General features: G+C 63.7%; 52 protein-coding genes (2 of these 52 cut by a window edge). 39 read left to right on the top strand and 13 right to left on the bottom strand.

The annotated features are described in order from the left end of the window. Positions 1-257, bottom strand: the 5' end (the start) of a protein-coding gene (gene rnr, locus ACFOOL_RS13500) for a ribonuclease R (RefSeq protein WP_380097695.1). The gene continues 2,023 nt to the left of window position 1, outside the view; 257 of the gene's 2,280 nt are visible here — the first part of the coding sequence; it begins with the start codon at positions 255-257; its stop codon lies beyond the left edge, outside the window. 167 nt (positions 258-424) lie between these two features. Here rnr and plsY point away from each other — a divergent pair, with 167 nt between their 5' ends. Together plsY and dprA are read left to right on the top strand one after the other, a co-directional pair. Further along, entirely contained in the window at positions 425-1,033 is a 609-nt protein-coding gene (gene plsY / locus ACFOOL_RS13505; protein WP_380097696.1) for a glycerol-3-phosphate 1-O-acyltransferase PlsY, read from the top strand. A 4-nt stretch (positions 1,034-1,037) separates the two neighbouring features. Further along, positions 1,038-2,162, top strand: coding sequence for a DNA-processing protein DprA (gene dprA, locus ACFOOL_RS13510; RefSeq protein WP_380097697.1), 1,125 nt, complete (start codon positions 1,038-1,040; stop codon positions 2,160-2,162). A gap of 3 nt (positions 2,163-2,165) precedes the next feature. On the opposite strand, the gene murB is transcribed toward dprA, so the two are convergent. Further along, complete coding sequence (gene murB / locus ACFOOL_RS13515) at positions 2,166-3,314, bottom strand: UDP-N-acetylmuramate dehydrogenase (RefSeq protein ID WP_380097698.1); 1,149 nt, start codon at positions 3,312-3,314, stop codon at positions 2,166-2,168. Here murB and topA point away from each other — a divergent pair. Further along, positions 3,313-5,886, top strand: a complete 2,574-nt coding sequence (topA, locus tag ACFOOL_RS13520) for a type I DNA topoisomerase (RefSeq protein WP_380097699.1) — start codon at positions 3,313-3,315, stop codon at positions 5,884-5,886. The genes murB and topA overlap by 2 nt on opposite strands. A gap of 64 nt (positions 5,887-5,950) precedes the next feature. Here topA and ACFOOL_RS13525 read toward each other — a convergent pair whose 3' ends face one another. The 4 genes from ACFOOL_RS13525 to ruvX all read right to left on the bottom strand — a co-directional run bounded on the left by ACFOOL_RS13525 (position 5,951) and on the right by ruvX (position 9,797). After that, the gene (locus ACFOOL_RS13525; protein ID WP_380097701.1) at positions 5,951-6,997 is read right to left on the bottom strand and encodes a dipeptidase; all 1,047 of its coding nucleotides are present in this window, start codon (positions 6,995-6,997) and stop codon (positions 5,951-5,953) included. Beyond that, a complete protein-coding gene (gene pyrC, locus ACFOOL_RS13530; protein WP_380097702.1) occupies positions 6,994-8,292 on the bottom strand; it encodes a dihydroorotase in 1,299 nt (432 codons plus the stop codon). Before pyrC ends, ACFOOL_RS13525 begins: the two co-directional genes overlap by 4 nt. Continuing rightward, positions 8,289-9,260 carry an aspartate carbamoyltransferase catalytic subunit gene (locus ACFOOL_RS13535; RefSeq protein WP_380097703.1) on the bottom strand — a complete coding sequence of 324 codons (972 nt, stop codon included), beginning with the start codon at positions 9,258-9,260 and terminating at the stop codon, positions 8,289-8,291. The genes pyrC and ACFOOL_RS13535 overlap by 4 nt, the downstream gene beginning before the upstream one ends. Positions 9,261-9,338: 78 nt before the next feature. Further along, positions 9,339-9,797 (bottom strand): Holliday junction resolvase RuvX, encoded by a 459-nt coding sequence (gene ruvX / locus ACFOOL_RS13540; RefSeq protein WP_380097705.1) that lies wholly within the window; start codon positions 9,795-9,797, stop codon positions 9,339-9,341. Between the two features lie 70 nt (positions 9,798-9,867). Here ruvX and ACFOOL_RS13545 point away from each other — a divergent pair, with 70 nt between their 5' ends. From ACFOOL_RS13545 to ACFOOL_RS13560, 4 genes are all read left to right on the top strand, one after another. Next, a complete protein-coding gene (locus ACFOOL_RS13545) occupies positions 9,868-10,392 on the top strand; it encodes a hypothetical protein (RefSeq protein WP_380097707.1) in 525 nt (174 codons plus the stop codon). 83 nt (positions 10,393-10,475) lie between these two features. Next, positions 10,476-10,763, top strand: a complete 288-nt coding sequence (gatC, locus tag ACFOOL_RS13550; protein WP_380097708.1) for an Asp-tRNA(Asn)/Glu-tRNA(Gln) amidotransferase subunit GatC — start codon at positions 10,476-10,478, stop codon at positions 10,761-10,763. A gap of 53 nt (positions 10,764-10,816) precedes the next feature. Continuing rightward, a complete protein-coding gene (gatA, locus tag ACFOOL_RS13555; RefSeq protein WP_380097710.1) occupies positions 10,817-12,301 on the top strand; it encodes an Asp-tRNA(Asn)/Glu-tRNA(Gln) amidotransferase subunit GatA in 1,485 nt (494 codons plus the stop codon). 177 nt (positions 12,302-12,478) lie between these two features. Then, positions 12,479-12,796, top strand: a complete 318-nt coding sequence (locus tag ACFOOL_RS13560; protein ID WP_380097711.1) for a hypothetical protein — start codon at positions 12,479-12,481, stop codon at positions 12,794-12,796. A 71-nt stretch (positions 12,797-12,867) separates the two neighbouring features. Here the strand turns inward: ACFOOL_RS13560 and ACFOOL_RS13565 are convergent, their stop codons facing one another. Further along, entirely contained in the window at positions 12,868-13,110 is a 243-nt protein-coding gene (locus ACFOOL_RS13565) for a YjhX family toxin (protein WP_380097712.1), read from the bottom strand. A gap of 237 nt (positions 13,111-13,347) precedes the next feature. On the opposite strand from ACFOOL_RS13565, the gene ACFOOL_RS13570 reads away from it, so the two are divergent. Genes ACFOOL_RS13570 through gatB form a run of 4 tightly spaced genes read left to right on the top strand, consistent with a single transcriptional unit; the run spans position 13,348 to position 16,232 of the window. Further along, positions 13,348-13,689 (top strand): chorismate mutase, encoded by a 342-nt coding sequence (locus tag ACFOOL_RS13570; RefSeq protein WP_380097713.1) that lies wholly within the window; start codon positions 13,348-13,350, stop codon positions 13,687-13,689. A gap of 59 nt (positions 13,690-13,748) precedes the next feature. Continuing rightward, positions 13,749-14,216 (top strand): GNAT family N-acetyltransferase, encoded by a 468-nt coding sequence (locus ACFOOL_RS13575; protein WP_380097715.1) that lies wholly within the window; start codon positions 13,749-13,751, stop codon positions 14,214-14,216. Then, on the top strand, positions 14,213-14,719 hold the full coding sequence (locus ACFOOL_RS13580; RefSeq protein WP_380097717.1) for a GNAT family N-acetyltransferase: 507 nt from the start codon (positions 14,213-14,215) through the stop codon (positions 14,717-14,719). The genes ACFOOL_RS13575 and ACFOOL_RS13580 overlap by 4 nt, the downstream gene beginning before the upstream one ends. 13 nt (positions 14,720-14,732) lie before the next feature. Then, positions 14,733-16,232 carry an Asp-tRNA(Asn)/Glu-tRNA(Gln) amidotransferase subunit GatB gene (gene gatB, locus ACFOOL_RS13585; protein WP_380097718.1) on the top strand — a complete coding sequence of 500 codons (1,500 nt, stop codon included), beginning with the start codon at positions 14,733-14,735 and terminating at the stop codon, positions 16,230-16,232. A 419-nt stretch (positions 16,233-16,651) separates the two neighbouring features. Here gatB and ACFOOL_RS13590 read toward each other — a convergent pair whose 3' ends face one another. The 3 genes from ACFOOL_RS13590 to purM all read right to left on the bottom strand — a co-directional run bounded on the left by ACFOOL_RS13590 (position 16,652) and on the right by purM (position 19,311). Further along, on the bottom strand, positions 16,652-17,542 hold the full coding sequence (locus tag ACFOOL_RS13590) for a DMT family transporter (RefSeq protein WP_380097719.1): 891 nt from the start codon (positions 17,540-17,542) through the stop codon (positions 16,652-16,654). Positions 17,543-17,617: 75 nt separating this feature from the next. Beyond that, complete coding sequence (gene purN, locus ACFOOL_RS13595) at positions 17,618-18,238, bottom strand: phosphoribosylglycinamide formyltransferase (protein WP_380097720.1); 621 nt, start codon at positions 18,236-18,238, stop codon at positions 17,618-17,620. After that, positions 18,235-19,311, bottom strand: coding sequence for a phosphoribosylformylglycinamidine cyclo-ligase (gene purM, locus ACFOOL_RS13600; RefSeq protein ID WP_380097722.1), 1,077 nt, complete (start codon positions 19,309-19,311; stop codon positions 18,235-18,237). Before purM ends, purN begins: the two co-directional genes overlap by 4 nt. A 135-nt stretch (positions 19,312-19,446) precedes the next feature. Here purM and ACFOOL_RS13605 point away from each other — a divergent pair, with 135 nt between their 5' ends. Genes ACFOOL_RS13605 through ACFOOL_RS13620 form a run of 4 tightly spaced genes read left to right on the top strand, consistent with a single transcriptional unit; the run spans position 19,447 to position 24,952 of the window. Beyond that, positions 19,447-20,541 (top strand): AI-2E family transporter, encoded by a 1,095-nt coding sequence (locus ACFOOL_RS13605; protein ID WP_380097723.1) that lies wholly within the window; start codon positions 19,447-19,449, stop codon positions 20,539-20,541. Beyond that, positions 20,525-21,256, top strand: a complete 732-nt coding sequence (locus ACFOOL_RS13610) for a hypothetical protein (RefSeq protein WP_380097724.1) — start codon at positions 20,525-20,527, stop codon at positions 21,254-21,256. Before ACFOOL_RS13605 ends, ACFOOL_RS13610 begins: the two co-directional genes overlap by 17 nt. After that, positions 21,249-23,414, top strand: a complete 2,166-nt coding sequence (locus tag ACFOOL_RS13615) for an RNA degradosome polyphosphate kinase (protein WP_380097725.1) — start codon at positions 21,249-21,251, stop codon at positions 23,412-23,414. The genes ACFOOL_RS13610 and ACFOOL_RS13615 overlap by 8 nt, the downstream gene beginning before the upstream one ends. Next, positions 23,411-24,952, top strand: coding sequence for a Ppx/GppA phosphatase family protein (locus tag ACFOOL_RS13620; RefSeq protein ID WP_380097727.1), 1,542 nt, complete (start codon positions 23,411-23,413; stop codon positions 24,950-24,952). Before ACFOOL_RS13615 ends, ACFOOL_RS13620 begins: the two co-directional genes overlap by 4 nt. A 3-nt stretch (positions 24,953-24,955) precedes the next feature. Here ACFOOL_RS13620 and rnd read toward each other — a convergent pair whose 3' ends face one another. Next, complete coding sequence (rnd, locus tag ACFOOL_RS13625; protein WP_380097729.1) at positions 24,956-26,125, bottom strand: ribonuclease D; 1,170 nt, start codon at positions 26,123-26,125, stop codon at positions 24,956-24,958. A 183-nt stretch (positions 26,126-26,308) separates the two neighbouring features. Between rnd and aspS the strand changes: the two genes are divergently transcribed. The 13 genes from aspS to ACFOOL_RS13690 all read left to right on the top strand — a co-directional run bounded on the left by aspS (position 26,309) and on the right by ACFOOL_RS13690 (position 41,834). After that, on the top strand, positions 26,309-28,084 hold the full coding sequence (gene aspS / locus ACFOOL_RS13630) for an aspartate--tRNA ligase (protein WP_380097731.1): 1,776 nt from the start codon (positions 26,309-26,311) through the stop codon (positions 28,082-28,084). A 138-nt stretch (positions 28,085-28,222) separates the two neighbouring features. Beyond that, a complete protein-coding gene (locus ACFOOL_RS13635) occupies positions 28,223-29,821 on the top strand; it encodes an EAL domain-containing protein (RefSeq protein WP_380097732.1) in 1,599 nt (532 codons plus the stop codon). Positions 29,822-29,931: 110 nt separating this feature from the next. Further along, positions 29,932-32,217: an NADP-dependent malic enzyme gene (locus ACFOOL_RS13640; RefSeq protein ID WP_380097734.1), complete on the top strand. Its 2,286-nt coding sequence runs from the start codon at positions 29,932-29,934 to the stop codon at positions 32,215-32,217. Between the two features lie 106 nt (positions 32,218-32,323). Beyond that, positions 32,324-32,722, top strand: coding sequence for an FtsB family cell division protein (locus tag ACFOOL_RS13645; RefSeq protein ID WP_380097736.1), 399 nt, complete (start codon positions 32,324-32,326; stop codon positions 32,720-32,722). 114 nt (positions 32,723-32,836) lie between these two features. After that, positions 32,837-33,856 carry a pyruvate dehydrogenase (acetyl-transferring) E1 component subunit alpha gene (gene pdhA, locus ACFOOL_RS13650; protein WP_380097737.1) on the top strand — a complete coding sequence of 340 codons (1,020 nt, stop codon included), beginning with the start codon at positions 32,837-32,839 and terminating at the stop codon, positions 33,854-33,856. Positions 33,857-34,049: 193 nt separating this feature from the next. Then, positions 34,050-35,441 carry a pyruvate dehydrogenase complex E1 component subunit beta gene (locus ACFOOL_RS13655; protein ID WP_380097738.1) on the top strand — a complete coding sequence of 464 codons (1,392 nt, stop codon included), beginning with the start codon at positions 34,050-34,052 and terminating at the stop codon, positions 35,439-35,441. Positions 35,442-35,452: 11 nt separating this feature from the next. Next, a complete protein-coding gene (locus ACFOOL_RS13660; RefSeq protein ID WP_380097740.1) occupies positions 35,453-36,802 on the top strand; it encodes a pyruvate dehydrogenase complex dihydrolipoamide acetyltransferase in 1,350 nt (449 codons plus the stop codon). A gap of 11 nt (positions 36,803-36,813) precedes the next feature. Then, positions 36,814-37,461 carry an SGNH/GDSL hydrolase family protein gene (locus ACFOOL_RS13665; RefSeq protein WP_380097742.1) on the top strand — a complete coding sequence of 216 codons (648 nt, stop codon included), beginning with the start codon at positions 36,814-36,816 and terminating at the stop codon, positions 37,459-37,461. A 23-nt stretch (positions 37,462-37,484) separates the two neighbouring features. Continuing rightward, the gene (gene lpdA, locus ACFOOL_RS13670) at positions 37,485-38,924 is read left to right on the top strand and encodes a dihydrolipoyl dehydrogenase (protein ID WP_380097744.1); all 1,440 of its coding nucleotides are present in this window, start codon (positions 37,485-37,487) and stop codon (positions 38,922-38,924) included. A 94-nt stretch (positions 38,925-39,018) separates the two neighbouring features. Continuing rightward, the gene (locus ACFOOL_RS13675; protein WP_380097746.1) at positions 39,019-40,059 is read left to right on the top strand and encodes a Gfo/Idh/MocA family protein; all 1,041 of its coding nucleotides are present in this window, start codon (positions 39,019-39,021) and stop codon (positions 40,057-40,059) included. Positions 40,060-40,142: 83 nt separating this feature from the next. Continuing rightward, a complete protein-coding gene (gene lipA / locus ACFOOL_RS13680) occupies positions 40,143-41,096 on the top strand; it encodes a lipoyl synthase (RefSeq protein ID WP_380097748.1) in 954 nt (317 codons plus the stop codon). Next, a complete protein-coding gene (locus ACFOOL_RS13685; RefSeq protein ID WP_380097749.1) occupies positions 41,097-41,540 on the top strand; it encodes a type II toxin-antitoxin system RatA family toxin in 444 nt (147 codons plus the stop codon). It abuts the gene before it with no gap. Positions 41,541-41,543: 3 nt separating this feature from the next. Next, on the top strand, positions 41,544-41,834 hold the full coding sequence (locus ACFOOL_RS13690) for a putative quinol monooxygenase (RefSeq protein ID WP_380097751.1): 291 nt from the start codon (positions 41,544-41,546) through the stop codon (positions 41,832-41,834). On the opposite strand, the gene ACFOOL_RS13695 is transcribed toward ACFOOL_RS13690, so the two are convergent. Both ACFOOL_RS13695 and ACFOOL_RS13700 read right to left on the bottom strand, forming a co-directional pair. Beyond that, positions 41,812-42,315 (bottom strand): CinA family protein, encoded by a 504-nt coding sequence (locus ACFOOL_RS13695; RefSeq protein ID WP_380097752.1) that lies wholly within the window; start codon positions 42,313-42,315, stop codon positions 41,812-41,814. The two genes, ACFOOL_RS13690 and ACFOOL_RS13695, sit on opposite strands and share 23 nt — an antisense overlap. Before the next feature lies 1 nt (position 42,316). Further along, positions 42,317-43,507, bottom strand: a complete 1,191-nt coding sequence (locus ACFOOL_RS13700; protein ID WP_380097753.1) for a bifunctional 2-C-methyl-D-erythritol 4-phosphate cytidylyltransferase/2-C-methyl-D-erythritol 2,4-cyclodiphosphate synthase — start codon at positions 43,505-43,507, stop codon at positions 42,317-42,319. 188 nt (positions 43,508-43,695) lie between these two features. Here ACFOOL_RS13700 and dusB point away from each other — a divergent pair, with 188 nt between their 5' ends. From dusB to rseP, 11 genes are all read left to right on the top strand, one after another. Beyond that, complete coding sequence (dusB, locus tag ACFOOL_RS13705) at positions 43,696-44,676, top strand: tRNA dihydrouridine synthase DusB (protein ID WP_380097755.1); 981 nt, start codon at positions 43,696-43,698, stop codon at positions 44,674-44,676. Further along, entirely contained in the window at positions 44,673-45,794 is a 1,122-nt protein-coding gene (locus tag ACFOOL_RS13710) for a two-component system sensor histidine kinase NtrB (protein WP_380097756.1), read from the top strand. The genes dusB and ACFOOL_RS13710 overlap by 4 nt, the downstream gene beginning before the upstream one ends. Continuing rightward, positions 45,791-47,236, top strand: a complete 1,446-nt coding sequence (ntrC, locus tag ACFOOL_RS13715) for a nitrogen regulation protein NR(I) (protein WP_380097758.1) — start codon at positions 45,791-45,793, stop codon at positions 47,234-47,236. Before ACFOOL_RS13710 ends, ntrC begins: the two co-directional genes overlap by 4 nt. Positions 47,237-47,583: 347 nt before the next feature. Continuing rightward, positions 47,584-51,039, top strand: coding sequence for a DNA polymerase III subunit alpha (gene dnaE / locus ACFOOL_RS13720; protein ID WP_380097760.1), 3,456 nt, complete (start codon positions 47,584-47,586; stop codon positions 51,037-51,039). A 188-nt stretch (positions 51,040-51,227) separates the two neighbouring features. Further along, positions 51,228-52,001, top strand: a complete 774-nt coding sequence (gene rpsB, locus ACFOOL_RS13725) for a 30S ribosomal protein S2 (RefSeq protein ID WP_380097762.1) — start codon at positions 51,228-51,230, stop codon at positions 51,999-52,001. A 130-nt stretch (positions 52,002-52,131) separates the two neighbouring features. Next, the gene (tsf, locus tag ACFOOL_RS13730) at positions 52,132-53,058 is read left to right on the top strand and encodes a translation elongation factor Ts (RefSeq protein WP_380097763.1); all 927 of its coding nucleotides are present in this window, start codon (positions 52,132-52,134) and stop codon (positions 53,056-53,058) included. Positions 53,059-53,255: 197 nt separating this feature from the next. Continuing rightward, positions 53,256-53,975 carry a UMP kinase gene (pyrH, locus tag ACFOOL_RS13735; protein WP_380097764.1) on the top strand — a complete coding sequence of 240 codons (720 nt, stop codon included), beginning with the start codon at positions 53,256-53,258 and terminating at the stop codon, positions 53,973-53,975. A 107-nt stretch (positions 53,976-54,082) separates the two neighbouring features. After that, on the top strand, positions 54,083-54,640 hold the full coding sequence (gene frr, locus ACFOOL_RS13740) for a ribosome recycling factor (RefSeq protein ID WP_380097766.1): 558 nt from the start codon (positions 54,083-54,085) through the stop codon (positions 54,638-54,640). A gap of 33 nt (positions 54,641-54,673) precedes the next feature. Further along, a complete protein-coding gene (locus tag ACFOOL_RS13745; protein WP_380097768.1) occupies positions 54,674-55,435 on the top strand; it encodes an isoprenyl transferase in 762 nt (253 codons plus the stop codon). Then, positions 55,432-56,292, top strand: coding sequence for a phosphatidate cytidylyltransferase (locus ACFOOL_RS13750; protein WP_380097770.1), 861 nt, complete (start codon positions 55,432-55,434; stop codon positions 56,290-56,292). Before ACFOOL_RS13745 ends, ACFOOL_RS13750 begins: the two co-directional genes overlap by 4 nt. 39 nt (positions 56,293-56,331) lie before the next feature. Further along, positions 56,332-56,791, top strand: partial view of an RIP metalloprotease RseP gene (gene rseP / locus ACFOOL_RS13755; RefSeq protein ID WP_380097772.1) — the beginning only. It continues 677 nt past the right edge of the window; only the first 460 of its 1,137 coding nucleotides appear in the window; it begins with the start codon at positions 56,332-56,334; its stop codon lies beyond the right edge, outside the window.

A 56,791-nucleotide genomic window follows, 5' to 3' on the forward strand; every position in this document is an offset into this window, starting at 1 on the left:
AGGGCGGCGGTGCGGCGCAGGGTCTTGCGGGTGCGGGTGATGACCCCTTCGCCCTCCAGTTCGGCAAGCATTGCCTTGAAGGGCCGGCGCAGGTCGCCGCGAATGCCGAACAGCTTGGCGAGATCGCGCTTGCCCTTGACATTTTCCTCGCTGGCCAGCGCCTCGAGCAGTTGCTCACGCGTGGGCAGGCGCTCGGCTGCGGGCAGGACCGGGCGCCTGGGGCCGGACGTATTCTTGGTTTTCGGTGGTTTGGCCATAAGATCGGGTTCGGGGAGTTGAGCGATATGTAGTGGATCGAAGCGGCTTTGCCAAACCCCGGATTTTTCGAGGAGGACGGCAATAGTGGGCAAACCGGCCTTCCCTCTTGTGAGCAGGGTCGGCATACGGCTAGTTTTCAATAACGGGCAGAGGAGGGATCGCGTTCATGCCTATCGACAGTCTGCCGCTGCTTTTCGCGGCGGTGCTCGGCTATTTGTGCGGCTCCGTGCCCTTCGGGCTCATCCTCACCAGGGCGGCCGGGCTGGGCGATATCCGTATGATCGGCTCGGGCAATATCGGGGCAACCAATGTGTTGCGCACCGGCAACCGGACGGTGGCGGCTGCGACGCTGGTGCTCGATGCGCTCAAGGCCGTGGTGCCGGTGCTGCTGGCGCGGTATTTCTGGGGCGAGGATGCGGCGCGGATTGCGGCTTTCGGGGTGTTTCTGGGCCATTGCTTCCCGGTCTGGCTGGGCTTCAAGGGTGGCAAGGGCGTGGCGGTGATGATCGGTTCTCTCCTGGCGCTGAGTTGGCCCGTGGGGGTCATTTTCTGCGCGGTCTGGCTGCTGATTGCCCTCACGCGCAAGATTTCTTCGCTGGCGGCGCTGACTGCGGCGGCGACGGCGCCGATCTTCGCTTATGTGATCAGCGGCGAGCGTCTGGCGCTGGTGGTCGCGGGGCTGGCGCTGCTGCTGTTCTATCAGCACCGCGAAAATATCGGGCGGCTGCTGAAAGGCGCCGAGCCCCGGATCGGCGACGGCGGAAAGGCGGGTTGAGCGTATGGGCCGGGCGACCACCACGCTCACATCCGCCCAACGCATCGCCTGGTTGCGCCTGGTCCGCACCGAAAATGTCGGTCCCGTCACATTTCGCCAATTGCTCAACCGGTTCGGCTCGGCCGAAGCGGCCATTGCCTCGCTGCCGGAATTGAGCCGCAAGGCGGGCCGCCCCCTCCGGGTGATCAGCCAGGCGCAGGCGGAAGATGAGATTGCCGGGATTGCCCGCTATGGCGCCCGATTGGTGGCCCAGGGCGAGGCCGACTATCCAGGCCATCTCCTGCATATCGCCGGGGCGCCCCCGCTCGTCACCATGGCCGGTGGCGAGCGGCTCGACTGGCACCGCACCGTGGGCATAGTGGGCGCTCGCAATGCGTCGTCGGCCGGGGTGAAGATGACAAGGATACTGGCCGGCGATCTGGGCGCGCGCGGCTATAGCGTAGTTTCGGGGCTGGCGCGCGGGATCGATACGGCAGCGCACCGGGCAAGTCTTTCGACGGGAACGATCGCCGTGCTGGCCGGTGGATTCGATCATATGTACCCGCGGGAAAACATTCCGCTCGCACATGACATTCTCGATAATGGCGGGGCTTTGCTGACCGAGATGCCGCTGGGCTGGGAACCGAGGGCCCGGGATTTTCCGAGGCGTAACCGGTTGGTTTCGGGTCTCTCGCTCGGCATAGTCGTGGTGGAGGCGGCAAAACGCTCCGGCTCGCTGATCACGGCGCGGCTGGCGCTGGAGCAGAATCGCGACGTCTTCGCCGTACCCGGTTCGCCGCTCGATCCGCGCGCCGAAGGCGGCAACGCGCTGATCCGGCAAGGGGCGCATCTGGTGACCGACGCACAGGATGTCATCGACATATTGGGCAGCGCCGATCCGGCGCGCGAGAAATTGTTTGAGCCCGAATGGCGGCCGGATGAGAGTGTCGAGGTAAATTACCTTCCGCCGGCGGAAGACGATCGTGCCCGGCTGCTGGAAGCCTTGTCGCCCACGCCGGTCGAGGTGGACGAATTGATCGCCCAGACCGGCATCGCGCCGCACACCATGCAGATTCTCCTGCTGGAACTGGATCTGGCTGGGCAGGTGGAATGGGCGAGCGGGCAGCTAGTGGGCCTGCGGCAGGGTTGAGCCTTACAAGAAGATCGGTTCCTCGTGCAATTGCACGCCAAAACGGGTTTTGACCGTTTTCTTCACATGAGCGGAAAGGGCCGCGATATCGGCTTGCTCGGCGCCGCCATGATTGACCACCACCAGCGCATGGCGTTCCGATATGCCGGCCGGGCCAAGACGAAAGCCTTTTAGGCCGCTTTTTTCGATCAGCCAGCCGGCCGACAGCTTTGTCTTCCCATCAGGGAGGGAGAAATTCGGCGCATTTGGGAACTCCGCCAATACCGGTGTGGCGTCGCCAGCCGGCAGGATGGGGTTTTGAAAGAAAGACCCGGCATTGGGCTCGATCCGCCAGTCGGGCAGCTTGCTGCCGCGCAGGGCGAGCACCCTTTCCATGACGTTTTTCGGTGTCAGTCCGGCCTTGCCGGCCAGTTCGGACAGGCCGGCAAAACCCAGATTCGGCACCCAGACCTTAGGTAGTCGCAGACGGACGGAGAGGATCGTGAAGCGGTTCGGCTCCTGCTTGAAGGCGCTGTGGCGATAGGAGAAAACGCAAGCAGGGCCATCGAAGATGCGCTGTTCGCCGCTTTGACGATCATAGGCGGTGAGGGAATGGAAGACATCGGCCAGTTCCACTCCATAAGCGCCGATATTCTGCACGGGCGCCGCGCCCATCGTTCCCGGGATGCCCGCGAGGTTTTCAAGTCCCCCAAAGCCCTGCTCCACGGTCCAGACGACGAAGTCGTGCCAGCTCCTGCCGGCCGCCGCCTCCACGATGACCGTGTCGGCAAGATCTTCCAGCACCCTATGGTCGTTGATCGCCATGATGGCGGTGATGCCATCGAAATCGGGGGCCAGCACCACATTGCTGCCGCCACCCAGAAGCCTTACCGCTAGGCCTTCTTTACCGGCCAGCTCGAACAATGCCGGCACCATGGCGATTTCGTTGAGGACGAGGCCAAAGCGCGAGCGGGCCCGCAGCGCCAGAGTGTTGCGGGCGGAAAGGTCGAAATCGGGAATCAGTTTGGTGCTGAGGTCGGTCATGACGGGCTTAAACACCATTGTTCTGCAGGGTTGGGCAAGCCCGACGATGGCAGGCCCGTTGACACCGGCTATCGGCTTCACCATGTTGCGCGCTCTTTCGACAAGCAGTTGCGGAACGGATACGGGCATGAAGGTCGTTGTCGTTGAAAGTCCGGCCAAAGCCAAGACGATCAACAAATATCTGGGCAAGGACTACGAGGTCCTGGCCAGCTTCGGCCATGTGCGTGACCTGCCGGCCAAGGACGGCTCGGTGCGGCCCGACGAAGATTTCGCCATGTCCTGGGAAGTGGATAACGCGGCAAAAAAACGCATCTCCGACATCGCCTCGGCGCTGAAGGGGGCCGATGGCCTGATCCTGGCGACCGACCCCGACCGCGAGGGCGAGGCCATTTCCTGGCATATATTGGACGTGCTGCGCGCCAGGAAGGCATTGAAGAAGGACGTGCCGGTGCAGCGCGTCGTGTTCAATGCCATTACCAAGGACGCGGTGACCGCGGCCATGGCCAGGCCGCGCGATATCGACATGCCGCTGGTGGACGCCTACCTGGCGCGCCGGGCGCTCGATTACCTGGTAGGCTTCACCCTCTCGCCCATTCTCTGGCGCAAGCTGCCGGGCTCGCGTTCGGCCGGCCGGGTGCAGTCGGTGGCGCTGCGGCTGGTGTCGGACCGCGAAGCGGAAATCGAGAAATTCAAGCCCGAGGAATATTGGTCGGTCGAGGCGCAGCTCAATCAGGCCGGAAAGAGCTTCCTCGCGCGGCTCTTTGCCGTGGACGGCAAGAAGACCGACAAGCTCGCCATCAACAAGGGTGAGGATGCTACCGCGTTGAAAGTGCTGATCGAGGCCGGCCAGTTCAATGTGGCCAGCGTCGAAAAGAAGCCCACCAAGCGCAATCCCTATGCGCCCTTCACCACCTCGAGCCTGCAGCAGGACGCGTCCTCGCGGCTGGGGCTGTCACCCAGTCGCACCATGCAGATCGCCCAGCGGCTCTATGAGGATGGGTTGATCACCTATATGCGAACCGACGCGGTGCAGATGGCGCCCGAAGGCATCGCCATGGCGCGCTCGGTGATCGGTAAATATTTCGGCGAGAAATACCTGCCGGAAAAGGCGCGCATATATCAGACCAAGGCCAAGAACGCCCAGGAAGCGCACGAGGCCATCCGTCCCACCGACATGTTCAAGCGGCCCGAAAGCCTCAATCTGGATGCCGATCAGGCCAAGCTCTACGGGTTGATCTGGAAGCGGACGCTGGCGAGCCAGATGGCGTCGGCAGAAATCGACCGCACCAGCGTCGACATTGCCGTCAACGTGCCGGGCCGGGCAGTGACGCTGCGCGCCACCGGGTCGGTCGTGACCTTCCCCGGTTTCCTCACGCTCTATGGCGTCGAGGCCAATGCCGATCGCGACGAAGACGACGAGGATGGGCGCGAACTGCCACCGCTGCAGGTGGGCGACAAGCCCGATCTCGAAAAAGTCGAGATCGAGCAGCATTTTACCCAGCCGCCGCCGCGCTATACCGAAGCGAGCCTGATCAAGAAGATGGAGGAGCTGGGTATCGGCCGGCCTTCCACCTATGCCGCCACGCTGGCGACGCTCAAGGACCGCGACTATGTGCGGCTCGAGGGCAGGGCGCTGCACCCCGAGGATCGCGGCCGCATCGTCACTTCCTTCCTCGAGAGCTTCTTTTCGCGCTATGTCGAATATGGCTTCACCGCGCATCTGGAAGAGCAACTCGATGAGATTTCCGCCGGTAATCTCGACTACAAGCAGGTCCTGCGCGATTTCTGGCGCGATTTCACCGCGGCGGTGGAGGAGATCAAGGATTTGCGCGTATCGGAAGTGCTCGATGCGCTCAACGACCTGTTGGCCGACCACATTTTCCCGCCGCGGGAAGACGGCTCCGATCCGCGTCGCTGCCCCACCTGCGGTACGGGTACGTTGTCGCTGAAACTGGGCAAGTTCGGCGCCTTCATCGGCTGTTCGAACTATCCCGAGTGCCGCCACACCATGCAGCTCTCCGACGCGGCCTCAGGTCAGTCCCCGGAAGCGGCTGTAGGCGATGGCGTTCTGGGCACCGATCCGGAAAGCGGGGAGGAGATTTTCCTCAAATCCGGACGCTTCGGTCCCTATGTGCAACTCGGCGAGGGCAAGGAACCCAAGCGCGCATCCTTGCCCAAGGGTTGGGAGCCCGGCGCGCTGACGCTGGACAAGGCGCTGCAATTGCTGTCGCTGCCCCGTGAAGTGGGCCTGCATCCGGAAACCGGCCTGCCGATTGCCGCCGGGATCGGGCGCTATGGGCCGTTCGTGCTGCATGACGGAAAATATGCCAACCTGCCGGATGTCGAAGAGGTGTTCACCGTCGGGCTCAACCGCGCCGTCGACCTGATCGCCCAGAAGGCGGCCGGTGGCGGACGCGGCGGTCGCGGAGCGGCGCAGGCCGCCATCCAGACCTTCGAGCACGATGGTGGCCCCATCACGGTGCGCGCCGGGCGCTATGGTCCTTACGTCAACCAGGGCAAGATCAACGCTACCCTGCCCAAGGACCTGAAGCCCGAGGATGTCACTCTCGAGCAGGCGATAGCGCTGATTGCGGCCAAGGCGGAGGCCGGCGGCAGCCGGAAAAAAGCTCCGACCAGAAAAACGGCTGCGAAAAAACCGGCGGCAAAGAAGGTGCCCGCGAAGAAAGCCAAGGCGGAATAGCCGGCGGGCACCGCTTTCTCTCTTTAAGAGAGGTCGGGCCGACCGCAAGCGGGGTAAGTGAGGGTTACCCGATCACCCGTTCCAGCAGATTCAGCCAGTTGTCGAGGGCGATCTTGCGGACCAGCGTTTCGCCATAGCCCTTGTCGAGCAGCGCTTGCAGCAATCTCGGGACGCGGGTGACGTCGCCGATCCCCGCAGGAATATTCGCGCCATCGAAGTCGGACCCCAGGGCAACGCCGCCTTCGCCAACCGCATCGAGCAATGCATCGACATGGCGGACCATCAGTTCGATGGGCGTATCGGCATTGAACTGGCCGTCCGGTCGCAGGAAACCGGTGGCGTAGTTGAGGCCGACCACGCCACCGCTGTCGCGGATCGCGGCGAGTTGCCAATCCAGCAGATTGCGGGTGCCGGGGCTGATGGCATGGACATTGGAATGGGTCGCCACCAGCGGCTTCGTGGAAATAGCGGCGACATCGCGGAAGCCGGCGGCGTTGAGATGGGAAAGGTCGATCAGAACGCCGCGCGCATCGCACAGGCGAACCAGTTCCTTGCCCGCGTCGGTGAGGCCCGGGCCGATATCGGGATCGGCATTGTGACGAAAGGGGACACCCGTGCCGAAGGCATTGGCCCGGCTCCAGGTAATGCCGATGGAACGCAGGCCCGCGGCATAAAGCACTTCGAAGGCGTTGAAATCCTGGTCGATGGCCTCGGCCCCCTCGACGTGGAAGATCGCCGCCAGTCGGTCGGCAGCCATGGCGGCGCGGATCTCGGCGACGGAGCGACAAATGGAGAGCGCGCCAGCCGCCTCGAGGCGCAGCAACAGCGCCGCCATGCCGTTGGTCGATCGCTGCGCCTCGGCGGTATCGAGTTGCGGCGGTAATTCCCCGGTGCCGCCGCCGGGATTGCCGGCAACCTTGTCGAGGCTGATTTTCACCGGCGGCGGGAACATGGCGAAAAATCCGCCCGCCATGCCGGCGGTTTTTGCGCGCGGCAGGTCGAGATGGCCATCCGCCGTGCCGTCGATGAACATGGACAGCTTATCGGCGCGCGGGCTTTCGAGCAGGCGCAGCAAAGTGTCGTTGTGGCCGTCGAAAAAGGGAATGGTCACGCCGTCTCCTCATGCACGAACACCGTCTTGCCGTCCACGATAGTGCGCATGACCTTGCCCTGCATGCGGGCCCCCTCGAAGCTGGTATTGCGCGATTTGGAACGGAAGCTGTTCTCGGTGACCTGCCAGGGATAGTCGGGATCGACCAGGATCAGATCGGCTGGAACTCCTCTGGCGATGCGCCCGGCCTCGATGCCGAGGATTTCGGCGGGGCGGCTGGTCATGGCCCGCAGGATGGTCGGCAGGTCGATATCGCCGGAATGGACGAGGCGCAGGGCAGCGCTGAGGAGAGTCTCAAGCCCGATAGCGCCGTCCGACGCTTCGGCGAAGGGGCGGCGTTTGACCTCGGTATCCTGCGGGTCATGGTCCGAGTGAATGACATCGATGACGCCCGTACGCAGGCCCTCGATGACCGCCTGGCGGTCATCCTCGCTGCGCAGGGGAGGCGAAAGCTTGAAGAAGGTGCGATAGCGGCCGATATCGTTCTCGTTGAGACAGAGATTATTGATCGAAAGGCCTGCGGTAACCCGCTTGTTGCGGGATTTGGCGGCGCGGACCATGGCCACCGAAGCTTCGGTGGAAATCTGCGCGGCGTGATAACGAACGCCGGTCAGCGCGGCCAGTTGCAGGTCCCGGGCCAGCGGCACGGTCTCGGCTTCGCGGGGAATGCCCTTGAGGCCCAGAATGGTGGCGAACAGTCCCTCGTTCATCACGCCGTCGCCGGCAAGGCCGAGATCGGCGAGATGATGCACGAAAGGCATGTCGAAATTGGCGGCATAGGCCATGGCGCTGCGCATCAGCGCGTTCGACTGGATCGATTGGGCGCCATCGGTCAGGCAGACCGCGCCGGCCTCCTTGAGCAGGCCGAACTCGGTGATTTCCTTGCCCTCGAGGCCCTTGGTGATGGCGGCGGCCGGCAGGATATGTGCTGGCGATTGCGCTTCGGCACGGCGGATGAGGAAGTCGACCAGCGCCCCGTCGTCCACCACCGGGCTGGTATCGGGCATCATGACGAAACTGGTGACGCCGCCGGCAATGGCAGCCAGTCCGGCCGAAGCAAGGGTTTCGCGATATTCCTTGCCGGGTTCGCCGACCGAAACGCGCATGTCGACTAGGCCCGGTGCCAATATGTGACCGCCGGCATCGATCACCTCCGCTCCGTCCGGAACGCCGGCCGGTCCCGCTATGGCCAGATCGCTGACCCGGCCGTCTTCGACAAGCACGGCGCCCATATGGTCCGTGCCGGAAGCGGGATCGATGATGCGGGCATTTTCGATGATGAGAGGTCGGGTCATTTTTCGTCCCTCGGCGGCAGCAGGGCATCGAGTACCGCCATGCGTACGGCAACCCCCATTTCCACCTGGTCGGTGATCACGGAACGCTCGCCATCGGCAATGGCGGGATCGATCTCGACGCCGCGGTTCATCGGACCGGGATGCATGACGATAGCGTCGGGCCTGGCATGGGAAAGCTTCTGCTCGTCGAGACCGTAGAAGCGATAATATTCGCGCACCGAAGGGATCATGCGGCCATTGGCGCGCTCGTGTTGGAGCCGCAGCATCATCACCACGTCGGCGTCCTTGAGGCCCGTTTCCATATCGGTGAAAACCTCGGTGGCGAGGTTCTCGATGCCGGCCGGCAGTAACGTACGGGGGGCGATGACGCGTGTGCGGACGTTGAGCGCGCCGAGCAGCAACAGATTGGACCGGGCGACACGCGAATTGGCGATATCGCCGCAAATGGCGACGGTGAGGCCGCCAAGCGTGCCCTTGTGGTTACGAATGGTGAGCGCGTCCAGCAGGGCCTGCGTGGGATGCTCATGGGCGCCGTCGCCTGCGTTGACGACCGAGCAGCCGACCTTCTGGCTCAGCAGTTCCACCGCTCCGGCCGCCGAATGGCGCACCACCAGAACATCGGGCCGCATGGCGTTGAGTGTGGCGGCGGTGTCGATCAGGGTCTCGCCCTTGGAGACCGAAGAGGTCTTTACCGACATGTTGACCACCAGCGCCCCGAGCCGCTTGCCGGCGATCTCGAAGGACGACTGGGTGCGGGTGGAGGGCTCGAAGAAGAGATTGATCTGGGTCTTGCCCGAAAGCGTGGGCAGGGATTTCCGCTCCTGCCGGGATATTTCGATCATCCGTTCGGCGCGATCGAGCAGATCGACGATTTCGTGCTGCTTGAGGTCGGCGATGGAAATGAGATGGCGCTGTCGGAACGGGGGGAAGTCGCCGGCGGACCCGGCGCTTGAGCTGTGCTGCGGCATGTCGCATCCCTTGCGATTTGCTGCGGTCTAGCGGAGGGGGCCGGATGGGGCAAGAGGGCCCCCTGCCCAAAACTGCTTCTATCCCCGGCGCAACCGGTCTAGTGCGCCCTGGAGGATGTAGCTGGCGGCGAGCTTGTCGACGATTTCGGCACGGCGATCGCGCCGGAGATCGGCTTCGATCATCATGCGGGTGACGGCGGAGGTGGACAGGCGCTCGTCCCAGAATGCGATGGGCAGCTCGATCTTGTTGGCGAGATTGCGGGCAAAGGCGCGGGTGGATTGCACGCGGGGGCCCTCGGTTCCGTCCATGTTGAGAGGCAGGCCGAGAATGATCGCCACCACCTGGTTTTCGGCGATCAACTGGATCAGGCGCTCGGCATCCTGGGTGAATTTGGTGCGTTTGATGGTTTCCAGCGGCGTCGCCGAATAACGCATGGCATCGGAAATGGCGACGCCGATCGTTTTGGTGCCCAGATCGAGCCCAAGGATTTTCCCCGAAGGTGGGATGGCGACGAGGGGATTTTCGGCGTCGGTCACATACGGCTCGCTGGACAGGTCTTGTTAGTCCTATAGGGTGCGCGACGACTTTTGGCGACGGAAAAGGCCGATGAAACTCACCTGGTTCGGAAACCGCACCTTCCGCATTCACGCCGGCGGTCAGATTTTAGTCGTGGAGGCGGAGGGCGCGCCGGAAGGGATAGATCGGAACGAACTGGTGAGCGGAGCCGATCGCCTTGTCGGATTCGACAACGATCTGCCGGTGGCGGCAGGGGCTGAATGGAAACCACGGCCGAGCGTGCGGCTGCTGGATGCCGGGGAGACCCTGCGGCCGGTGCAGCTCTGGTCGCTGGGCTCCGGAACCTTGCTGCTCGACGCCGATGAGGATATGCCGCTCCTCCTGCTGGCGGGGCCGGTGCCGACGCTGGGGCGCTGGGTGGAGCGGGCGGTGGTAATGCTTGCGGGTCCTCATTTGGCGGCACGGGCGGAGGTGCTTTCCGGGACGGTATCGCCGCGATTGCTGGCCCTGGCAGGCACGGATACGGAACTCGATGCCGCCTTCGCCGTCTGGCGCGACCACGCAGAGGGGGGCGGGGTGATGGCGCTGGAGCCGGGCATGGCCGTGGAGGCCTGATCGGCCTATAGCCATTTTCATTGTCATTTGTGTCGGCGCATTGCTAATAACGCGCCGACACGCATCATTCGCTGGAGTTTGCCATGTCTGTCGACGCCGCCACCGTCAAGCGCATCGGACGCCTTGCCCGGATTCGCATCGAGGAGGACGAGGTTGCCGGTTATCAGGACGAGCTCAACGCTATATTGGGTTTTGTGGAGCAACTGGCTGAAGCGAATGTCGAGGGCGTCGAGCCCATGACTTCGGTGACGCCGATGCAATTGCGGCGGCGCGACGACGTCGTGACCGATGGCGGCTATCCTGAGCAGATCGTCGCCAATGCGCCACTGACCGAGGACAATTTTTTCATGGTGCCCAAGGTCGTCGAGTGATCCGACCACACGCCGTTCCAATTCACGCTGCGACAATCTGAGCGAGATATTCGTTGACCGACCTGACCAAACTGAGCCTCGCCGATGCCCGCAAGGGCCTCAAGGACAAGAGCTTTTCCGCGCTCGAGCTGACGGATGCCTACATCGGCGCCATCGAACAGGCCAATCCCAGGCTGAACGCCTATGTGGCAACGACGCCGGATCGGGCGCGCGTCATGGCCAAGGCCAGCGACGGGAAGCTGGCCCAGGGCCAGGGCGGGCCGTTGGAAGGCATCCCGCTCGGCATCAAGGACCTGTTCGCCACCAAGGGTGTGCATACGCAAGCGGCAAGCCACATCCTCGAAGGCTTCCGGCCGGAATATGAATCCACCGTAACCGCCAATCTGTGGCGCGACGGCGCGGTGATGCTCGGCAAGCTCAATATGGACGAATTCGCCATGGGGTCGTCCAATGAAAGCTCCTATTACGGACCGGTGGTCAACCCGTTCCGCGCCGAAGGCAGCGATGCGGACCTGGTTCCGGGCGGTTCCTCGGGCGGCTCGGCAGCGGCGGTGTCGGCATGGCTTTGTGCCGCCGCGACCGCGACCGATACCGGCGGTTCGATCCGCCAGCCGGCGGCCTTCACCGGCACGGTGGGCATGAAGCCGACCTATGGGCGCTGCTCGCGCTGGGGCGTGGTGGCCTATGCCTCCTCGCTCGACCAGGCCGGTCCCATCGCGCGCACCGTGGAAGACGCCGCGATCATGTTGACCTCGATGGCCGGTTTCGACTCGAGGGATTCCACCAGCGTCGACCTGGCGGTTCCCGATTTTGCTGCGGCGGTCGAGCGCGGCGTCAAGGGCCTCACCATTGGCGTACCGCGGGAATACCGCATGGAAGGGATGCCGGCCGAGATCGAGAAGCTCTGGGCCGATGGGCTGGAATGGCTCAAGGCCGAGGGCGCCGTCGTCAGGGATATCTCGCTGCCGCACACCAAATATGCGCTGCCTGCCTACTACGTGGTGTCGCCGGCTGAAGCCTCGTCGAACCTCGCCCGTTTCGACGGCGTCAAGTATGGTCTGCGCGTCACCGGCAAGGACATCACCGACATGTATGAGTTGACGCGCGCCGCCGGTTTCGGCCGCGAGGTGAAGCGCCGAATCATGATCGGCACTTATGTCCTGTCGGCAGGGTATTACGATGCCTATTACGTCAAGGCGCAGAAGGTGCGTACCCTGATCAAGAAGGATTTCGAGGACGTCTTTAACGAAGGTGTGGATGCCATATTGACCCCGGCGACTCCCTCGGCGGCCTTCGAGATCGGCGACGAGGCACTGGCGAGCGATCCGGTGGCCATGTATCTCAACGACATCTTCACCGTGACCGTGAACATGGCCGGGCTGCCGGGAATTGCCGTGCCGGCGGGCAAGGACGGCAGGGGCCTGCCGCTGGCGCTGCAGCTCATCGGCAAGCCGTTCGACGAGGAAACGCTGTTTGCCGCCGCTCGCATCATTGAAAAGAGCGCAGACGGTGATTTCTCGCCCAAGCCGTGGTGGTAGCCCGGTTTCGAGGGCGGGGCGCCCGGTCGGAAAACGCGGTTTTCATGTTCCTCGGGGCTCTTCGGCCCCGCGATGCTTGATTGCGTCGCCGATCCGGCCTATCTGCGCGAAATGCACAAGTTGAAACTGGTAGTGACACGCCCCATGGCGGCGTCCGGGCCGACAGGGGTTTCGCCAATGGCCGTTGACATCTTCACCACGCTCGACTGGTCCGAGCCGCCCAAGGACATGAGCAAGCCGCTGCAGGCGCTGTGGTGGCTGAAGAAGGGAGAGCTGCGCGTCGGCCCCGAATGGGAACGCGCGCATGGGATCGTGCAATCCATGGAGGGCGTGCAGGCTTTCGACTGGGTGCATGCGCTGATGCACTGGATCGAGGCCGATATGGGCAATGCCGATTACTGGTACCGCCGGGCCGGCAAGCGTCGCGCTACCGCCAGCGTCTCGCAGGAATGGGAACATATCGCGGCGGCGCTGAGCGAAGTCACGAGACACTGAGCGGGGCTGCTCGCTGGAACAGGCCGCAGGATTCGAAATCCTGCGGCTTTTTCGTTTGTGATCGCCGCACCTCACCCGCGCAGCATTTGAAGGCCCTGCTTCGTGATGCGGTATGGGCCGCTGCCGGTGGAAGCGATGACTTTCTTGGCGCGCAGGCGCTTGAACATGTCAAAATTGCAGTCGCTCATCAGCCAGCCCTCGCGGCTGTAGCATTCGCTGTCGATGGGGCGGCCTTCATCATCGCGGATGACGATGATGCGCCCGCCCAGGGCCAGCACGTTGAGCACGCGCCGCTCGTGTCGGGAAACGTTCATGATGTTCGGATCGTCCTGAGGCAGCCTCGGCAGGAGCCGGGCCGCAAACAAACAGGTCCGGCCGCTGGTTTTACGCGCAGCAGCCGGGCGGTTCATTTTTCCCCGTCGCGACTGGACGGGGTCTCAGACAATCTCAAACTGACCGAACATGCCTCTTTTTACCCGGTAGCGGGATTTTTTGCGAGCCCGAGTTGGGCTCGCATTGAAATCCGCAACCGTATTGTGCAAACCAGCAACATGACGAACACGACCGGGGACCGAATTGTGAAAGCTGCCAAGCTGCCTGCCGAATGCGAAACCAAGGACGATGTGCGCGCCGAAATCGACCGGATCGACCAGGCGCTCCTTGCCCTGTTCGCGGAGCGGCATGGCTATGTGACCCGCATGGCCGAAATCAAGACCGACCCGCACGAGGCCTACGACCCCCAGCGCATCGATTCGATGATCGTCAAAGTGCGTCGACGCAGTTTGGACCTTGATCTGGACGAGGATCAGGCCGAACTTATCTGGCGGACCCTGATCGACTGGAACGTCAATTACGAGAAGGGCATCATCGCGGCGCGCCGACGGGCGAAATAGGAGAGGCTCTCATGCCGGGCATTCGGATACGCAAGGCGGAAATCGCGGATGCCCCCCGAATGGCCGATATCGCCTATCGCGCCTGGGAAAGCGGCATATTGCCCATCCTGATCGAAAAGTCGGGCCTGCGCGAGGCGGAGCGGAGGCGCCTGTCGCACGCCGTGGGCGAGGGTTGGCCGAATGCCATCGTCGCCGAGATCGACGGCATCGTCGTGGGCTGGTGCTCGCGAATGAAACGGCGGAGCTACATCCCTTATCTTTTCGTCATGCCCGACATGCAGGGTCACGGCATTGGCGGCATGCTGCTCGACCGCATGGAAATGATGCTGGAATTGCAGGGCGCCGAGCGGGTGCATCTGGAAACGCCGGCGGATCATGTGCGGGCCGTGCGCTTTTACGAGCGCCGGGGCTACCGCATCCTGGCGCTGCGCCCGGATGGGCGGACCGGACATGATCCCTTCGCCAGCGTGCATTTGGAAAAGCGGCTGCAGCCCTATGAGGGGGAGATCGAAGAGGGCGAGGAGTGAGCGGAGCCGAGTTTCGCGTCTCATCCCTCATTCCCTCAGCCGACCTTTCCCAGGTGCTGGGTGCCGGCGCGTTTTCGGCTTGGGAGCAAAGCGTCTTTGGCAGGAACGATCGCGGCCGTGCCGACCGGTCCCGCCTGCTTCGTGAGTTCGAGACCTTCTGCCGCGATTATCCGGAAACCATCTTGATGGCGACGGAGGCAGGTCGCCCGCTGGGCTGGGGCGCCCGCGAGCATCGTGACCACGTCATCTCGGATCTATGGGTCTTCCCGGAGGCGCAGCGGCGCGGGGTCGGTGCGACCTTGCTTGCGGCGATGGAAGACGCTATCGCCAACGAAGGCTTCGGCTATGTCGAGCTCGAAACTTTTACCGGCAACCCCGGGGCGGTGCGCTTCTATGAACGCCATGGCTATTCGGCCGTATGGCGTGGCGTGAAATTCACCGCCAGCCTCAATTATGAATTGGACAAGATTCGATTCCGCAAGCCGCTGACACAAGCGCCATAGGACTGCCCGAAACATGACCATCGTCGATACTCGCACCCCCGACAAGAAACGCCTGATTTCCGGCTCGACCGGCGATTGGGAAGTCATCATCGGCATGGAGGTGCATGCGCAGGTGACCAGCGAGAGCAAGCTGTTCTCGGGCTCGTCGACGGAATTCGGCAATCCGCCCAATGCCAATGTCAGCTTCATCGACGCGGCGATGCCGGGCATGCTGCCGACCATCAATGAAGAATGCGTGCGCCAGGCCGTACGCACCGGTCTCGGCCTGAAGGCGCGGATCAACAAGCGCTCGGTGTTCGACCGCAAGAATTACTTCTATCCGGATCTGCCGCAGGGCTATCAGATTTCCCAGTTCAAGGACCCGATCGTGGGCGAGGGCAAGGTACTGCTCGACGTCGACGGGGAACAGATCGAAATCGGCATCGAGCGGCTGCACCTGGAACAGGACGCGGGCAAGTCGATCCACGATCAGCATCCCAATATGAGCTTCGTGGATCTCAACCGCTCGGGCGTGGCTCTGATGGAGATCGTCTCCAAGCCCGACCTGCGGTCCGCCGAAGAGGCCAAGGCCTACCTCTCCAAGTTGCGAACCATTTTGCGCTATCTGGGCACTTGCGACGGCAATATGGAGCAGGGCTCCATGCGAGCCGACGTCAATGTCTCCGTGCGCCGTCCGGGTGGCGAATTCGGCACCCGCTGCGAGATCAAGAACGTCAATTCCATCCGCTTTGCCGGCCAGGCTATTGAATATGAGGCGCGCCGCCAGATCGATGTCCTCGAGGATGGCGGCACGATCGAACAGGAAACGCGGTTGTTCGATCCGAAGAATGGCGAAACCCGCTCCATGCGCTCCAAGGAGGAGGCGCATGACTATCGTTATTTCCCCGATCCGGACCTCCTGCCGCTGGAGTTCGACGATGCCTTTATCAATGATTTGGCGCGGCACCTGCCCGAATTGCCGGACGAGAAACAGGCGCGCTTTGTCCGCGACTATGGCGTCACCGCCTATGACGCCATGGTGCTGACGCTGGACCGGGAGACTGCGGATTATTACGAAGCCTGCGTCGCCCACGGCGGGGCCCGGCGGGATGGCAAGGCGGTAGCCAATATCCTCAATGGCGACGTGGCGGCCTTTGCCAACAGCCAGGGACTGGCGGTATGGGAAACCCACCTCAAGCCGGCGCAGATCGCCGGGTTGGTGGATCTGATCGCCGGCGGCACCATCTCATCGAAGGGCGGCAAGGATGTGCTGCAGATTCTCATCGCCGAGGAGCCCGAGGGCGATCCGGCCGAGATCGTCGAGCGGCGCGGCCTCAAGCAGGTGACCGATCTCGGAGCCATCGAAAAGATCGTGGACGAGATCATCGCCGCCAGTCCCGACCAGATGGAAAAGGTCAAGGCCAAGCCGACCATGATCGGCTGGTTCGTCGGCCAGGCGATGAAGGCTTCGGGCGGCAAGGCCAATCCCCAGGCGCTCAACGAGCTGATGAAGAAAAAGCTCGGCCTCGAATGAGGGAGTGAAACCGCTCAAGGATTCGGGTCGCTCCCTGGCTCCGGCGGCAGGCGCGGATCAATCGGCCTGTCTTCCGGATCGTGTCGCAGCGACGTGCTGTGCGGGTTTTCCGCGTCCCCTATGGGAAAGAAATTCGGCATGGGCGGCACCGGCACGGGCCGGTGCCCCACCGTCGGGCGATGGCCGGGGCGGGGCGGAATTTCCTCGGGCGTGGGCGGAGTGGGGTCCTCGACCGGCGGAGCACCCGGCGGAGTTTCCTCCGGCCGCGGCGGCACCGGATCGACGGGCTGGGGTTGCGGCGGCTCCGGCTGCGGTACGATTTCCGGCACTGGCCTTGGATCGATGTCGGGTCTTGGATCGGGCATGACACACCTCCCCGATGCAACGGCGGGGCGGGGCAGGCAGTTCCGCTTTTCCTTTCACGCTGCAGCGCGGCGCCAGAGCCGGCGGATGCGGCCGTCGATGAACAGCAGACCGAGGAATATCACCAGCATGCCCAGGATTTGGATGGGCAGGATGGTTTCGCCCAGAAGCGTGACGCCGAGCACCAGCGCCGAGATCGGGGCGATAAAGGTGGTGGTGGCGAAATTGGTGGCGCCGACGCGCGGCAGAATGCGGTACATGATCTGAAAGGTGAAGGCGGTGGACAGCAGGCCGATGGCCAGGGCGGCGCCCCAGCTTTCGGGCCTCGTCATCACCGGAGGGCCTTCGACCAGAATTGCGATCGGCACGGACGCCAGTGCGGCGCCGGTGAGAGCGATCGCTGCGAAGACGGTCGGCTCCACATGCTTGAAGCTGCGCGTGATGTTGAGGGAGAGCGCATAGCACAATGTGGCGCCGAGACACGCGGCCACCGCCCAAAGCTGGGAGGCGCCGCCCGAGCCGAGGGCTGGCGAAACTAGGATGAAGGCGCCGGCGAAGCCGACGGCTACGCCGATGAACTTGGTGCGGGTTGCCTTTTCGCCGCCGATCCAGAAATGGGAAACGATGGCTGTTACCATCGGGGTGAGGGCATTGATGATGGCGGCGATGCCGCTGGCCAGATGGGCTTGTGCGAGAGGAAAAAGCGCAAACGGAATGGCATAGGCGAGAATGCCCAGCGCGCCCAGTTGCAGCCACAGTCCGGGCGCGCGAGGGATGGGTTTGCGCAATGCTGCCATGACGGCCCAGCAACCCAATGCGCCGATGCCGACGCGCAGGGAACTGACCCAGAGCGGGCCGATTTCGCGGATCAGCACCGCATTGAAAATGAATGAGCAGCCCCAGATAGCTCCAAGCAGGACGATCCAGGCCCAGTCGCGCAGGTTCATGACGTCACTCCCGACAAGAGCGTCAAACTACGCCTCGCCTGAATAGAGGTCGAACCGATTTTGACGGCGGACCGATCAATTCGGGTGACTGTCGGAGCGATGTCGATGGTCGTGAAACCGCACCTTGCCGATTGCGAGCAGGCGGAGCGCTTCGGGATAAAGGCGATGTTCCTCGGCCAGCACGCGGTCGGCGAGGGAAGCCGGGGTATCGCCGGGCAGAACCGGGACGCGGGCCGAGAGGATGGCGGGGCCGTCATCGAGACCGGGCGTCACGAAATGCACGGTGCAGCCATGTTCCGTCGCCCCATCGGCAAGCGCCCGCTTATGGGTGTCGAGGCCCTTATAGGCAGGCAGCAGGGAGGGATGGATATTGATCATCCTGCCCAGCCAGCGATTGACGAAATCCTCACCCAGGATACGCATGAAGCCGGCCAGGCACACATAATCGGCCTTCCAGCTTTCGAGCACCCGGGTCATGGCGGCTTCGAACAGGTCGCGATCGGCGAAGCTGCTCTGGGCCAGCGAGGCCGTGGGAATGGCATTCCTTGCGGCGATATCCAATCCCGGCGCGGCGGCGCGATTGGACAGCACGCCGACGATCTCGGCAGGATAGTCCGGCCTTTTGGCGGCATCGATGAGCGCGGCCATGTTGGAGCCGCGGCCGGAAATGAGAATGGCGACCCGTGCGCGCTTCACAGCGCCAGCCTGCCCCGGAAGCTGACCGGCTCGTCACCGCGTTCGGTGAGGACACCGACGATGGCGGCTTTCTCGCCGGCGTCGGCGAGACGGTCGACGAGCTTTTCCGCGTCCTCCGGCGCGACGGCGACGAGCATGCCGACGCCGCAATTGAAGGTGCGCAGCATTTCGCGCTCGCTCAGGCCGCCGGTCCGTGCCAGCCACCCGAAGACGGTGGGAACGGCAATAGCGCCCAGATCGATGTCGGCGGCGAGATTGTCGGGCAGCACGCGTGGAATATTGTCGATGAAACCGCCGCCGGTGATATGGGCAAGGGCCTTGATGCCGAGGCCGGCGCGCAGAGCCTCCAGCAGCGGCTGGACATAGATGCGGGTGGGTTCGAGCAGGGCCTCGCCCAGCGATTGATCGGCGGCGAAGGGCGCAGGAGCCTCCCAGCCCAATCCGGAAAGCTCCACGATCCTGCGGACCAGCGAATAGCCGTTGGAATGGATGCCCGAAGAGGCGATGGCCACCAGCGCGTCGCCCGCGGCGATGTCCGGACGCGGCAGCAGCGTGCCGCGCTCGGCCGCGCCGACCGCAAAGCCGGCAAGATCGTAGTCGCCGCCATGATACATGCCCGGCATCTCGGCGGTTTCTCCGCCGATCAGGGCGCAGCCTGCGAGGCGGCAGCCATGGGCGATGCCTTCCACGATGGCCTTGCCCTGAGCGACATCGAGCTTGCCGGTCGCGAAATAATCCAGGAAAAACAGTGGCTCGGCGCCCTGAACGATCAGGTCGTTGACGCACATGGCCACGAGGTCTTGGCCGATCGTCTCGTGCCTGCCGGTTTCGATGGCGATGCGGAGCTTGGTGCCCACGCCGTCATTGGCGGCGACCAGCACGGGGTCCCTGAAGCCGGCGGCCCGGAGGTCGAATAGCCCGCCGAAGCCTCCGATCTCGCCATCGGCGCCTGGCCGGCGGGTGGAGCGGACCGCCGGCTTGATGGCATCCACCAGTGCATTGCCCGCGTCGATGTCGACGCCTGCCTGCTTGTACGAAAGCCCGTTTGATGGCAGGTTTTGTGCGTCGGACATGAGCCTTGGTGCCAATGCTGGGGATTGCGGGCGGAAGATCGCGCGCGCGATCCGGGTTGGTTGAAATTTTCGGTGCCGGCCGGTAGACGGCCTGATAGCTTTTCGATTACCCGGACGCAAGGGCTGCCCGACGCCATGACCTTCAGAAACCAAGTGGCCATCTGGATCGGTCTTCTGCTTGCGCTGATCCTCGCCCTGTGGATCTTCCGCGGCATCTTGCTGCCCTTCGTGGTCGGTGCCGCCCTGGCTTACCTGCTCAATCCGCTGGTCAACCAGCTGCAGAAATTGCGTTTCAACCGCGTGTGGGCAACGGTGGTGGTGCTGCTGTGCATGATCGCCATCGTGATGAGCCTGTTCTTCATGTTCGTGCCGCTGATCGGCCAGCAGATTGTCGGCCTCATCCAGCGGGCGCCCAGCTATGTGCGGGACCTGCAGGAACTGATCACGGTCTGGTCGCCCGAGATCAACGAATGGCTGGGGCCGGATCGGGCCGCGCAGGTGCAGACCAGCATCAACGATCTTACGCGGCAGGCTCTGGGCTTCATCGCCACATTGCCGGCCGAACTGGTCAATATCGGGCTGACCGGCGCGGCGATGGTCGGTTTCGTGGTCCTCGCCCCCGTGGTGGCGTTCTATCTGCTGCTCGATTGGGAGGGCATGGTGCGCGGCATAGACGGCCTGCTGCCCCAGGCGCACAAGGCCGAGATCAAGGGCATTCTGCGGGAAATCGATAAATCCATGGCCGGGGTGATCCGCGGGCAGGGCGGTGTGCTGCTGCTCGATGCGGCGTTCTATGCGACGGCGCTGAGCCTTGCCGGCCTCAATTACGGGCTGGCAGTGGGCCTGATCGGCGGGCTGCTCAGCTTCGTCCCCTTTGTCGGCTTTGCGGTGGGCTTCGGCCTTTCGGTAGGCATCGCGATCGTGCAGTTCGCCCCGAACTGGTGGATGGTGGCGCTGATCTGCGGCATCTTCCTGTTCTGGCAGTTCATCGAGGGCAATGTGCTCTATCCCAAGCTGGTGGGATCGTCGATCAACATCAATCCGGTGTGGATGATGTTCGCCCTCCTGGCTCTGGGCGCGGTGTTCGGTTTCGTCGGGCTGCTGCTGGCGGTGCCTATGGCGGCCATCGCTTCGGTTCTGGTGCGGTACGGGGTGCGCAAATACAAGGAAAGCACGCTCTATCTCGGACCGCCGGCCATCAATGCTCCGGAAGATGATGCCGCTCCCTGAAGACGGCCCGCGGCAATTGCCGCTGGACCTGGGCCACGAGCCTTCCCACGCCGAGGACGATTTTCTGGTGGGCGCGGGCAACGCGCTCGCCCATGCGCGCATTCTCGCCTGGCCGCACTGGCCCGACGGCATGACCCTGCTGGTGGGGCCGGCGGCATCTGGAAAGTCGCATCTGGCGCGGATTTTCGTCGATCGCAGCCATGCTTTGGTGGTGGCGCCCCAAACCATCGGCGCCGTCGCGGCGGCACAGGGCAGTGAGCCCCTGCTGATTGAGGACGTGGACCGGCTTGACTATGACGAGCATGACCTGTTCCATCTGCTCAATCAGGCGATGCGGGGCGAGAGGGCACTGTTGCTGACGGCACGGGACGAGGTAGCGCACTGGCCCCTTCGAACCGAGGATGCGCGCTCGCGGGTGCGCCGGGCGACGGTGTTCCGGCTCGAACCCAGCGACGACATCGAGTTGTCACAGATGTTCGTGAAACTGTTCGGGGACCGACAGGTCAGGATCGATCCCCGGGTCATCGGCTATCTCGTGCCGCGCATGGAGCGTAGCGCGGAAGAGGCCGCTGCCCTTGTCGACCTCATGGACAGGCTGGCCCTTGCCAGGGGGTCGGCCGTTACCCGTACGATAGCGGCGGAGGCCCTGGCGCTGCGCGGCAGCGCGAAACAGGCCGGCCGGCAACAGGATTGGGACGCCGAAACCGATGAATGAGATGAGCGACTTCGCCGAATCCGAGGGTGCGGTTCCCGATGTCGAAGCGCTGCGCAAGAGCCCCGCGCGCTACGTCAACCGCGAGGTGAGTTGGCTGCAGTTCAACATGCGCGTGCTCGAGGAGGCCGGCAACGAGGCGCACCCCTTGCTCGAACGGCTGCGCTTCGTCTCCATTTCGGCCAACAACCTGGACGAATTCTATATGGTGCGCGTGGCGGGGCTTAAGGGCCAGATTCGCGCCGGAATGACCAAGCAGAGCGCCGACGGGCTTTCACCGGCCGAGCAACTGGAGGAAATCGCGACACTGGCCCAACACCTGCAGCTCGAGCAGCAGGATCACTGGCGGAACCTGCGCGAGGAACTATTTGCGCAAAACGTCGTGATCCATGAAGCCGACGATCTCACCGCCGAACAAGTGAGCTATCTGCAAAAGCTGTTTCGCGATGAAATCTTCCCGGTACTGACGCCTATCGCGGTCGATCCGGCCCATCCCTTCCCCTTTATTCCCAATCTGGGCCTTGCGCTGGCCTTCGAGCTGAGGCGGCCCGACAGCGATCAGCCGCTGACGGCTCTGGTGCGCATTCCGGGCAATCTGGACCGGTTCATCAACCTGCCCGCCGGGCTGGTTTCGGAAGGGCGCACGGAAGTGGTGGCCATCGATACGCTGGTCAAACTGTTCTTCCACAAGATGTTCCCGGGCCATGAAGTCATGGGCTCGGGCGCGTTCCGCATCATCCGCGACAGCGAGATCGAAATCGACGACGAGGCCGCGGACCTGGTGGTGGAATTCGAAAGCGCCCTGCGGCAGCGCCGCAGGGGACAGGTGATCCGCCTCGAGATCGAGCATTCCATGCCGAGGGCGCTTAAGCGGCAGATCGGTGAGAAGCTCGGCATCAAGGAAGCCGATGTGTTCGAGGTGCAGGGTTTCCTCGGGCTCGCCGACGCCCGCAAGATCTGCGACGTCGAAAGGGCTGATCTGAAATTCCAGCCCTATCACGCCCGCTTCCCCGAACGCATCCGGGACTATAATGGCGATAGCTTCGCCGCTATCCGCGCCAAGGACATTCTCGTCCATCATCCCTTCGAAAGCTTCGATGTGGTGGCGCAGTTCCTGATGCAGGCGGCGCGTGATCCGGACGTGGTGGCCATCAAGCAGACGCTCTACCGCACCTCCTCCGACAGCCCGATCGTCAAGGCGCTGGTGATGGCGGCGGAGGCGGGAAAATCCGTGACCTGCCTCGTCGAGCTCAAGGCGCGTTTCGATGAAGAGGCGAATATCCGCTGGGCGCGCGATCTGGAGCGGGCAGGGGCACAGGTCGTTTTTGGTTTTATCGAGCTCAAGACCCACGCCAAGATGAGTCAGGTGGTGCGGCGCGAAAAAGGCAAGCTGGTCAGCTATTGCCATATCGGCACGGGCAATTATCATCCCATCACCGCCAAGATTTATACCGATCTGAGCTATTTCACCATCGATCCGGTGATCACGAGGGACGTGGCGCGGGTGTTCAATTTCATCACCGGCTATGCCCGCCCGACCGAGCTTGAGACCATCGCCGTCTCGCCGGTCAATCTGCGCCAGACCCTGCTCGACGATATCGACCATGAAATCGAGCTGGCGCGCTCGGGACAGCCGGCCTCGATCATGCTCAAGATGAATTCTCTGGTCGATCCCTTTGTGATCGATGCGCTTTACGATGCCAGCCAAGCCGGCGTGAAAGTCGATCTCATCGTGCGCGGCATCTGCTGCCTCAGGCCCGGCATACCGGGTTTCTCGGACAATATCCGGGTGAAATCCGTAGTCGGGCGCTTCCTGGAGCACAGCCGCATCTATTGCTTCGGCAATGGCGAGGCGATGCCCTCCGCGCGGGCAAAAGTCTATATTTCCTCCGCAGATATCATGGGGCGGAACCTCGATGGTCGGGTCGAGGTGATGGTGCCGATACTCAACAGGACCGTGCACAAGCAGATTCTCGACCAGATCATGGTTGCCTATCTCAAGGACAATCAGCAAAGTTGGGAAGTATTGCCCGATGGAAGCTCCCACCGGGTGCGTCTGGCCGAAGGGGAAGAACCCTTCAACGCGCATGACTACTTCATGACCAACCCCTCGCTTTCGGGTCGTGGCAGCGCGGGCATGGTGGAGAGCGAAGAGGCTTGAATTTGAATCGATTCTGGGGCGTCGACGCCGATCCGACCGCGCAGGGGCGCATCAAGGGCGCCCGGCCGGTCGCGGTTCTCGACATCGGCTCCAACTCGGTGCGCCTTGTCGTCTATGAACGCCACGCGCGCGCCCTGACGCCGCTCTACAACGAAAAGGCCGCCTGCGCGCTGGGGCGCGGCATGGCCCAGACGGGGCGGCTGGCCGAGCCCAACATGACCAAAGCGATCGAGGCGATGAAGCGCTTCGCGCTGGTGGCGCGCCTGATGCGCGCGGGCAAGACCTATGTGCTCGCCACCTCCGCCGTGCGCGAGGCGGCCAACCGGGCCGAGTTCGTCGCCGCCGTCGAGGCGGTGATGGATACGCCGGTGCGGGTGCTCAGCGGCCAGGAGGAGGCCCATTTCGCCGCCCTTGGGGTGGTGGCCGGCAATCCGGGATTCTCGGGCGTCGTTGGCGATCTGGGGGGAGGAAGCCTCGAGCTCTCGGCCATGAAGGACGGCAACGATACCAATGGCCAGAGTTTCGAGTTGGGAGGCATTCGCCTCCAGGACGATGCGGGCGGCTCGCCGCAAAAGGCGGTAACTCTCGCGACCGAGCGGCTGAGCGAATCGCTGCTGACGGAAACCGCGTCCGGCGCGCGGTTCGCCGCGATCGGCGGCACCTGGCGCTCCCTCGCCAGGCTGCATCAGGACCAGTGCGGCTATCCGCTGCATATGGTGCAGGACTATGTTGTCGCCGCCGACGAGATGATCGCCTTTTGCGACGCGATCGTGGCGGGCGATTCCCTCAAATCCTATCCCGGCTCCGGCAGCGTGAGCAGTTCGCGGCGGGATCTCGTTCCTTTCGGTGCGGCGGTGCTGGGCCAGGTGCTGCGGGCGGGGCGCTTCGGCAGCGTGGTGTTTTCGGCGCTCGGCGTGCGCGAGGGCTATCTTTACGGCATGCTGGACGACAGGGAGCAGGATATCGACCCGTTGATCCAGGGAGCCGAGGAACTCTCCGTGCTGCGGTCGCGTTCGCCCGCCCATGCCAACGACCTGATCGCGTTCACCAGCCAATATCTCGATGTGGCCGGCATAGCCGAGCCGGCGGATCATCGGCGGTTGCGGCTCGTTGCGTGCCTGCTGGCGGATATCGCCTGGCGCTCGCATCCGGATTATCGCGGCCCCCAAAGCGTGGAAGCGGTTGCCTACGGCTCGCTGACCGGGGTGGATCACCCCAGCCGTTCGTTCCTCGCGCAGGTGATGGCGGTGCGGTATGAAGGACTCAAGAGCAAGGCGGCGCGGCGGCTGGTGGAGCTTGGTTCCAAGGAGTTGACGGCGCGGGCCCGGCGGCTCGGCTCCCTGTTCCGCGTGGCCTATCCGATGACGGCCGCGATGCCCGGCATCCTGCCGCGCATCCGGTTCGGCATGGATGGCGCGGCGCTGACCCTGCATCTCCCCGCCGATCTGGCCTTCCTCAATGGCGACCATCTTCGCAACCGCCTGCGGCAGTTCGCCCAGGAGGTGGGGCACAAGGATAGCCGGGTGCAGGTGGGGTAGCCGTTATTCGGCGGCCTCGGCCTGATTGACGGCAAATTCGATGATGCCCTTTCTGGTGGCCACGAGCCCGATGCGGCCATGCTTTATGGCCAGCGCCTTCTCACCGAACAGCTTGCGGCGCCAGCCCTTGAGGGCCGGGACTTCGGCATCGTCGTCGAGCACCAGCGCATCGATATCGTCAGAGGTCGCGATGATGCGGGCGGCGACGCCATGCTGCTCCGACACCGCCTTGAGCAGCACGCGCACCAGATCGCCGACCGCGCCCTTGGGGGAGGGGCCGCGATAACGCTCCGGCATGGGCGGGAGCGCGGATTTGGGCAGTGCTTCCACCTCCTTGAGCAGGGCGATGATCTCGCCTGCGGCATTGCTGCGCCCAAATCCCCGGGGGATGGCACGGAGCTTGTCGAACGCCTCGGGAGTCAGCGGGCGCTGGCTGGCCAGTTCGTGCAGGACGTCGTCCTTGAGGATGCGGCTGCGCGGCTGGTCGGTTTCCTGCGCCCGGCGTTCGCGCCACTGCGCCAGCGCCTTGAGCGCCGCCAGGTCGCGCGGGCGGTTGAATTTCATCTTCAGCCGCTCCCAGGCCTGTTCGGGCCGCACGACATAGGTGTCGATGCTGCGGAGGGTCGCCAACTCGTCCTCCACCCAGTCCCAGCGGCGGGTGGCTTCCACCTGCTTGCGCAATTCGCGGTAGATGTCGCGCAGCCAGGTGACGTCCGCCAGGGCATAGGTGCGCTGCTTCTCGCTCAGCGGACGGGCCGACCAGTCGGTGAAGCGCGACGACTTGTCGAGTTCGACCTTGCAGATGCTGCGCACCAGGCTGTCATAGGAAGCGCTGTCGCCGAAGCCGCAGACGCTGGCGGCGATCTGGGTATCGAAGATATTGTGGGGGACGGCGCCGGTCAGCTTGACGAATATCTCGATGTCCTGCCGCGCCGCATGGAACACCTTGGTGACGTTGGGATCGGCCAGCAGGGCAAAAAACGGCGCCAGCTTGATATCGGGAGCCAGCGGGTCGATGAGTACCGCTTCGTCGTCGGTGGCGACCTGGATCAGGCAGAGCCGGGGCCAATAGGTGGTTTCGCGTAAAAACTCGGTATCGACCGTCACGAATTCAAACTTGGTAGCGCGTTCGCAGAACGAGGTCAGTGCATCTGTGGAAACTATCAGGTCCATGCCGAATACCGTCTCAATATCGTCAACATTCTTCCTAGCAGGTGGCGCCGTTTCGCTCCACCGTGGATTTTTGTTGCCGACGCACGAAGAATGCCCTTGTCCGCCGCCGCTTGACAAGCAGGGGCGGAAATGCGCTTTTCCCGCCCGAGATTCCGGCTTTTCTCCAGCATTCCGAGCATCGACATGACCCTACATCGCTACCGTTCGCACACCTGCGGCGCCCTGACGGCGGCCGATGCCGGCAATAATGTCCGCCTCAGCGGCTGGGTGCATCGTGTTCGCGACCATGGGGGACTGCTGTTCATCGACCTGCGCGACCATTACGGCATCACCCAATGCGTGATCGATCCCGATTCCGCTGCCTTCTCCACGGCCGAAACGGTACGTTCCGAATGGGTGCTGCGTATCGATGGCGAGGTGAAGCTGCGGGATGCGGCGGCGGTGAACTCCAATATCGCAACCGGCGCCATCGAGGTGTTTATCCGCGAGATCGAGGTTCTGTCGGAAGCCCGGGAACTGCCGCTGCCGGTCTTCGGCGATGCCGAATACCCCGAGGATATCCGGCTGCGCTATCGCTTCCTTGATCTTCGCCGCGAAAAACTGCACGCCAATATTCTCAAGCGTACCAAAATCATCTCCGCCATGCGCGAGGGCATGGAGGATGCGGGGTTCACCGAGTTCTCGACGCCGATCCTCACCGCCTCCTCGCCCGAAGGTGCGCGCGATTTCCTCGTGCCCAGCCGCATCCATCCGGGAAAATTCTTCGCGCTGCCGCAGGCGCCGCAGCAATATAAGCAATTGCTGATGGTGGCCGGGTTCGACCGCTACTTTCAGGTGGCGCCGTGCTTCCGCGACGAGGACCCGCGCGCCGACCGCCTGCCGGGCGAGTTCTATCAGCTTGACCTGGAGATGAGTTTCGTCACTCAGGAAGACGTGTGGAACACGGTCGAGCCGGTGATGACCAGTATTTTCGAGCAGTTCGCCGAAGGCAAGCGCGTGACCGGAACCTGGCCGCGCATCCCCTATGACGAGGCCGTCCGCAAATATGGATCGGACAAGCCCGATTTGCGCAATCCCATCGAGATGCAGGCGGTCACCGATCATTTCCGTGGCTCCGGCTTCAAGGTGTTCGCGGGCCAGATCGAAGCCGATTCCAAGGTGGAAGTGTGGGCCATTCCCGCGCCGACCGGTGGCTCGCGTGCCTTCTGCGACCGTATGAATGCCTGGGCCCAGGGCGAAGGCCAGCCGGGCCTGGGCTATATTTTCTTCAAGGACGGGCAGGGCTCCGGTCCCATCGCCAAGAATATCGGCGAGGAACGCACCGAAGCCATTCGTGTGCAACTCGGTCTTGCCGATGGCGACGCGGTGTTCTTCGTCTGCGGGCGCCCGGAAAAATTCTATAAATTCGCCGGTGAGGCACGAAACAAGGCGGGTTTCGATCTCGATCTGGTCGATACCGAGCAGTTCGCTCTCTGCTGGATCGTCGACTTCCCGTTCTACGAGTGGAACGAGGACGAAAAGCGCATCGATTTCGCACATAACCCATTCTCCATGCCGCAGGGCGGGCGCGACGCATTGGACTCGGCCGATCCGCTCTCGCTCAAGGCCTATCAGTATGACGCCGTCTGCAACGGCTTCGAGATCGCCTCCGGTTCCATCCGTAACCAGGAGCCGGAAACCATGGTGAAGGCCTTTGAGTTGACCGGCAAATCGCGTGAGGAGGTCGAGGAGCAGTTTGGCGGCCTCTACCGGGCCTTCCAGTATGGCGCTCCTCCCCATGGCGGCGCGGCCTTCGGCATCGACAGGATCGTCATGCTGCTGTGCGGCGCGCAGAACCTTCGCGAGATCACCGCTTTCCCAATGAACCAGCAGGCCGAAGACCTGTTGATGGGAGCGCCGAGCGAGGCCAGCGCCAAGCAGTTGCGCGAGCTCAGCATTCGCCTCAACGTGCAGAAATGACCGGCTTCCATTGGCGGGAACGGCGAGGACCAGCTTTCCACACCGCCAATGGTTAGCAGCGATTAATCAGCGTTAATGCTCCGTTAAGCCCTTGCTTGCTATCCGGGTGAAGATATTTTCCCGGGGCGGATCCACGACGTGAAGTCGAACCTTTCCCACGTGCTGGTGCTGATGGGTGCGATTCTGGCGTTCGCTCCCATTATTGCCGTGGACCATCTGCTTGATGCCTATGTCCGGCACCGCGAGAAAGCGATTGCTCAACAATATGTTGAAGATGTCGGCTCGCATATAAATGCAAGCATTACGGACGGAGTGGCGGCGTTGCGCGGCGTGATCGCGAATAGCCCCTCTCTCTGCACGCCGACTTTCGTGGCCAACGCCCAGGCGGCCATAGAGAGCGCCATTAATCTTAAGCAGGTTCTGGTCGAGAATTTCGATGGCGTGCAATACTGCGACGCCTATGGCCGCACCGTTTCCTATTCGCCGCTCTCCCAGCCACTGCCGGTGCCGGGACTGACCGAGACCCTGTCGGTGGTGAAGCTGGGGGATATGACCATGCCGGCGCTCAGGGTCACCCAGACTTTCGGGGATACGCGGCGCATCTCCGCCTTTATGCCGCTGCTGGGGCAAAGCGAGGCTGCACTGGCCGCGACCATGCGGGATGCCGGCATGATGCGGGTGACGCTCACCAACGGTCTTTCCATCGTCTCCATCGGCGATGTGGCGGGGTTCGACAGGCGCGTCGCCAATTCGGACTACATCAGCGCGCAAGGCTATGCCGGACAGTTTCCCATCAGGGTGGAACTGTCCGTGCCCTTCGCCATGGTGCGAGCGAAATATGCCGACCTGGACTTCGCCTTCACGATCATCGCTTGCATCGCCAGCGGCGCCTTTCTGCTGGCGAGCCTGAATTATGCGCGGCGTTCGCGTGTCCCGGCTTTCGATCTGGAGCGCGCCATCGAGCGCAGCGAGATCAAGCCCTACTACCAGCCGGTCATCAATCTGCGCACCGGCGAACTGGTCGGGTGCGAAGTGCTGTGCCGGTGGGAGAAGCGCAATGGACAGGTGATTCCGCCCGGCGCTTTCATCGATTATGCGGAAGTGACGGGGCTCGCCATTCCCATGACCGTGTCGCTGATGGAACAGGTGCGCAACGACCTGAGCGAATTGTGCCGGACGCTTCCGGACCTCAAGATTTCCATCAATCTCTTCGAGGGACATTTCCGCGATGTGGGAATTGTCGAGGACGTGCAGGCCATTTTCGGCCAATCTCCGATAAGCTTCCGGCAATTAGTGTTCGAGATTACCGAAAGGCGACCGCTGAACAATTCCATGGCCACCACCAGCGTCATTTCAGGCCTGCATGCGCTGGGCGCGCGGCTGGCCATGGACGATGCGGGCACCGGGCACTCCAACCTGGCCTATCTTGCCACGCTGGGTGTCGACGTCATCAAGATCGACCGGATTTTCGTCGATATGATCAAGCCCGGAACCACCCAGGTTCCGGTGCTGGACGGGCTGATCGCCATGGCCCGCGACCTCGATTGCGAAGTGGTGGCCGAGGGCGTCGAAACCGAGGAGCAGGCGGTGTATCTGCGTTCGCGCGGCGTGCTGCATGCCCAGGGTTACATCTTCGCGCCGGCTCTCAAGGTCGGCGCGTTCAAGGAATTGGCGCTGGCGCTGCACGCGACGGCGCCCGGCCCGGCGCACATCGCCGGAACTGCGGCGGCCGCCTGACAGGGGACGAAGCGGGCACGTTGCACGCGGACTTCGATCTTTCTTGTCTCTTTCCAATCGCCGGGATTAATGGCACCAACGCGGCCGACTGGGCCGCCGGGAGAAGAAACGTGTCGACTGATATCAACGAGCAGCGCAAGGCATTGCGGGATGCGGCGCTGCATTTCCATGAATTTCCCAAGCCCGGCAAGCTGGAAATCCAGCCCCTGAAGCCCTTGGGCAACCAGCGCGACCTGGCGCTGGCCTATTCGCCCGGCGTCGCCGCACCTTGCGAGGAAATCGCCAACTCCCCCGAGGCTGTCGCGCGCTATACCTCGCGGCAGAATCTGGTGGCCGTCATCTCCAACGGCACCGCCGTCCTCGGCCTCGGCAATATCGGGGCGCTGGCCAGCAAGCCGGTCATGGAAGGCAAGGCGGTGCTGTTCAAGAAATTTGCCGGCATCGACGTGTTCGATCTGGAGGTCGACGAGGCCGACCCCAAAAAATTCATCGATGCCGTCCTGCCGCTCTGGCCGACTTTTGGCGGTATCAATCTGGAAGATATCCGGGCACCGGACTGCTTCGAGATCGAGGAAGCGTTGCGCGAGCGCATGCCGATTCCGGTCTTTCATGATGACCAGCACGGCACTGCCATCATCGTCGGGGCAGCCGTGCTCAACGGGCTTGAACTGGCGGGCAAGACCATCGCGGAGGCAAAGATCTGCGTTTCCGGCGCCGGCGCCGCCGCCATAGCCTGCCTCAACGTGCTGGTGGGGCTGGGCGCCCGCCACGAGAATATCTGGGTCGCCGACAAGGATGGCCTCGTCACCCACAGGCGGGACGATGTGAGCGATAAATGGCGTTCTCAGTTCCGGCGGGAAACCGACGCCACCACGCTGGCGGAGGTTTTCGACGGGGCGGATATCTTCCTTGGACTGTCCGCGCCCGGCGTGCTGAAGCAGGAAATGCTGGCAAAGATGGCGCCCAAGCCGCTCATTCTCGCCCTGGCCAACCCGACCCCGGAAATCATGCCCGAGCTGGCCAAGGAGGTTCGGCCCGATGCCATGGTGTGCACCGGGCGCTCGGACTATCCCAACCAGGTCAACAATGTCCTCTGTTTTCCCTTCATCTTTCGCGGCGCCCTCGACGTTCATGCAACGACGATCAACGAGGAGATGAAACTGGCGGCGGTGCGCGCCATCGCCCGGCTCGCTCACGAGCCGGGGCTGGAAGTCTCGCCATCGGGCGCCCCGGCCGTCTATGGGCCAGAACACATCATCCCCAACCCCTTCGACCAGCGGCTGATCCTGCGGATCGCCCCGGCCGTCGCTCGCGCGGCAATGGAATCGGGCGTCGCCAAGAAGCCGATCGAGAACTGGGACGCCTATCGCGACGGACTCAACCGCTTCGTGTTCCGCTCGGGACTGGTGATGAAGCCGATCATCGACCGGGCGCAGGGCAAGGGCAAGCGCATCGCCTTTGCCGATGGCGAGGACGAGCGCGTATTGCGCGCGGCGCAGGTGCTGCTGGAGGAACGGATCGCACGGCCCATCCTGATCGGTCGGCCCGCCGTGCTGGAAGCCCGTATCGAACGTTTCGGCCTCGGTATCCGTCCCGGCGTCGATTGCGAGGTGATCAACCCCGAGGACGATCCCCGTTATCGCGACTACGTAAGCCTCTTCCATTCTTTAGTGGGCCGTCAGGGGGTGACGCCCGACACCGCACGGACCATCGTACGCACCAATACGACAGTGATCGGTGCGCTCGCCGTGAAGCGCGGCGAGGCGGATGCGCTGCTGTGCGGGTTGCAGGGGCGGTATATCAAGCATGTGCGCGACATTCGCTCGATCATCGGCGTGCGGGACGGGGTGACCGATTATTCCGCCATGTCGATGCTGATCCTGCCGCAAGGCGCGTTTTTCCTCACCGATACCTATGTGAATCAGAACCCCAGTGCCGACGAGATCGTCGCAATTGCCCTGCAGGCGCGTGACCATCTCCAGCGCTTCAATATTCCGGTGAAGGCGGCCTTGCTCAGCTATTCCAATTTCGGCTCGCGCGATGGCGACAGCGCCTTCAAGATGCGCGACGCCTACGCTAAGCTGAAGGCCATCGCCCCGGATCTGGTTGTGGAAGGCGAGATGCAGGGCGATCTGGCGCTCAACGAGACGCTGAGGGATCGCTATGTTCCCGACAGCGCCTTGCGCGGGGAGGCGAACCTGCTGATCTTCCCGGATCTCGATGCGGCGAACCTGTCCATGACGCTGCTCAAGGAAATGAACAGCGCCTTGGCCGTCGGTCCGATCCTCATGGGCACCCGGGCCCCGGCCCATATCCTGGCGCCCTCGGTGACCAGCCGCGGCATCGTCAACATGGCGGCCATCGCGGCCAATGAGGCGGTGGGTGCTGAGGGATAAGGGATGCCTACTTCTTGCCGGGCTCGCGACGAGGCGGCCCGGCGGTTCCTCAACCCCGCATTAATCCCTTGTCAGCCATAGTCGGATATCTGCAATCGGTCCGATAATGTCCACCCGTCTCAAACGTCCACCATTCTGGCGTCCGCTGGCCCTGACAGTGACGCTGCTCTGCTTTCAGGGCTATCTGGGCTATTCGGCGATCTCGGGTCAGTTCGGCATCGAGAATCGGGAGCAGATCATCGCCGACATCGAGGTATTGCAGGATCGCAGCTCGGCGTTGCAGGCCAGGATCGACGCCTATCGCCACCGGGTATCGCTGATGAATCCCCGCCATCTCGACCCCGATATCGTGACCGAGCGGGCCCGGGCGCTGCTGAACATGGCCAATGCCGACGATGTGCTGGTTATGGTCAATCCCGAGACGGGTAAACCAATTTCCGGTCAATTCATAGAATTAATCGATGATCAGTTAATCTCGATTATTCAAGCAGATTCAACGCTCTGAAGTTGATTTCGGGTGCGCAACTAGGCAATTTTATTGCTTGGACGCTTGCAGTATGATGCGTGAAGTGGCCTGATCGGGCCAGCGGCAAGTTTCCCGACCCAAGCGGAGTGTAGAATGGCGCGCAAGGCGACGGCCACCAAGGCCAAGACGCAGCCCAATGTCCCCCAGTTCACCCCCGAGCAGGACCTAGAAGCCTTCCGCGAGATGCTGCTGATCCGCCGTTTCGAGGAAAAGGCCGGCCAGATGTACGGGATGGGCCTGATCGGCGGCTTCTGCCATCTCTATATTGGCCAGGAAGCCGTGGTCACCGGCGTGACCATGGCCTCGGAAAAGGGCAAGGATGCCCAGATCACCGGCTATCGCGATCACGGCCATATGCTGGTCATGGGCCTCGATCCCAAGGGTGTCATGGCTGAGCTGACCGGTCGCCAGGGCGGCCTTTCCAGGGGGAAGGGCGGCTCCATGCACATGTTCTCCAGCGAGCACCGGTTCTACGGCGGCAACGGCATTGTCGGCGCGCAGGTTCCGCTGGGCACCGGGCTGGCCTTCGCCTCGAAATATACCGGCGATGGTGCGGTGAGCATCACCTATTTCGGCGACGGCGCGGCCAATCAGGGCCAGGTCTATGAGAGCTTCAACATGGCCAAGCTCTGGAACCTGCCGGTCGTCTACATCATCGAGAACAACAAATACGCCATGGGCACCTCGATCGAGCGCGCTGCCGCGACGACCGATTTCTCGCGCCGCGGCGCCTCCTTCGACATTCCGGGCGAGCAGGTCGACGGAATGGACGTGCGCATGGTCTTTGATGCCTCGCGGCGCGCTATCGAATGGGCGCGCTCTGGCAAGGGCCCCTATATCCTCGAAATGCTGACCTATCGCTATCGGGGCCACTCCATGTCGGACCCGGCGAAATACCGCAGCAAGGACGAGGTCACCCGGTTCCGCCAGGAGCGCGATCCGATCGAGCAGGTCAGGGCGCGGCTGCTGGAGCTGGGAACTGTGACCGAGGAAGACCTCAAGAAGATCGAGACCGAAATACGTGCCATCGTTACCGAGGCGGCCGATTTCGCCACCAACGATCCCGAACCGGACGCGTCCGAGCTCTGGACCGATATCACCATCGAGGCGTAAGGCCCGGCGATGAGCATATTGCGTGGCGCCGCCCTGGTTTTCTCCAATCTGTCCGGACTTCTGGTTCGGCTGGCGAAGGCGGCCCCTGCATTCAACACTTGTGGCCGGCCTGCCGATACGGCCGCCCGATCCCACATTTTCATTCTCCGCCCTGTGGCCCCCGCGCCCGGCGCGTTCCTGCTGGAGAGCTGACATGCCCCAAATCCTCATGCCCGCCCTGTCGCCGACCATGGAAGAGGGCACGCTCTCCAAGTGGATGGTGAAAGTCGGTGACAAGGTAGCGCCCGGCGATGTGCTGGCCGAAATCGAGACCGACAAGGCAACGATGGAAGTCGAGGCGGTCGACGAGGGGACCGTCAGCGAAATTCTGGTTGCCGAAGGCACCGAAGGGGTCAAGGTCAATACGCCCATCGCGTTGGTGCTGGGCGAAGGGGAGACGGCGGAATCGGCGGCAGCTCCCATCGCCGCGACGGCGCCCGAGCCGGCCGAGGCCCCTCTCGTCCCGGCCGAAAATGCTGCCGCTTCCGCTCCTGCTGAGGCCGTTCCTGCCGCGCCGAAATTCGAGCCGCAGGCCGATCCGGACCTGCCCGAAGGCGTCGAAATGGTGGAGCTTACCGTGCGTCAGGCCCTCAACGAGGCCATGGCCGAGGAGATGCGCCGCGACAAGGACGTCTTCATCATCGGCGAGGAAGTTGCCGAGTATCAGGGCGCCTACAAGGTCACCCAGGGGTTGCTTCAGGAGTTCGGCGCCGAGCGCGTGATCGATACCCCGATCACCGAGCACGGTTTTGCCGGGCTCGCCATTGGCGCGGCCTTTGCCGGCCTGCGGCCGGTCGTGGAGTTCATGACCTGGAACTTCGCCATGCAGGCGATCGACCAGATCATCAATTCGGCAGCCAAGCAGCTTTACATGTCCGGGGGACAGTTGCCGGCACCCATGGTTTTCCGGGGGCCCAACGGCGCGGCCGCGCGCGTCGCCGCCCAGCACAGCCAGGACTATTCGGCCTGGTACAGTCATATTCCGGGCCTCACCGTGGTTGCGCCCTATAGCGCCGCCGACGCCAAGGGCCTGCTCAAGGCGGCGATCCGCTCGCCCAATCCGGTTGTGTTCCTTGAAAACGAAATCCTTTACGGCTCGACCGGCCTCGTTCCCAAGATGGACGATTTCGTGCTGCCCATCGGCAAGGCCCGCATTGCCCGCCAGGGCGCCGATGTCACCATCGTCTCCTTCTCCATGGGTATGCGCTATGCGACCCAGGCGACGGAGAAGCTCGTCGCCGCCGGCGTCGACGTGGAATTGATCGATCTGCGTACCCTGCGCCCGATGGACAGCGACACGATAATCGCTTCGGTGAAGAAAACCGGGCGTCTCGTGACCGTGGAGGAGGGCTGGCCCCAGGGCGGCATCGGCGCTGAACTGGCTTCGCGCGTCATGGAACAGGCATTCGATTATCTGGATGCGCCGGTCCTGCGGGTTACCGGCAAGGATGTGCCCATGCCCTACGCCGCCAATCTCGAAAAGCTGGCCTTGCCCAGCGTCGATGAAGTGATCGCGGCAGTCAATGCTGTGACCTATCGCTCGTAAGGAGAACCGGGATGCCCATCAATATCACCATGCCGGCCCTGTCTCCGACGATGGAGGAAGGCAAGCTCGCCAAGTGGCACGTCAAGGAGGGCGACAGCGTTTCCTCCGGCGACGTCATCGCCGAGATCGAGACCGACAAGGCCACGATGGAGGTCGAGGCGGTCGATGAGGGCAAGATCGGCAAGATTCTCGTGGCCGAGGGCACCGACAATGTGAAGGTCAATGCCGTCATCGCCGTGCTCTTGCAGGAAGGCGAGGATGCCAGCGCCATTGAAGCGGCACCGGCTTCCAAGGCGGAGGAAAAGGCCCCGGCGAGTCCGCCCGCTGCCCCCAAGGAGGACGCGGCTCCTCCCGCTCCGGCGGCGCAGCCTGTGGCCGCCTCTCCATCTGAAGCGGAGGCCGTCGCGAAGGCGCCTGCTGCCGGGGCCTCTGGCAGCCGCGTTTTCGCCTCGCCGCTCGCTCGCCGCCTCGCCAGGGAATCGGGCATCGATATCGCCGCCATTTCCGGCACCGGTCCCAAGGGCAGGGTGATCAAGGCCGATGTGGAAGCCGCGAAGTCCGGCAAGGCGCCGCTCAAGCCCGCCGCCGCGCCGGCTGCGAGCGCCGCTGCGCCTGCCGGCATGAGCAAGAATCAGGTCCTGGCGCTCTATGAGGAGGGCACCTACGAGCTCGTGCCCAATGACGGCATGCGCAAGGTCGTGGCCGCCCGCCTCACCGAGAGCAAGCAGACCATTCCGCATTTCTACCTGACGCTCGACTGCAAGATCGATGCGCTGATGGCGGCGCGCGAACAGATCAACGCTTCCGCTCCCAAGGGCAAGGACGGCAAGCCCGAATTCAAGCTCTCGGTCAACGATTTCATCATGAAGGCCTGGGCCGTCGCCCTCCAGCGCGTCCCCGCCGCTAATGCCACCTGGGCCGGCGATGCCATCCTCTATCACGAGCGCAGCGACGTAGCGGTCGCCGTATCGGTGCCCGGCGGCCTCTTCACCCCGGTGGTGAAGAGCTGCGATACCAAGAGCCTGCGCGAGATTTCCGACGAAGTGAAGGACCTCGCCACCCGAGCCCGCAACAAGAAACTGGCGCCGCACGAATATCAGGGCGGCTCCTCCTCCGTCTCCAATCTGGGCATGTTCGGAATCAAGCATTTTGCCGCCGTCATCAACCCGCCGCACGGCACGATCCTGGCGGTGGGGGCCGGCGAGGAGCGCGTCTATCCCGAGAACGGGCAGATCAAGATCGGCCAGTTCATGACCGCGACCCTGTCCTGCGACCACCGTTCGGTGGATGGCGCGCTGGGCGCCGAAGTGCTGGGTGTCTTCAAGACGCTGATCGAAAACCCGGTGATGATGCTGGCTTAGGGGCAGGGCGCATGAAAACCATTCTCGCCTATGGCGACAGCCTGACCTATGGCGCCGATCCCGGCGGGGGGGCACGCCACGCCTTCGAGGATCGCTGGCCCAGCGCGCTCGAGCGGCGGCTCGACGGCAAGGCGCGGGTGATCGCCGAGGGTTTGGGCGGACGCACCACCGCCTATGACGACTGGACGGTTGGCGCCGATCGCAACGGCGCCCGCATCCTGTCGACATTGCTCGCCAGCCATGCGCCACTCGATCTCGTCATCATCATGCTGGGCACCAATGACCTGAAGCCCTTCCTTGGCGGTTCGGCCGCGGCGGCGGCAAGGGGCGCGCGGCGGCTGGTGGAACTGACGCGCGGCCATTTTGCCGGCCTTGGCGAACCCGTGCCGCAGATCCTGCTGGTCTCTCCGCCTCATGTGGTCGAAACCGGCAATGAGATCATGCTGGGCAATTTCGGCGGCCTCGATCATCTCTTGCGGGAATCCCACGACTTCGCCCGGCATTATCGCCGTCATGCCGAGGAAACCGGGGTCGCCTTTTTCGACGCCGCCGGCGTCGCGAGCGCCGATCCGCGCGACGGCGTACATCTCGACCCGGCCAATACCCGTGCCATAGGGGAGGGGCTGGCGCCGCTTGTGAAACAAATGCTGGGTCTTTGATCCGCGCTATTCTGGAGGCCCTCATGGCTGACCAATACGATCTTCTCGTCATCGGCGCCGGCCCCGGCGGCTATGTCGCCGCCATTCGCGGCGCGCAACTAGGCATGAAGGTAGCCATCGTCGAACGCGAGCACATGGCCGGCATCTGCTCCAACTGGGGTTGCATCCCCACCAAGGCGCTGCTCCGCTCGGCGGAAATCTATGGACATATGGGCCATGCGAAGGACTATGGCCTCACGGCGGAAAAATTCGGCTTCGACCTCGACGGTATCGTCAAGCGTTCACGCGCCATTGCGGCGCAGATGAACAATGGCGTCCAGTTCCTGATGAAGAAGAACAAGGTCGACATCATCTGGGGTGAGGCCACCATCACCGGGCCCGGCGAAGTGAAGGTTTCTCCCACCGGGAAGAAGATCGTCGAGCCGCAGGGGCCGGTGCCCAAGAATGCGCTGGGCGAGGGCACCTATAAGGCGAAGAACATCATCATCGCCACCGGCGCCCGCCCGCGTGTCCTGCCCGGCATCGAGCCGGATGGCGACAGGATCTGGACTTATTTCGAGGCGCTCAAGCCAGCGACCATGCCCAAATCGCTGGTGGTGATGGGCTCAGGCGCCATCGGCATCGAGTTCGCCTCCTTCTATCGCTCGCTGGGGGCCGAAGTGACGGTGATCGAGCTGCTGCCCCAGATCCTGCCGGTCGAGGACGCGGAAATCTCGGCATTGGCGCGCAAGCGCTTCGAAAAGCGCGGCATCAGGATCATCACCGATGCCAAGGTGGCCAAGGTCGAAAAGACCAAGGACGGCATCGTCGCCCATGTCGAGACCAAGGACGGAAAGATCCAGCAGATCGCCGGCGACAAGTTAATTTCGGCCGTGGGCGTGCAGTGCAATATCGAGGGCCTGGGGCTGGAGACGATCGGGGTCAAGACCGAGCGCGGCGCCATCGTCATCGACGCCTATGGCAAGACCAACGTGAATGGCATCTGGGCCATCGGTGACGTGGCCGGCCCGCCCATGCTGGCGCACAAGGCCGAACACGAAGCGGTGATCGCGGTCGAAAAGATCGCCGGGCTCGACGTGCACGGGCTCGACAAGGCCAAGGTGCCGGGCTGCACCTATTGCGAGCCGCAGGTGGCCAGCGTCGGCCTGACCGAGGCGAAAGCCAAGGAAGCCGGCCGCGAGATCAAGGTGGGACGGTTCCCCTTCGTGGGCAATGGCAAGGCCATTGCGCTGGGCGAGCCGGATGGTCTGGTAAAGACCATTTTCGATGCCCGGACCGGGGAACTTCTGGGCGCGCACATGATTGGTGCGGAAGTCACCGAGCTCATCCAGGGCTTCGTCGTGGCGATGAATCTCGAAACCACCGAAGAAGAACTCATCCATACCGTCTTCCCGCATCCGACCCTGTCCGAAACGATGAAGGAAAGCGTGCTCGACGCCTATGGGCGCGCGCTGAACATCTGATCGCTCCGGAGAGTCGGGCGCAAAAGGGCCATGGACCGTGCGCCCGCCTTCCGGCGAGGTCCGCCGAGCACTCGGAACCAGGAGGCTTATCCACATGGTCAAGGCAATTCAGATCGGGCTGGGACATTGGGGATTTAGCTGGACCAAGGACGTTATCCCCAAAGTTCCCACAGTTCAGATGGTCGGCTATGTGGATACCAATCCCGAGACGACGCAGCGGGCGCAGGCCGAGCTGGGCGTCGATCCGAAACTGTGCTTTTCCAGCCTCGAGGATGCCGCCCGGCATACCGATGCGGTCCTCGCCATCTGCACGCTGCGTACCGAGGCGCATTATCCGGTGGTCAAGCGGTGCCTCGAACTGGGTTACCACGTGATCGTCGAAAAGCCCTTCACCACCACCATCGCCCAAGGCAAGGAGCTGGTGGCCCTGGCCAAGGCGCAGGGCCGGGTGCTGATGGTCAGCCAGAATTACCGGCACCAGCCGGCGCCGATCCTGGCAGCGCAACTCATCGCCGATGGTACTTTCGGGCCGCTCAACATGGTCTCGTTGGATTTCCGGCGCCACGGCCCCAGCCAGGGGTATCGGTATTGGGACATGCCCGACCCGCTGCTGGCGGATATGTCGATCCACCATTTCGACCTGATGCGCTTCGTTCTGGGCGACGAACCCAGGCGACTGACCTGCCGCACCTGGAATCCTCCCGGCAGTCCCTTCCGCTTCGATCCCTCCGGCGTGGCGACCATCGAGTTCAGCAAGGGTACCGTGCTCTCCTACAGGGCGAGTTGGGTAAGTTCGGGGCCGGTGACGCCCTGGGCCGGCGAGTGGGTGATGGATGGCGCCGAGGGAGAGATCATCTGGAGCTCGCGCGACCATTTCCGCAACAAACAGGGGCCGGACCGGCTGGCACTGTTGCCGCTCGAGGGCAAGGCGGACAGGAAAAAGCTGGATCCGGTGGCGTTTCCCGACCGCACCGGCACGCTGTCGACGATCGCGCAGGTATTGGAAACCGGCGTTGTCCCGGTCGGCTTCAGTTCCGGGGAGGATAATCTCGGCTCGCTCGCACTGGTTCAGGCGACGATCCTGTCGGCGTCTCGCGGCGGCGACTGGGTCGAAATGACCGAGGTCATGGGGTAGCGGCAGGCTGCTCTTCGAAGGCCGGGTTGAACCGGCGGCACAAGGGAGCGATATAACGGGCATCTCGCCCAGTCAGGACTGACATGGTCACGCTCATCGATACTTCTGCGGCTCGTCCGCGCCACCCGGAAAAGGTCAACCGGCCGGACAGCGTCGTGCTGCGCAAGCCGGACTGGATCCGCGTCAAGGCCCCCGGCTCGCCGGTCTATAACGAAACCCGGAAAATCGTGCGCGAGAACAATCTCGTCACGGTGTGCGAGGAAGCCGGCTGCCCCAATATCGGGGAATGCTGGAGCAAGAAGCACGCGACCATGATGATCATGGGCGAGATCTGCACCCGCGCCTGCGCCTTCTGCAACGTCCGCACCGGCATGCCCGGGCCGCTTGATCCGCGCGAGCCGGAAAATGTCGCCATCGCCGTGGAAAAGCTCGGCCTCGAACATGTCGTCATCACCTCGGTGGACCGGGACGATCTGGCCGATGGCGGCGCCCGGCATTTCGCTGACGTGATATTCGCCATCCGCGCCCGCAATCCCCGCACCACGATCGAGGTGCTGACGCCGGATTTCCTGCGTAAGGACGGTGCGCTCGAGATCGTCGTGGCGGCCCGGCCCGACGTCTTCAACCACAACCTTGAAACCGTCCCCTCGAAATATCTCAAGGTGCGGCCTGGCGCCCGCTATTTCCATTCCATTCGGCTGTTGCAGCGGGTGAAGGAGATCGATCCCTCGATCTTCACCAAGTCCGGCATCATGGTCGGGCTGGGCGAGGAGCGGAACGAGGTTCTGCAACTGATGGACGATTTGCGCTCGGCCGATGTCGATTTCCTCACCATCGGGCAATATCTGCAGCCCACGAAGAAGCACTATCCCTTGCAACGCTTCGTCACGCCCGAAGAGTTCAAGTCCTTCGCCACCGTGGCGACCGCCAAGGGGTTCCTGCTGGTTTCCTCCAGCCCGCTGACGCGCTCCTCGCACCATGCCGGGGAGGATTTCGCCCGCCTCAAGGCCAACCGCCAGGCAAGGCTCGGATACTGAATGAAGCGCTTCTACGAACGGCACGTGCCGCATCTGCCCGAGCGGATGTTCAACATCGTCGCCGATCTGCCGGATTATCCCCGCTTCATCCCCAATTGCCAGGCGATGAATGTGCGGCCGGACCCGGCGGCCGGCGACGCGGATATCCGGCTGGCACGCATGACCATCGGTTTTGGGCCGATCACCCAGTCCTATACCAGCCGGGTGACGCTTGATCGCCAGCAACGAACCATCCGCGTCAAGGCGGTGGACGGTCCCTTCGCCTATCTGGATAGCATCTGGAGCTTCGAGCCGGAGGGGCAGGGCACCCGCGTCCGCTTCGAAATCGACTTCAAGTTTTCCAATCCGCTGGTCGCCGCCGTGGCGGAACCGGCATTCGCCGCCAAGCAGGAAGAGATCATGCGCGCCTTTTCCGACGAGGCGGACCGGCGGTTCGGGGATTGACAGATGCTCGAAACGGTTCGCCTGTCGGGAATGCTCATATGCGCCTCGCCGGAAGAAAGCGATATCGTGCGGAAATATCTACCCGAACATATCCGCCTGACGAGAGGGGAGCCCGGCTGCCTCGCCTTCGACGTGACGCAGACGGACGATCCGCTGGTCTGGCATGTCGATGAGCTCTTCGTCGACCGGGCGGCATTCGAGGCCCACAAGGCCCGGACTGCCGCCTCGGAATGGGCGCGCAGAACCTCTGCCATCCGCCGCGACTACGCCATCATTGCGGCGGGTCGCTCGTAACCACCTGCAGGACCAGGTCCAGGGCGGCTTCCACGGTCGCCTTGCGGATGCCGTCCCGGCCCAGATCGCCGAAACGGTGCTCGATGACCACCGTGGCGAGGCTGGACGATACGGCCACATAGACCAGTCCCACCGGCTTTTTGTCGCTGCCCCCGTCCGGCCCGGCGATTCCTGTCGCCGCCACCGCAAAATCGGCATGCACCGTGTTGCGGGCCCCGTCGGCCATGGCCCGTGCGACTTGGTTGCTGACCGCGCCGTAATCGTTGATCAGCCGCGGCTGCACATGGATCATCCGGGACTTCGCCGCATTGGCATAGGTGACGAAGCCGCCATATAACGCGGCCGAGGCGCCCGGAATATCGGTGAGCGTGGCGGCGATGAGGCCGCCCGTGCAGCTTTCCGCGGTCACGATCGTCTGGTTGCGTTCCGCCAATATGTCGATGACCTGTTTGGCGGCGGAGACTTTCGCTTTGGCTGCCATATCAGTCCACCCTCGGCACTTCCACGCTTGCACTCGCCATAGCCACGATCCCTTCCTCCCGCCCGATGAAGCCGAGCTTTTCGTTGGTTGTCGCCTTGACCGCCACGCGGCTCGCCGTAATGCCGAGCGTTTCGGCGATCACGGCGCACATGGCGGGAGCGTGCCCGGCAATCCTCGGCGCTTCCGCCACGATTGTCACGTCCAGATTGACGATGCGGCCATTGCGGCGGCGCACAAGTTCGCCGGCATGGCGCAGGAAGATGGTCGAGGCCGCATCGCGCCACTGCATGTCGCTGGGCGGGAAATGCACCCCGATATCGCCTTCGCCGATGGCCCCCAGAATGGCGTCGGTGAGCGCATGCAGCGCTACATCCGCGTCGGAATGGCCTTGCAGCTTAGCGCTGTGGGGGATTTTGACGCCGCCGAGCCAGACGGCATCGCCGGGCGCGAAGGAGTGAACGTCGTAGCCGATGCCGATACGGGTTTCCATGCGGCTGTCTCCTTGCAATAGGCGTTCCGCCCGATTGAAATCATCCGGGTGCGTGATCTTGATGTTGTCGCGGTCGCCGGGAACCATGACGACGCGGAGCTGCGCCCATTCGGCGATCTCGGCATCGTCGGTGAAATCCCGCTCGATCTGCGCCGCGCGCCGGTGCGCGGAAAATATGCGCTCGAAGCTGAAACCCTGCGGGGTTTGGGCGGCATGAAGCTGGCGCCGATCCTCGGTGCCGGCGACCATGTGTCCATCGGGCGAGCGCTTGATCGTGTCGGTGACGGGCAGGGTTGGCAGGGCGCCGTCGTTATCGGCGATGGCCGCAATGACGGCTTCGATCAGTGCGCGGGGAACGAATGGTCGGGCGGCGTCGTGGATAAGCACGTAATCAGGCTGCAATGGCTCGAGGGCCTTGAGCCCTTCCAGCACTGAAGCCTGGCGGCTCGCACCACCGGAAACCGGCGGCAGCAAGCGCGCATCGGCAAGATCCAGTGCGGCGAAATTGCCGTCGTGGTCGGCATGGATCACCGGAAGGACATGCGAGACCGCCTCGACATCGAGAAAGGCGGCGACGGTGCGCGCCACAACGGGCTTGCCGCCGATCGGCCGGTATTGCTTGGGAACGGCATCCCCGTTGACGCTGGCGCGTTCGCCCTGTCCGGCGGCCACAACGATGACGGCGATGGATTTTTGACGCATGGAGGGAATACTTCGAAACAGAACTCGTCTTCCGCCAAGCTCTAGCCCTCGCCCCTCCATGCGGCAAGAGCAGGGCTGGTTTCCGCCTTCATGCTGCTTCCGGCAGTTGCGCGGGATATTGAAATGATTATTGTGCAGGCAGCATTTTCAGGATGACTATTTCCGGAGCAATTGTGCCAGATCGTGCCATGACCATTGGTGGGCATCACGTCCGCAATCGTGCCTTTCTGGCTCCGATGGCGGGCATCACCGATCGGGCGTTTCGGTGCCTTGCCGAGCGCTACGGCGCAGGCCTCGTAGTGTCCGAAATGGTGGCCAGCGCCGCCCTCAGCACCGGCCATGACGGCATGGTGCGCAAGCTCGGCCGGGCTGGGAAGCTGCCGCATATGGTGCAGCTTGCAGGCTGCGAGCCGCAATGGATGGCCGAGGGCGCACGCATCGCCGAGGCGGCGGGCGCCGATATCATCGATATCAATTTCGGCTGCCCGGCCAAGCGCGTCACCAATGGTTATGCCGGGTCGGCGCTCATGCGGGTGCCGGATCAGGCTCTAGCGATCGTAGAGGCCGTGGCCGGCGCCACCACGAGGCCGGTAACCGTCAAGATGCGCCTCGGCTGGGACGATGACAGCCTGAATGCCCCGGATATCGCGCGGCTGGCGGAGGGCGCGGGCGCACGGATGATCACCGTTCATGGCCGCACGCGCCAGCAATTTTACAAGGGCGAGGCGCGCTGGGAGCCGGTGCGCCGCGTCGTCGAGGCCGTCAGCGTGCCGGTCGTTGTCAATGGCGATATCACCGATGCCGACAAGGCACGCCGGGCGCTGGCCGAATCCGGAGCCGCCGCCGTCATGCTGGGGCGCGGGGCGCAGGGCCGACCCTGGCGTGTGGGACAGATCGGGGCGGCTCTCGATGGTCTATCTCCGGAGCCGGCGCCGCAGGGTGCGGAACTGGTCGAGCTGATCCAGAACCACTATACCGAAATGTTGGTCGATTACGGTACCCAGACCGGCCTGCGCGCGGCGCGAAAACATCTCGACTGGTATGCAGAGGCGGCGGGGCTGGTGCTGGAGAAGCCGACGCGCCGCGCCTTGCTCGACAATGATGACCCCAAGGCCGTGCTCGCACTGATCGGCAGGCTGTTTTCGGGCGAATGGAGAACGGCCGCATGAGCGGCGCGGCGGCGACGGACCCCGACGCGGTGCCGGCGCAGGCGGTGCTCCAGGCATTGCCGCAGCCCATTCTGGTGCTGGATGAAGAACGCCGCATCCTGTTCGCCAATTATGCAGCCGAAGCTTTTTTTGCGACCTCGCTGAGCGTTCTCGCCCGCCAGGCGCTGGACGATCTGGTCGCCTTCGGCTCGCCCCTGGTCTCGCTTGTCGGCACTGCCGGCCGGCGGCGGGCGCCGATGATGGAATATCGTGTCCGGATCGGCTCTTCCCGTTTCGGCGACGAGCGCGTGGCCGATGTCTTTGCCTCCCCGGTCTCGGACGAGGATGGCCGCGTGGTTATGCTGATCCAGGAGCGCACCACTGCCGACAAGATAGACCGGCAGATGGTATCGCGCGGAGCCGCCCGGTCGGCGACGGGGCTGGCCGCCATGCTGGCCCATGAGATCAAGAACCCGCTCTCCGGCATTCGTGGCGCCGCTCAATTGCTGGAGCAGTCCGTGCCGGCGGAGGAAGTGCCGCTGGCCCGGCTGATCCGCGATGAAACCGACCGCATTGTCGGCCTGATCGACCGTGTCGAGGTATTTGGCGACGAACGGCCCATGGAGCGCGAGCCGGTCAATATCCACGTCATCCTCGACCGGGTGAAGCTTCTGGCGCGCAATGGCGTGGCACGGGACGTGGCGTTGTTTGAGGAATACGATCCCTCGCTGCCGCCGGTTCTGGGCAATCGCGACCAGCTCATTCAGGTGTTCCTGAATCTGATCAAGAACGCATCGGAAGCCGTTGAAAGGATTCAGAATCCGGAAATCCGCATATCGACCGCATTTCGCCCCGGCATCCGCATCAGCGTGGCCGGCGCCGCCGAGCGCATTTCGCTGCCGCTCGAAATCGTCATCGAGGACAACGGGCCGGGAGTGCCGCCCGACATCCTGCCGTTCCTGTTCGATCCCTTCGTCACCACCAAGGCCAACGGCTCCGGCCTCGGCCTGGCGCTGGTGGCCAAAATCGTGGGGGATCACGGCGGCGTGGTCGATTGCGAAAGCCGCCCCGGCCGAACGCGGTTCCGCATCCTGCTGCCCGTCGCCAGCGGTGCCGCCGAAGGAGATCAGCCCAGATGAGCCATGTCGTTCTGCTCGCCGATGACGATGCCGCCATCCGTATGGTGCTCAACCAGGCGCTGACCCGTGCCGGCTACGAAGTGCGGCCAACGGGGAATATCTCGACCATGTGGAACTGGGTGAGCCGGGGAGAGGGCGACATATTGATCACCGACGTGGCCATGCCCGACGGCAACGCCTTCGAGGTCATGCCCGGGATCAGGAAGCTGCGGCCCGATCTGCCCATGATCGTGATGAGCGCACAGAATACCTTCATGACGGCGATCCGCGCCTCCGAGGCCGGCGCTTATGAATATCTGCCAAAACCCTTCGACATCGCCGAAGTGCTCTCGACGGTCTCGCGCGCCCTGGCCGATGCCCGCAAGTCCGGCGCGCAGGATCGCAAGCCGGAGGAGCCGGGCGAGGCCATGCCGCTGGTGGGCCGTTCGGCAGCCATGCAGGATATCTATCGCGCCCTGGCGCGGCTGATGCAGACCGACCTGACCGTGATGATCACCGGCGAGAGCGGCACGGGCAAGGAACTGGTGGCCCGGGCGCTGCATGATTTCGGCAAGCGGCGAAATGGTCCCTTCGTTGCGATCAACATGGCCGCGATCCCGCGCGACCTGATCGAGGCGGAACTGTTCGGACATGAGAAAGGGGCCTTTACCGGTGCCAATGCCCGCTCCTCCGGGCGGTTCGAGCAGGCCGAGGGCGGCACGCTCTTCCTCGACGAAATCGGCGACATGCCTATGGAGGCCCAGACGCGCCTGCTGCGCGTGCTGCAGGAAGGCGAATACACCATGGTGGGCGGGCGCAGCCCCATCCGGGCCAATGTGCGTATCGTGGCGGCCACCCATCGCGATCTGGGGCAGATGATCCGGCAGGGATTGTTCCGCGAAGACCTCTATTACCGCCTCAACGTCGTGCCGATCCGGCTACCTCCTCTACGCGAGCGCGTCGACGACATCGCCGACCTGGTGCAGCATTTTCTGCGCGCCGCACAGCGCGAGGGGGATGCGGTCAAGACCATTGCCCCGGAAGCCGTCAGGCTGCTGCAGCTTTACGCCTGGCCCGGCAATGTCCGCGAACTGGAAAATCTGGTGCGGCGCCTTTCCGCGCTCTACGCCGACGAACAGATTTCGGCGGAGATCGTTCAGAACGAACTCGATATGGGTGTGCGCCCCCCGGCGCCTGCACAGAATGGTCCCGTGGACATTTCCGTGGCGGTCGAAGCCCATGTTGGGCAGGAGCTGGGCGAATACGAACCCGACCTGCCACCGCCCGGCCTCTACCAGCGCGTGATCGACAGGGTCGAAGCACCCCTCATCGCCATGGCGCTCAACGCCTGTGGCGGCAACCAGATCCGGGCGGCCGAGCTTCTCGGGCTCAACCGCAACACGCTGCGCAAGAAAATCCGCGCGCACGGCATCGAGATCGTCAAGCATAGCCGCCGCGGCTAGGCATCTGTGCGATGTATCCGCCGTTTCGTCCGGCCGCGGCCCGATTCTCCCCGCTATGCAGCTCCTAAGGATTTCCTAACCAGTTAACCGCCGTCCCCGGTTTCACCGGTGTTCCCGTATAGACGTGAACAAAAAACGAACATATAAGAACAATACGGAAACACGGGAGACAGAGATGCTCGATTTCATCAAGGACTTCGCCGCCTTCGTCACGCTGGGGGCCTTCACCTTCGGTTCGCTTGCCTGGATGGATATCATCACCCGTTTCGCGTGATCGGCTGTGGATTGTCGCCGATCCGTTTGACCCGGGGCTTGCGACTGCCACAAGTTCGGACGAGGAGACTCATATGCGCGGCCCCGGCTTCATCCACCTTCACGTCCATTCCGCCTTCTCGTTGCTCGAGGGCGCCCTGCAACTGGGGACCATCCTCGATCTGGCGGCCGCGGACGGCCAGCCGGCGCTGGGCATCGCCGACACCAACAATCTTTTCGGTGCGCTCGAATTCTCCGAAAAGGCGGCGAAAAAGGGCATTCAGCCGCTGGTCGGGGTGGAGTTGGCGGTGGATTTCGCCGCCGCCGAGGAACGCCTGAATGAGCGCGGTCACCTCGCCTGGGCCGGCAAATCCAGCATCGTGCTCATGGCGCAGACCGAGGAGGGGTTTTCCAATCTCTCCCGGCTGGTGTCGCGGGCCTATCTGGAAGGCGAGAACGGTCTTGCCCGCGCCAGTCTCGACTGGCTTGCGCGGGAAAGCCTTGCCGGGCTGATCTGCCTTTCCGGCGGCCCGGAAGGGGCCATCGACATGGCGTTCGCCCATGGTCAGAATGGCAATGCGATTCGCCGGCTCGACCGGCTGGCGGACCTGTTCGGCGACCGTTTCTACATCGAATTGCAGCGCCATGGCCGCCCGATGGAAGCGACCGTGGAGCCCCGGCTCGTCGACTACGCCTATCGCAAGGGCATTCCACTGGTTGCCACCAACGAGCCCTTCTTCAGGACGGAAAAGGAATTCGAGGCCCATGACGCGCTGCTGGCCATCGCCGGCAGCTCGGTTCTGGCCCAGACCGAGCGGCGCAAGCTCGGCGACCAGTATTATTTCAAGACCCGCGCCGAGATGATGGAGCTGTTCTCGGACCTGCCGGAGGCGCTGGCCTCCAGCGTCGAGATTGCGCGGCGCGTATCCTTCCGGCCGAGGACGCGTGGCCCCATCCTGCCCAAATTCGCCGCCGGTTCCCACGCCACCGAGGACGAAGTGGTGGCGGCGGAGGCGGCCGAACTGCGCAAGATCGCGGTGGACGGTCTCAACCAGCGCCTCGCGGTCACCGGAATCGCCCCCGGCAAGACCGAGCAGGAATATCGCGAGCGGCTCGATTTCGAGCTGGGAATCATCGAGAAGATGAAGTTCCCCGGCTATTTCCTCATCGTTGCCGACTTCATCCAATGGGCCAAGGCCCGCAATATTCCGGTAGGCCCGGGGCGCGGGTCGGGCGCCGGCTCCCTCGTGGCCTATGCCACGACCATCACCGATCTCGACCCTCTGCGCTACAATCTGCTGTTCGAGCGCTTCCTCAACCCCGAGCGCATCTCGATGCCGGACTTCGACATCGACTTCTGCCAGGACCGGCGCGAGGAGGTGATCGACTACGTCCAGGAGAAATACGGGGCCAGCCAGGTCGCCCAGATCATCACCTTCGGAACCCTGCAGGCGCGCGCCGTGCTGCGCGACGTCGGGCGCGTCCTGCAGATGCCCTATGGGCAGGTGGACCGGCTGTGCAAGCTGGTGCCGGCCAATCCGGCCGATCCCTGGTCCATCGAGCGCACGATCAGGGAGGTGCCGCAATTCCGGCAGATGGCCGAGGAAGATGAGACCGTCGGCCAGCTCGTGGAGATCGCCCAGGCGCTGGAGGGGCTCTATCGCCACGCCTCCACCCATGCCGCCGGCATCGTCATCGGCGACCGGCCGCTGCAGGAATTGCTGCCGCTCTACCGCGATCCGCGTTCCGACATGCCGGTGACGCAGTATAACCTCAAATGGGTGGAGCCGGCGGGGTTGGTCAAGTTCGACTTCCTCGGCCTCAAGACCCTGACCACCATCCGCTATGCCGTGGACATGGTAAGGAACCGGGGCATCGAACTCGATATCGATGCCATCCCCATCGAGGACGAGGCCACCTACAAGCTTTACGCGCGCGGCGACACCTATGGCATCTTCCAGTTTGAAAGCGCGGGGATGCGACGGGCGCTGATGGAGCTCAAGCCCGACCGCATTGAAGACCTCATCGCCATGAACGCGCTCTATCGGCCCGGCCCGATGGACAATATTCCCAGCTTCATCGACCGCAAGCATGGGCGCGAGCCGGTCGACTATCCCCACGCGGCGCTGAAGGAGGTTCTGGACGAGACCTACGGCATCATCGTCTATCAAGAACAGGTGATGCAGATCGCCCAGCTCCTGTCCGGATATTCGCTGGGCGAGGCCGACATGCTGCGCCGCGCCATGGGCAAGAAGATCAAGGCGGAAATGGATGCGCAGCGCGTCCGCTTCCGCGAGGGCGCCGGACCCAACGGGGTGAGCGAGGCGCTGGCCGACCAGATTTTCGATCTCTTGGCGAAATTCGCCAATTACGGCTTCAACAAGAGCCATGCCGCCGCCTATGCCTGGGTGTCCTACCAGACGGCGTATCTCAAGGAACATTTCCCCCACGAATTCTACGCGGCCTCGATGACGCTCGACATGGCCCAGACCGACAAATTATCCGACTTCCGCCGCGAGGCGGGCAGGAAGGGCATCGAGGTCGTGCCGCCCTGCGTCAACAGCTCGGAAGTCGTGTTTTCGGTGAAGGACGACCGCATTCATTACGGGCTCTCGGCCGTCAAGGGCGTCGGCCGGGCCATGGCCGAGCATATCGTCGAGATTCGCGGCGACGCGCCGTTTGCGGATCTGGGCGACTTCGCTCGCCGGGTCGATCCGCGCGTGCTCAATAAACGGACGCTCGAAACCCTGGTCAATGCCGGGGCTTTCGACGCTCTCGTGCCGCGGCGCGAAGTGGCGTTCGCCGCCATGGACGCCGTTATCGGCACGGCCCAGTCGCTGACGGCAGACCGCAGTAGCGGACAGGCCTCGATGTTCGACGTGGTCGAGGAGGAGCCGTTCCGCCTGCCCACCGGCGTCCCTGTCTGGAATTCGACGGAGCGGGCCGACCGGGAGCTTTCGGCCATCGGTTTTCATCTCTCCGCGCATCCGCTCGACGCCTATGCCGATCTGTTCGAAAAGCTGCGCGTGCAGCGCTGGAGCGATTTCGAGCGGGCGGTCAGGGATGGCGCCGGGGCAGGGCGGCTGGCCGGCACCATTTCCTCACGCAACGACCGGCGGACGCGCAAGGGCACGCCGATGATGGTGCTGGCCCTTTCCGACCAGAGCGGCACTTTCGAGGTGATTTCCTTTTCCGAGCAGATCGCCGAATACGGCTCGATCCTGCAACCGGGCAATTCCGTGATCCTGCAGGTGGGCGCCGATGAGCGGGCCGAGGGCGTCAGCCTCAGGCTGATTTCGGCCGAACCCATAGAGGGGCTGGCCGATCGGGTCGACCGGCGGCTGACCGTTTTCACCGCGGATGCGAAGGCGTTGGGGCCGATCAGCGCGCAGCTGAAGCCCGGCGGTAACGGCACGGTCAATTTTGTGGTCATCCGTGACGGCGGCGCCCGCGAATACGAAATCGAGCTGCCCGGCAAATACGCGATCACCGCGGAAGTTGCCGGCGGCATCAAGGCGCTGGACGGGGTGACCGACGTTCGCTTCGCATAAGGGCGGCCCGGCAGCGGGATTGGCTTGCGCATCGGGCCGTGTTCGCCTATATGGCGCACGCGTCCGGCTTTTGTGTCGGGCGTGATCACACACACGAAGCAGGCTTTGCCCCTCGGGGAAAACCATCCGGTGGCGGGTTCCGCTGCAAGGCTTCGTGGAGGCATCAACCGGTAAAGGAGCAGCCCATCATGGCACTGCCTGAATTCTCCATGCGTCAGCTTCTGGAAGCTGGCGTTCACTTCGGCCACCAGAAGCACCGCTGGAACCCGAAGATGGAACGCTATATTTTTGGCGTTCGCAACGACATTCACATTCTCGACCTGAGCCAGACCGTGCCGGCCCTGAGCCGCGCGCTGCAACTGGTCTCCGACACCGTGGCCGATGGTGGCCGCGTGCTGTTCGTGGGCACCAAGCGCCAGGCCGCCCCGCTGGTGGCCGACGCCGCCAAGCAGTCGGCGCAGTATTACGTCAATTCCCGCTGGCTGGGCGGCACGCTCACCAACTGGCAGACCATCTCCAATTCCATCGCGCGCCTGCGCGAACTGGAGTCGATGAGCGAGGCTGACCTTGCCCTGCGCACCAAGAAGGAGCGCCTGATGATGTCCCGCGAGCAGGAGCGCCTGGAGCGCGACCTGGGCGGCATCAAGGACATGGGGAACCTTCCCAACCTGCTGTTCGTCATCGACACCAACAAGGAAGCCAATGCGATCAAGGAAGCCCGTCGCCTGGGCATTCCCGTGGTGGCCATCGTCGATACCAACTGCGATCCGGATGTGGTCGACTACGCCATTCCGGGCAATGACGACGCCAGCCGGGCCCTCGAGCTCTACGTGTCGCTGATCTCGCGCGCCGCCATCGACGGCATCGGCCGCTCCTCCAGCGCCCTGGGCGCCGATCTGGGCGAAGCCAGCGAGGCTCCGGCCGAAGACCTGCCGGCCGAAGGCGAGCAGGCCGTCAACTGAGTTTCGTATTGCCGTGCTTTCGAATGGGAGGCGGTCTTCGTCTTCCATTCGAGGCTTTCCAGGGTCCGGACCGCCGGGCCTAACCAATCGAACGATGCAGCCCCGTCTGGGGCTGCCAAGAGGTGATCCCATGGAAATTACTGCTGCAATGGTCAAGCAGCTCCGCGAGCTGACTGGTGTTGGCATGATGGACTGCAAGAAGGCCCTGGCCGAAACCAATGGCGACATGGACGCCGCTGTCGACTGGCTGCGCACCCGTGGCCTGGCCAAGGCCGCCAAGAAAGCCGATCGCGTCGCTGCCGAGGGCCTGGTGGGCGTCGTCACCGCCGGCACCAGGGGCGCGGCGGTCGAGATCAACTCCGAAACCGACTTCGTGGCCCGCAACGAGCAGTTCCAGGCCATCGTCGCCGATGTCGCCAAGCTCGCGCTGGACGCGGACGGCGATGTGGTCAAATTGGGTGAGATGCCGTTTCCCGGCACCGGCCATTCGGTGTCGGCCGAGCTGACCGAGGCCATCACCAAGATCGGCGAGAACATGAATCTGCGCCGCACCCAGGTGGTCGAGGTGTCGGACGGCGTGGTGGAAAGCTATGTCCACAACGCGGTCAAGCCCGGCATGGGCAAGATCGGCATTCTGGTCGCGCTCGAATCGGCCGGCGACAAGGCCGCGCTTTCGGCGCTGGGCAAGCAGCTTGCCATGCACATCGCGGCGGCGCAGCCGCAGGCCATTTCGCCCGAGGAACTGGATCAGGACGTGGTGGCCCGCGAGCGCGCCATCATCCTCGAACAGGTCAAGGAAAGCGGCAAGCCTGCCGAGATCGCCGAAAAGATGGTCGATGGCCGGATGCGTAAATACTTCGAGGAAGTCACGCTGCTCAGCCAGGTCTTCGTGATCGACGGCGAAACCAAGGTCGCCGACGCCATCAAGAACGCCGAAAAGGATGCCGGCGCGCCGATCAAGCTGACCAGGTTCGTGCGTTTTGCGCTGGGCGAGGGCATCGAGAAGGCCGAGGCGGATTTCGCCGCCGAGGTCGCCGCCACCGCCGGCGTGAAGTAAGCCATTTGCATATGCGGGCGCGCCTCCGGGCGCGTCCGCCGCTCTCCGGGTTTTTCCATTGCTCCGGATCCGAGCGTACCATTCTCATTCATAACCTTGCGCAACTCCGCCTTCTTTTAGTGGCCGTTTTGCCTTAGGGTCGGCCGGGTCCGCCGGATTCGGTGGCCCGTCACACGCATAATCAGGGGGTCACACCGATGTCGTCTGCCTATAAGCGCATATTGCTCAAGGTTTCGGGCGAGGCGCTGGCGGGAGACAATTCCTTCGGTATCGAGCCGCCCTTCCTGCATGGCATCGCCAGCCAGATCGCCGAGGTCGCCCGCGCCGGAACCGAGGTGGCGATAGTGGTGGGCGGGGGCAATATCTTTCGCGGCATGTCCGGTGCTGCCGACGGCACCGACCGGGTGACGGCGGACCTGATGGGCATGCTCGGGACCATGATCAATGCCCTGGCGCTGAGCAACGCCATCTCCCGCCAGGGAATTAAGTCCAAGCCTTTCAGTGCGGCCACCATGCCCTCGGTCGCGGACACCTTCACCGCCCGCGATGCCAAGCAGGCGCTCGAGGACGGGTTCGTGGTGGTCCTGGGGGGAGGCACCGGCAATCCGTTCTTCACCACGGATACGGCCGCCACGCTGCGCGCCATCGAGCTCGAATGCGACGTGGTGCTCAAGGGAACCAAGGTGGATGGCGTATATTCGGCCGACCCGATGATGGACCCCGACGCCACGCGTTATGCCGAAATCGGCTATGACGAAGTGATCCGCCGGAACTTGAAGGTCATGGATACGGCAGCATTCGCGCTTGCCCGCGACAATGCCATGCCGATAATCGTATATGCATTGGATGACGAGGCGGGTCTGGCCGGCGTTCTGGAGGGCAGGGGCCTTTCCACGCGTGTCGGCGATCCGCTCTGACACTGTTTTTGACAGGGCCGGCGGCTTGGCATGGCGCCGGCATCGGATAAGGACCGGGAATCGGGCTCAGACCCGGCTACCGGCAAGCGACTGGAAGGAAACCGGCCATGGCCAGCTATGATCTCAGCGATCTCAAGACCCGGATGCAGAAATCCATCGCCTCGCTCAAGGATGAGCTGAGCGGCCTTAGGACTGGGCGCGCCAGCGCCAGCCTGCTCGAGCCGGTGACAGTGGAAGCCTACGGCTCGCGCATGCCGCTCAACCAGGTGGCCACCGTCACCGTGCCCGAGCCGCGAATGCTCTCGGTGCAGGTCTGGGATCGCTCCATGGCCAACGCAGTCGAGAAGGCCATCCGCGACAGCGGCCTGGGCCTCAATCCGATGGGCGAGGGCCAGGTGATCCGGGTGCCGCTGCCCGAGCTCAACGAGCAGCGCCGCAAGGAGCTGGCCAAGGTCGCCCACACCTATGCCGAACAGGCCCGCGTGGCGGTGCGCCACATCCGCCGCGACGGCATGGATGCCTTGAAAAAGGCGGAGAAGGACGGCGACATGAGCCAGGACGACGCCAAGAAGCAGTCGGATCTGGTGCAGAAGGCGACCGACGATGCGGTGGCCGAGATCGACGGTATCGTCGCGCAGAAGGAACAGGAGATCATGCAGGTCTGACCGACCGCTGATCCGGCACCTGGAGGGCCGTCGATGGCAGGGGAACCCGCCGCCAATATGAAGCCGGAGATGGGCGCGGACCTGCGTATTCCCCTGCATCTCGGCGTGATCATGGACGGCAATGGCCGCTGGGCCAAGCTGCGCGGCAAGCGGCGCACGGAAGGCCATGTGGAGGGCGTCAAGGCCCTGCGCAACCTGGTCGAACTCTGCATCTCCTACGGCGTGGGCTATCTCACCGTCTTCAGCTTCTCCTCGGAGAACTGGACGCGCCCTCCTGACGAAATCTCCTTCATCTTCAATCTGCTCCGGCGCTTCGTCGCCTCGGATCTGCAAAGGCTGATCCGCAATAACGTCCGCGTCAGGATCATCGGTTCGCGCGAGGGTCTGGAGCCTTCGCTGCTGCGGCTCATCGACGATGTCGAGGCCAAGACCGTGCACAATACCGGGCTCACCCTGGTCGTGGCGTTCAACTATGGCGGCAAGGCCGAGATCGTGGCCGCCACCCGCCATCTTGCGCGCGAGGTGGCTGCCGGTCGCCTCCGTCCGGACGATATCGACGAGGCTCGCTTCGGCAATGCCCTGCTCACTGCCGGCCTGCCGGACCCGGACGTGATCATCCGGACCAGTGGCGAGCAGCGCCTCTCCAATTTCCTGCTCTGGCAGGCGGCCTATTCCGAATTCGTGTTCGTCGAGGAAAACTGGCCGGACTTCGACGAGACCTGTTTCATCCGCGTGCTGGAGACCTATTCCCAGCGGGACCGTCGGTATGGTGGCATAGGAGCGGCAGCGAGTTGAGCCAGTCCCGCGGTCCCGATCCCGAGCCCCCGCCGCCAGGGCGCCGTTCCTGGGCCGATCTGGGGCCGCGCCTCGCTTCGGCGATGGTGCTGATCGCTCTGACGGCCACGGCGCTCTATGTCGGCAGCTATCTGTTCGCCGCCGCCGTCGGGGTTGCCTATGGCGGGGCCTTCCGCGAGTGGGAGCGCATGATCTCGCGCACTCCTCTGGCTCCGATGGGGGCGGTAATGGTCGGGTTGGTCGGACTCTCGGCCCTTCTCTACACTGCCCTGGGCGTGCTGGCCTCGCTTGCGACCCTCGCGCTCGCCTGCCTCGTCGCGCTGGGCATGGGCGGGAAGAACCTGCCCTGGCGGATCGGCGGCATCGTACTTTTCGGCCTGCTCATCGTCTCGGTCATGGCCATGCGCGGGGAGGGGATGGCGGGCATATGGGCGGGCATCTATCTGGGAACCGTCATCTGGATGACCGATTCCGCCGCCTTTTTCACCGGCCGCCAGATCGGCGGCGAAAAGCTGGCGCCGGATATTTCGCCTTCCAAGACCTGGTCCGGCGCGCTGGGCGGGCTGGCGCTGGGCACGGGCGCGGGCCTCGTCGTCTGGGTTCTGGTGACCGATTCCCCGTTCTGGATCGGCATCCTGCTGTCGGCGGCCATCAGCGTCTTGGGGCAGGCGGGCGACCTCACTGAAAGCGCCATCAAGCGCCATTTCCGCATCAAGGACAGCGGCGACGTCATTCCCGGTCACGGTGGCCTGATGGACCGGCTCGACAGCCTCACATTCGGCGTGTTCCTGGTGGTTATGGTGGGCGGGCTGCATTCCGGCTTCGGTGCTATCGCGGAAGGCCTGCTTTACTGGTAGCGTGGGGTTCGCGGCCCGGCGCAAGGTTTGGAAATCCCGATGTTTGATTTTGCGTTCTGGCTGCTGTCCTATGTCGTCCCGTTCCTGGCGGTGCTGACGGTCATCGTCTTCGTCCATGAAATGGGCCACTATCTCGTGGCCCGGTGGAACGGCGTGGCGATCCAGACCTTCTCGATCGGCTTCGGGCGGGAACTCTTCGGCTGGAACGACCGGCACGGAACGCGCTGGCGCATTTCGGCCATTCCGCTGGGCGGCTATGTGCGCTTCGTCGGCGACATGAACGAAGCCAGCCTGCCGGATGCCGAGGCGGCCGCCAATGTCGATCCCGCCCTTGTGCCGCATCTGTTCGTCAACAAATCCGTCTGGCAGCGGATCGCCATCGTCGCAGCGGGTCCCATCGCCAATGTCCTGCTGACCTTCCTCATCCTCTATTGCCTGCTGCTCGGCTATGGCCGCTACACCATTCCCCCGGTTATCGGGGAGGTGCTGACGGGCTCCG

The sequence above is a fragment of the Devosia honganensis genome, assembly GCF_042648785.1.
GTDB lineage: Bacteria > Pseudomonadota > Alphaproteobacteria > Rhizobiales > Devosiaceae > Devosia > Devosia honganensis.

Bases quoted from the DNA above. Each gene is read 5' to 3' on its own strand.
- tsf (WP_380097763.1), top strand. From the start codon at position 52,132: ATGGAAATTACTGCTGCAATGGTCAAGCAGCTCCGCGAGCTGACTGGT.
- lpdA (WP_380097744.1), top strand. From the start codon at position 37,485: ATGGCTGACCAATACGATCTTCTCGTCATCGGCGCCGGCCCCGGCGGC.
- ACFOOL_RS13570 (WP_380097713.1), top strand. From the start codon at position 13,348: ATGACGAACACGACCGGGGACCGAATTGTGAAAGCTGCCAAGCTGCCT.
- ACFOOL_RS13610 (WP_380097724.1), top strand. From the start codon at position 20,525: ATGATGCCGCTCCCTGAAGACGGCCCGCGGCAATTGCCGCTGGACCTG.
- rpsB (WP_380097762.1), top strand. From the start codon at position 51,228: ATGGCACTGCCTGAATTCTCCATGCGTCAGCTTCTGGAAGCTGGCGTT.
- lipA (WP_380097748.1), top strand. From the start codon at position 40,143: ATGGTCACGCTCATCGATACTTCTGCGGCTCGTCCGCGCCACCCGGAA.
- ACFOOL_RS13685 (WP_380097749.1), top strand. From the start codon at position 41,097: ATGAAGCGCTTCTACGAACGGCACGTGCCGCATCTGCCCGAGCGGATG.
- ACFOOL_RS13690 (WP_380097751.1), top strand. From the start codon at position 41,544: ATGCTCGAAACGGTTCGCCTGTCGGGAATGCTCATATGCGCCTCGCCG.
- ACFOOL_RS13645 (WP_380097736.1), top strand. From the start codon at position 32,324: ATGTCCACCCGTCTCAAACGTCCACCATTCTGGCGTCCGCTGGCCCTG.
- ACFOOL_RS13660 (WP_380097740.1), top strand. From the start codon at position 35,453: ATGCCCATCAATATCACCATGCCGGCCCTGTCTCCGACGATGGAGGAA.
- ACFOOL_RS13615 (WP_380097725.1), top strand. From the start codon at position 21,249: ATGAATGAGATGAGCGACTTCGCCGAATCCGAGGGTGCGGTTCCCGAT.
- ACFOOL_RS13560 (WP_380097711.1), top strand. From the start codon at position 12,479: ATGGCCGTTGACATCTTCACCACGCTCGACTGGTCCGAGCCGCCCAAG.
- dnaE (WP_380097760.1), top strand. From the start codon at position 47,584: ATGCGCGGCCCCGGCTTCATCCACCTTCACGTCCATTCCGCCTTCTCG.
- ACFOOL_RS13565 (WP_380097712.1), bottom strand. From the start codon at position 13,110: ATGAACGTTTCCCGACACGAGCGGCGCGTGCTCAACGTGCTGGCCCTG.
- aspS (WP_380097731.1), top strand. From the start codon at position 26,309: ATGACCCTACATCGCTACCGTTCGCACACCTGCGGCGCCCTGACGGCG.
- ACFOOL_RS13745 (WP_380097768.1), top strand. From the start codon at position 54,674: ATGGCAGGGGAACCCGCCGCCAATATGAAGCCGGAGATGGGCGCGGAC.
- ACFOOL_RS13700 (WP_380097753.1), bottom strand. From the start codon at position 43,507: ATGCGTCAAAAATCCATCGCCGTCATCGTTGTGGCCGCCGGACAGGGC.
- murB (WP_380097698.1), bottom strand. From the start codon at position 3,314: ATGCCCGTATCCGTTCCGCAACTGCTTGTCGAAAGAGCGCGCAACATG.
- ACFOOL_RS13575 (WP_380097715.1), top strand. From the start codon at position 13,749: ATGGCCGATATCGCCTATCGCGCCTGGGAAAGCGGCATATTGCCCATC.
- ACFOOL_RS13665 (WP_380097742.1), top strand. From the start codon at position 36,814: ATGAAAACCATTCTCGCCTATGGCGACAGCCTGACCTATGGCGCCGAT.
- pyrC (WP_380097702.1), bottom strand. From the start codon at position 8,292: ATGACCCGACCTCTCATCATCGAAAATGCCCGCATCATCGATCCCGCT.
- ACFOOL_RS13695 (WP_380097752.1), bottom strand. From the start codon at position 42,315: ATGGCAGCCAAAGCGAAAGTCTCCGCCGCCAAACAGGTCATCGACATA.
- dprA (WP_380097697.1), top strand. From the start codon at position 1,038: ATGGGCCGGGCGACCACCACGCTCACATCCGCCCAACGCATCGCCTGG.
- ACFOOL_RS13655 (WP_380097738.1), top strand. From the start codon at position 34,050: ATGCCCCAAATCCTCATGCCCGCCCTGTCGCCGACCATGGAAGAGGGC.
- ACFOOL_RS13710 (WP_380097756.1), top strand. From the start codon at position 44,673: ATGAGCGGCGCGGCGGCGACGGACCCCGACGCGGTGCCGGCGCAGGCG.
- ACFOOL_RS13675 (WP_380097746.1), top strand. From the start codon at position 39,019: ATGGTCAAGGCAATTCAGATCGGGCTGGGACATTGGGGATTTAGCTGG.
- ACFOOL_RS13590 (WP_380097719.1), bottom strand. From the start codon at position 17,542: ATGAACCTGCGCGACTGGGCCTGGATCGTCCTGCTTGGAGCTATCTGG.
- rnd (WP_380097729.1), bottom strand. From the start codon at position 26,125: ATGGACCTGATAGTTTCCACAGATGCACTGACCTCGTTCTGCGAACGC.
- topA (WP_380097699.1), top strand. From the start codon at position 3,313: ATGAAGGTCGTTGTCGTTGAAAGTCCGGCCAAAGCCAAGACGATCAAC.
- ACFOOL_RS13605 (WP_380097723.1), top strand. From the start codon at position 19,447: ATGACCTTCAGAAACCAAGTGGCCATCTGGATCGGTCTTCTGCTTGCG.
- ACFOOL_RS13535 (WP_380097703.1), bottom strand. From the start codon at position 9,260: ATGCCGCAGCACAGCTCAAGCGCCGGGTCCGCCGGCGACTTCCCCCCG.
- ntrC (WP_380097758.1), top strand. From the start codon at position 45,791: ATGAGCCATGTCGTTCTGCTCGCCGATGACGATGCCGCCATCCGTATG.
- pyrH (WP_380097764.1), top strand. From the start codon at position 53,256: ATGTCGTCTGCCTATAAGCGCATATTGCTCAAGGTTTCGGGCGAGGCG.
- ACFOOL_RS13545 (WP_380097707.1), top strand. From the start codon at position 9,868: ATGAAACTCACCTGGTTCGGAAACCGCACCTTCCGCATTCACGCCGGC.
- frr (WP_380097766.1), top strand. From the start codon at position 54,083: ATGGCCAGCTATGATCTCAGCGATCTCAAGACCCGGATGCAGAAATCC.
- purM (WP_380097722.1), bottom strand. From the start codon at position 19,311: ATGTCCGACGCACAAAACCTGCCATCAAACGGGCTTTCGTACAAGCAG.
- pdhA (WP_380097737.1), top strand. From the start codon at position 32,837: ATGGCGCGCAAGGCGACGGCCACCAAGGCCAAGACGCAGCCCAATGTC.
- gatB (WP_380097718.1), top strand. From the start codon at position 14,733: ATGACCATCGTCGATACTCGCACCCCCGACAAGAAACGCCTGATTTCC.
- gatC (WP_380097708.1), top strand. From the start codon at position 10,476: ATGTCTGTCGACGCCGCCACCGTCAAGCGCATCGGACGCCTTGCCCGG.
- plsY (WP_380097696.1), top strand. From the start codon at position 425: ATGCCTATCGACAGTCTGCCGCTGCTTTTCGCGGCGGTGCTCGGCTAT.
- dusB (WP_380097755.1), top strand. From the start codon at position 43,696: ATGACCATTGGTGGGCATCACGTCCGCAATCGTGCCTTTCTGGCTCCG.